Origin of the sequence: Marinovum sp. (genome assembly GCF_034669705.1) — a bacterium.
Lineage (GTDB): Bacteria > Pseudomonadota > Alphaproteobacteria > Rhodobacterales > Rhodobacteraceae > Marinovum.
In genome coordinates this window covers 1-43,610 of the sequence record NZ_JAXMOR010000039.1, presented here as the reverse complement: position 1 = coordinate 43,610, position 43,610 = coordinate 1, and the positions used below count along the sequence as shown (strand labels likewise).

General features: G+C 67.1%; 39 protein-coding genes, 1 tRNA gene and 1 pseudogene. 19 read left to right on the top strand and 22 right to left on the bottom strand.

Features of this window, described 5'->3' with window-relative positions; genetic code table 11:
* Nucleotides 1-251: 251 nt before the first annotated feature.
* Nucleotides 252-1,616, top strand: coding sequence for an MATE family efflux transporter (locus tag VOI27_RS20240; RefSeq protein WP_323767944.1), 1,365 nt, complete (start codon nt 252-254; stop codon nt 1,614-1,616).
* A gap of 103 nt (nt 1,617-1,719) precedes the next feature.
* On the opposite strand, the gene VOI27_RS20235 is transcribed toward VOI27_RS20240, so the two are convergent.
* Nucleotides 1,720-1,806: transfer RNA gene (locus tag VOI27_RS20235), tRNA-Leu, on the bottom strand.
* Between the two features lie 224 nt (nt 1,807-2,030).
* On the opposite strand from VOI27_RS20235, the gene lipB reads away from it, so the two are divergent.
* The 6 genes from lipB (at nt 2,031) to VOI27_RS20205 (ending at nt 6,934) form a co-directional block, all read left to right on the top strand.
* Nucleotides 2,031-2,687: a lipoyl(octanoyl) transferase LipB gene (gene lipB / locus VOI27_RS20230; RefSeq protein WP_323767942.1), complete on the top strand. Its 657-nt coding sequence runs from the start codon at nt 2,031-2,033 to the stop codon at nt 2,685-2,687.
* 242 nt (nt 2,688-2,929) lie between these two features.
* Nucleotides 2,930-3,097: a zinc ribbon domain-containing protein gene (locus VOI27_RS20225; protein WP_323767940.1), complete on the top strand. Its 168-nt coding sequence runs from the start codon at nt 2,930-2,932 to the stop codon at nt 3,095-3,097.
* Nucleotides 3,098-3,257: 160 nt separating this feature from the next.
* Nucleotides 3,258-4,931 (top strand): cytochrome c oxidase subunit I, encoded by a 1,674-nt coding sequence (gene ctaD, locus VOI27_RS20220; protein WP_323767938.1) that lies wholly within the window; start codon nt 3,258-3,260, stop codon nt 4,929-4,931.
* 153 nt (nt 4,932-5,084) lie between these two features.
* Nucleotides 5,085-5,261 carry a hypothetical protein gene (locus VOI27_RS20215; RefSeq protein WP_323767936.1) on the top strand — a complete coding sequence of 59 codons (177 nt, stop codon included), beginning with the start codon at nt 5,085-5,087 and terminating at the stop codon, nt 5,259-5,261.
* Nucleotides 5,262-5,533: 272 nt separating this feature from the next.
* A complete protein-coding gene (locus VOI27_RS20210; protein ID WP_323767934.1) occupies nt 5,534-6,025 on the top strand; it encodes a DUF2244 domain-containing protein in 492 nt (163 codons plus the stop codon).
* A gap of 6 nt (nt 6,026-6,031) precedes the next feature.
* Nucleotides 6,032-6,934, top strand: coding sequence for a hypothetical protein (locus VOI27_RS20205; RefSeq protein ID WP_323767932.1), 903 nt, complete (start codon nt 6,032-6,034; stop codon nt 6,932-6,934).
* Nucleotides 6,935-7,283: 349 nt separating this feature from the next.
* Here VOI27_RS20205 and VOI27_RS20200 read toward each other — a convergent pair whose 3' ends face one another.
* Entirely contained in the window at nt 7,284-7,748 is a 465-nt protein-coding gene (locus tag VOI27_RS20200; protein ID WP_323767930.1) for a GatB/YqeY domain-containing protein, read from the bottom strand.
* Nucleotides 7,749-7,954: 206 nt separating this feature from the next.
* Between VOI27_RS20200 and carA the strand changes: the two genes are divergently transcribed.
* On the top strand, nt 7,955-9,118 hold the full coding sequence (carA, locus tag VOI27_RS20195) for a glutamine-hydrolyzing carbamoyl-phosphate synthase small subunit (RefSeq protein ID WP_323767928.1): 1,164 nt from the start codon (nt 7,955-7,957) through the stop codon (nt 9,116-9,118).
* Between the two features lie 127 nt (nt 9,119-9,245).
* On the top strand, nt 9,246-11,138 hold the full coding sequence (locus VOI27_RS20190; protein ID WP_323767926.1) for a glycosyltransferase family 2 protein: 1,893 nt from the start codon (nt 9,246-9,248) through the stop codon (nt 11,136-11,138).
* Here the strand turns inward: VOI27_RS20190 and VOI27_RS20185 are convergent.
* Entirely contained in the window at nt 11,135-11,779 is a 645-nt protein-coding gene (locus VOI27_RS20185; protein ID WP_323767924.1) for a GntR family transcriptional regulator, read from the bottom strand. The two genes, VOI27_RS20190 and VOI27_RS20185, sit on opposite strands and share 4 nt — an antisense overlap.
* A gap of 97 nt (nt 11,780-11,876) precedes the next feature.
* Here VOI27_RS20185 and VOI27_RS20180 point away from each other — a divergent pair, with 97 nt between their 5' ends.
* On the top strand, nt 11,877-12,521 hold the full coding sequence (locus tag VOI27_RS20180; protein WP_323767922.1) for a pyrimidine 5'-nucleotidase: 645 nt from the start codon (nt 11,877-11,879) through the stop codon (nt 12,519-12,521).
* Nucleotides 12,522-12,627: 106 nt separating this feature from the next.
* Nucleotides 12,628-13,824: a UbiH/UbiF family hydroxylase gene (locus tag VOI27_RS20175; protein WP_323767920.1), complete on the top strand. Its 1,197-nt coding sequence runs from the start codon at nt 12,628-12,630 to the stop codon at nt 13,822-13,824.
* A gap of 84 nt (nt 13,825-13,908) precedes the next feature.
* Here the strand turns inward: VOI27_RS20175 and ilvC are convergent, their stop codons facing one another.
* Nucleotides 13,909-14,931 carry a ketol-acid reductoisomerase gene (ilvC, locus tag VOI27_RS20170; protein ID WP_323767918.1) on the bottom strand — a complete coding sequence of 341 codons (1,023 nt, stop codon included), beginning with the start codon at nt 14,929-14,931 and terminating at the stop codon, nt 13,909-13,911.
* A 137-nt stretch (nt 14,932-15,068) separates the two neighbouring features.
* On the opposite strand from ilvC, the gene VOI27_RS20165 reads away from it, so the two are divergent.
* The 4 genes from VOI27_RS20165 (at nt 15,069) to VOI27_RS20150 (ending at nt 18,081) form a co-directional block, all read left to right on the top strand.
* Nucleotides 15,069-15,524, top strand: a complete 456-nt coding sequence (locus VOI27_RS20165; protein WP_323767916.1) for an Lrp/AsnC family transcriptional regulator — start codon at nt 15,069-15,071, stop codon at nt 15,522-15,524.
* On the top strand, nt 15,521-15,982 hold the full coding sequence (locus VOI27_RS20160; protein WP_323767914.1) for an Lrp/AsnC family transcriptional regulator: 462 nt from the start codon (nt 15,521-15,523) through the stop codon (nt 15,980-15,982). Before VOI27_RS20165 ends, VOI27_RS20160 begins: the two co-directional genes overlap by 4 nt.
* Before the next feature lie 37 nt (nt 15,983-16,019).
* A complete protein-coding gene (locus VOI27_RS20155; RefSeq protein WP_323767912.1) occupies nt 16,020-16,892 on the top strand; it encodes a CHAD domain-containing protein in 873 nt (290 codons plus the stop codon).
* A 64-nt stretch (nt 16,893-16,956) separates the two neighbouring features.
* Entirely contained in the window at nt 16,957-18,081 is a 1,125-nt protein-coding gene (locus VOI27_RS20150; protein ID WP_323767910.1) for an aminotransferase class V-fold PLP-dependent enzyme, read from the top strand.
* A gap of 118 nt (nt 18,082-18,199) precedes the next feature.
* Here VOI27_RS20150 and glmM read toward each other — a convergent pair whose 3' ends face one another.
* From glmM to VOI27_RS20105, 9 genes are all read right to left on the bottom strand, one after another.
* The gene (gene glmM, locus VOI27_RS20145) at nt 18,200-19,543 is read right to left on the bottom strand and encodes a phosphoglucosamine mutase (RefSeq protein ID WP_323767908.1); all 1,344 of its coding nucleotides are present in this window, start codon (nt 19,541-19,543) and stop codon (nt 18,200-18,202) included.
* On the bottom strand, nt 19,543-20,565 hold the full coding sequence (gene folP, locus VOI27_RS20140; RefSeq protein WP_323767906.1) for a dihydropteroate synthase: 1,023 nt from the start codon (nt 20,563-20,565) through the stop codon (nt 19,543-19,545). The genes glmM and folP overlap by 1 nt, the downstream gene beginning before the upstream one ends.
* Before the next feature lie 18 nt (nt 20,566-20,583).
* A complete protein-coding gene (locus tag VOI27_RS20135; RefSeq protein ID WP_323767904.1) occupies nt 20,584-21,525 on the bottom strand; it encodes a dihydroneopterin aldolase in 942 nt (313 codons plus the stop codon).
* 104 nt (nt 21,526-21,629) lie between these two features.
* A complete protein-coding gene (locus VOI27_RS20130) occupies nt 21,630-22,271 on the bottom strand; it encodes a cell wall hydrolase (protein WP_323767901.1) in 642 nt (213 codons plus the stop codon).
* A 176-nt stretch (nt 22,272-22,447) separates the two neighbouring features.
* Nucleotides 22,448-25,030, bottom strand: a complete 2,583-nt coding sequence (locus VOI27_RS20125) for a putative PEP-binding protein (RefSeq protein WP_323767899.1) — start codon at nt 25,028-25,030, stop codon at nt 22,448-22,450.
* Between the two features lie 120 nt (nt 25,031-25,150).
* Nucleotides 25,151-27,373: a glycine--tRNA ligase subunit beta gene (gene glyS / locus VOI27_RS20120; protein ID WP_323767898.1), complete on the bottom strand. Its 2,223-nt coding sequence runs from the start codon at nt 27,371-27,373 to the stop codon at nt 25,151-25,153.
* Between the two features lie 77 nt (nt 27,374-27,450).
* Nucleotides 27,451-28,314 (bottom strand): DUF1206 domain-containing protein, encoded by an 864-nt coding sequence (locus VOI27_RS20115; protein ID WP_323767896.1) that lies wholly within the window; start codon nt 28,312-28,314, stop codon nt 27,451-27,453.
* Nucleotides 28,315-28,365: 51 nt separating this feature from the next.
* Entirely contained in the window at nt 28,366-28,863 is a 498-nt protein-coding gene (locus VOI27_RS20110) for a DUF6446 family protein (protein WP_323767894.1), read from the bottom strand.
* A 29-nt stretch (nt 28,864-28,892) separates the two neighbouring features.
* Nucleotides 28,893-29,837 carry a glycine--tRNA ligase subunit alpha gene (locus VOI27_RS20105; protein ID WP_323767892.1) on the bottom strand — a complete coding sequence of 315 codons (945 nt, stop codon included), beginning with the start codon at nt 29,835-29,837 and terminating at the stop codon, nt 28,893-28,895.
* 223 nt (nt 29,838-30,060) lie between these two features.
* Between VOI27_RS20105 and VOI27_RS20100 the strand changes: the two genes are divergently transcribed.
* Nucleotides 30,061-31,842 (top strand): trypsin-like peptidase domain-containing protein, encoded by a 1,782-nt coding sequence (locus tag VOI27_RS20100; protein WP_323767890.1) that lies wholly within the window; start codon nt 30,061-30,063, stop codon nt 31,840-31,842.
* Between the two features lie 114 nt (nt 31,843-31,956).
* On the opposite strand, the gene VOI27_RS20095 is transcribed toward VOI27_RS20100, so the two are convergent.
* Both VOI27_RS20095 and VOI27_RS20090 read right to left on the bottom strand, forming a co-directional pair.
* Nucleotides 31,957-32,709, bottom strand: coding sequence for a VCBS repeat-containing protein (locus VOI27_RS20095; RefSeq protein ID WP_323767888.1), 753 nt, complete (start codon nt 32,707-32,709; stop codon nt 31,957-31,959).
* A gap of 29 nt (nt 32,710-32,738) precedes the next feature.
* On the bottom strand, nt 32,739-33,062 hold the full coding sequence (locus VOI27_RS20090; protein WP_323767886.1) for a 2Fe-2S iron-sulfur cluster-binding protein: 324 nt from the start codon (nt 33,060-33,062) through the stop codon (nt 32,739-32,741).
* A gap of 121 nt (nt 33,063-33,183) precedes the next feature.
* On the opposite strand from VOI27_RS20090, the gene VOI27_RS20085 reads away from it, so the two are divergent.
* On the top strand, nt 33,184-33,621 hold the full coding sequence (locus VOI27_RS20085; RefSeq protein ID WP_323767884.1) for an OB-fold nucleic acid binding domain-containing protein: 438 nt from the start codon (nt 33,184-33,186) through the stop codon (nt 33,619-33,621).
* Nucleotides 33,622-33,668: 47 nt separating this feature from the next.
* The gene (locus VOI27_RS20080) at nt 33,669-34,217 is read left to right on the top strand and encodes a peptidoglycan-binding domain-containing protein (RefSeq protein WP_323767882.1); all 549 of its coding nucleotides are present in this window, start codon (nt 33,669-33,671) and stop codon (nt 34,215-34,217) included.
* A gap of 140 nt (nt 34,218-34,357) precedes the next feature.
* Here VOI27_RS20080 and VOI27_RS20075 read toward each other — a convergent pair whose 3' ends face one another.
* The 6 genes from VOI27_RS20075 to rpiA all read right to left on the bottom strand — a co-directional run bounded on the left by VOI27_RS20075 (nt 34,358) and on the right by rpiA (nt 40,775).
* Nucleotides 34,358-35,803, bottom strand: a complete 1,446-nt coding sequence (locus tag VOI27_RS20075; RefSeq protein ID WP_323767880.1) for a Do family serine endopeptidase — start codon at nt 35,801-35,803, stop codon at nt 34,358-34,360.
* 295 nt (nt 35,804-36,098) lie between these two features.
* The gene (locus tag VOI27_RS20070) at nt 36,099-36,296 is read right to left on the bottom strand and encodes a DUF2065 domain-containing protein (RefSeq protein ID WP_323767878.1); all 198 of its coding nucleotides are present in this window, start codon (nt 36,294-36,296) and stop codon (nt 36,099-36,101) included.
* Nucleotides 36,293-37,345, bottom strand: coding sequence for a protease modulator HflC (locus tag VOI27_RS20065; protein WP_323767876.1), 1,053 nt, complete (start codon nt 37,343-37,345; stop codon nt 36,293-36,295). The genes VOI27_RS20070 and VOI27_RS20065 overlap by 4 nt, the downstream gene beginning before the upstream one ends.
* Entirely contained in the window at nt 37,345-38,535 is a 1,191-nt protein-coding gene (hflK, locus tag VOI27_RS20060; protein WP_323767874.1) for an FtsH protease activity modulator HflK, read from the bottom strand. The genes VOI27_RS20065 and hflK overlap by 1 nt, the downstream gene beginning before the upstream one ends.
* Before the next feature lie 70 nt (nt 38,536-38,605).
* The gene (gor, locus tag VOI27_RS20055; RefSeq protein ID WP_323767872.1) at nt 38,606-39,964 is read right to left on the bottom strand and encodes a glutathione-disulfide reductase; all 1,359 of its coding nucleotides are present in this window, start codon (nt 39,962-39,964) and stop codon (nt 38,606-38,608) included.
* Between the two features lie 10 nt (nt 39,965-39,974).
* Nucleotides 39,975-40,775, bottom strand: a complete 801-nt coding sequence (gene rpiA / locus VOI27_RS20050) for a ribose-5-phosphate isomerase RpiA (protein ID WP_323767870.1) — start codon at nt 40,773-40,775, stop codon at nt 39,975-39,977.
* A gap of 232 nt (nt 40,776-41,007) precedes the next feature.
* Between rpiA and VOI27_RS20045 the strand changes: the two genes are divergently transcribed.
* Nucleotides 41,008-42,381: an L-serine ammonia-lyase gene (locus VOI27_RS20045; protein ID WP_323767868.1), complete on the top strand. Its 1,374-nt coding sequence runs from the start codon at nt 41,008-41,010 to the stop codon at nt 42,379-42,381.
* A 58-nt stretch (nt 42,382-42,439) separates the two neighbouring features.
* Here VOI27_RS20045 and VOI27_RS20040 read toward each other — a convergent pair.
* A pseudogene (locus tag VOI27_RS20040) lies at nt 42,440-43,610 on the bottom strand (chemotaxis protein CheA); the annotation flags it as partial.

The window sequence follows — 43,610 nt, the reverse complement described above, 5'->3', positions numbered from 1 at the left end:
CCGCGCCATCCTCGCCGGCGACCCCGCCCTCGCCGTCGAGGCCGGAATGCACCACCTCTCGCAACTCGACAGCACCCTCGAACAAATCACGAAAGACAACGCGTCCTACTTCGAACAGGACGTGTAGGCCCTGGCCAGCCGGGCGGCCTCCCGCCGCCCCTGCCCTCATACGACCGCCTCTGGCACCTGTCGCCGGAGGCCCCTGCACGACGACCCGTCCGGGCCGCCGCAACCCCACGGACCTTTAACCCATGACCACTTTTCCCCTCACGAGGGACGTTCCCTCGACCCGCGCGGTCTTCAATCTCGCCTGGCCGCTGACCCTCAAGGCCATCATGCTGCACGGCATCGTGGTGATCGACGCCTGGCTCGTCTCGTCGCTCGGCGAACAGGCGGTGGCGGTGCTCGGGCTCTCGGCCTCGATCGCCGGGCTGCTGCTCGGGCTGATCGTCGCCTTCTCCAACGCCACCCAGATCCGCATCGCCCAGGCCTTCGGCTCGAACGACCGGGTGTTCCTGAAATCCGCCCTGCTCGCCGGGCTGACGATCAACGTCTCGGTGATCCTCGTGGGTCTCACCGTGCTGGCCTTTGCCGCCGGCCCGGCGATCGACGCGCTGGCGCATGACGCCTGGATTGCCGAACAGGCGCGGCGCTACCTCTCGGTCTTTGCGGTGGTGATTCTGGCCGAGGCGGTGGGACAATGCCTGACCGGCTTTTTCAACGGCTGCGGCGAGACCCGCCTGCCGGCGCTCTCCTATGCCGTCGCGGTGCCGATCAACATCGCCGCCAGCGTCATCCTGATCCACGGCCATTTCGGCGCCCCGGCGCTTGGCGTGGTCGGCGCCGCCCTGGGCAGCGCGCTGGCCTCGCTGGTGCAGGTGGGCTTTCTTGCCGTGGTGCTGCTTGTCACCCGAGGCGACCTGCTGCGCGCGCCGGGCTGGCGCAACGGCACCTTTGCCGCTTCGTTGCGCCGGCACCTGGTCTTTGCCCTGCCGATCGCCGCGACCTTTGCCAGCGCCACCATCGCGCTGCATGTCTGCGGGCTGATCTATGCCACCCTGCAGGTCAACCAGTTCGCGGCGATGACGATCATCATGCCCTGGGTGCAGGTCGCCGGCACCATCGGCATGTGCTGGGCGCAGGCCACCGGCATCATGGTCGGCCAGATGCTCGGCCGTCAGACCCCGCCAGAACAGCTCGAGACCTTCCTCGCCGCCTCCTGGCGGGTGGCGCTGCTGGCCTCGGCGCTGGTTGCGACCTTCTATGCCGGGGTCTGCCTCGCCAGCCCCTGGATCTATGCCGACCTCTCGTCCGAGACCAGGGCCACGCTGCTGAGCTTCCTGCCGATCCTGCTGGTCCTGCCCTTCCCCAAGGGGTCGAACGCGATCTGCGGCAATACCCTGCGCGCCGGCGGCGACACGGTCTACGTGATGCATATCTTCATCTGGTCGCAGTGGCTCTTTCGGGTCCCGGCCACGGCGATCATGGTGCTCTGGCTCGAACTGCCGGTGATCTGGGTGTTCTCGCTGCTGCTGCTCGAGGAACTGGTGAAGTTCCCGCCCTTCCACCTGCGCGTGCTCAAGGGCAAGTGGAAAACCGCCGCGCCGGAGCCCTGAGACGCGGCGCCCCCCGGGGCCTCGCGCCGGCCCCCTGAAACGCGAAAAGCCCCTGCCAAAGCAGGGGCTTTTTCACATGCCACAATCTTCCTTCGGGGAAAATTGGTGCGGTCGAGAAGACTCGAACTTCCACGGGTGTTACCCCACAGCGACCTCAACGCTGCGCGTCTACCAATTCCGCCACGACCGCACTTTGAACTGGTGGGCGGGGTTTAGCCAATCACCCCGACCTTGCCAAGGGCGAAAACCACCCGACGCCAAAGTTTTTTCGCGCCGCCGCCACAGGCCTCATTCGCCCTTCTTCTGTTCAAAAATACCCTCGGGGGAGTCGCCCTCGGGCGACGGGGGCAGAGCCCCCAACCGGCGCAAGCTTTCCGCTTCCCCCCCGCCCGCCGCCGGTGTATTTCCGCAGCCATGGTAGAGTGGATCAACTCCGACGGGCTGACCGGTTACGACGACGCAGTGCGCTTCATGGAAGCGCGTGCGGCAGCCATTGCCGAGGGCCGCGCCGAGGAAGCCGTCTGGCTGGTCGAACATCCGCCGCTCTATACCGCCGGCACCTCGGCCCGGAGCGAGGATCTCACCGATCCCGACCGCTTCCCTGTCCATGTCAGCAAGCGCGGCGGCCAGTATACCTATCACGGGCCGGGCCAGCGGGTGGCCTATGTCATGCTCGATGTCGGCCGGCGCGGCCGCGACGTGCGCCGTTTCGTGCATGAACTCGAGACCTGGGTGATTGCCACGCTCGATGCCTTCAACGTCAAGGGCGAGATCCGCGACGGCCGGGTCGGCGTCTGGGTCGCACGCGGCGACAAGCCGCTGTCGGCCAGTGGTCAGCCGCAGGAAGACAAGATCGCCGCCATCGGCATCCGTCTGCGCAAATGGGTGAGCTTCCACGGCGTCTCGATCAACGTCGAGCCTGATCTCGAGCATTTCTCCGGCATCGTGCCCTGCGGCATCACCGAACACGGCGTCACCAGCCTTGTCGATCTCGGCCTGCCGGTGACGATGGACGACCTCGATGTCGCCCTGCGCGACCGGTTCGACAGGGTCTTCGGCGAGATCACCTGAACGGAGCGCCGCCGCGCAAGGCCGGCAGCAAGCGTTCAGGAAACGGCCACAATCGCCCGACTGGCCCGGCATTGTTTCCCCGGTGCACCGATTGTCCCGGCAATCTCAGCCAGTTGCCCGCCCCTGTGACGCAGGTCACTGGACAGGGTGCCGGCGCTCTCCTAGCCATTTGATCAGTGACGCTGTTCCGAGTCGACGCCCCTGTACCCCACGCTCCCTGTCCCCTGACCAGAGGTCTTCCCGTGCCCCGTCGTCTCTTCCGTTGTCCCAGCTGCGGCCATCGTTTGCGTTTTGGCGCCACGACCTGCGGCAAATGCTATCTGCCGACGCCGTTCTACAATCGCAAGCTGCCGTTCTGGCTGGCCTTGCTGGTGATTCCCGTCGCCGGGCTGATCGTCGTCGCCACCTGACGCGGCAAGGGTTAAGGCCCGCGCCCCCGCGACACTTTTTCTTGACCTAGGTCAATCTGACCCGTTGCCGATCCCGGGCGTGCATTCTAGAACCGGTCGAGAGTCCGGGCGCCGGCTATGGTGCATGCGCCCATGTTTTGTCTAGCAGGAGGCACGAGACATGGCTGACGCCGCCATTCACGGCCACGAGCATGAGGATCAGCGTGGGTTCTTCACCCGCTGGTTCATGTCCACCAATCACAAAGATATCGGGATCCTGTATCTCATCGTCTCTGCGTTTGCGGGCTTCATCTCGGTGGCCTTTACCGTTTACATGCGTCTGGAGCTCATGGAGCCCGGCGTGCAGTTCATGTGCATGGAAGGCGCCCGCCTGATTGCCGCGGCGCCCGGGGAATGTACCCCCAACGGCCACCTCTGGAACGTGCTGATCACCGGCCACGGCATCCTGATGATGTTCTTCGTCGTGATCCCCGCCCTTTTTGGCGGCTTCGGCAACTACTTCATGCCGCTGCAGATCGGCGCGCCCGACATGGCGTTCCCGCGGATGAACAACCTGTCGTTCTGGCTCTATGTCGCCGGCACCACTCTGGCGGTCTGTTCGGTTCTGGCTCCGGGCGGCAACGACCAGTTGGGCTCCGGCGTCGGCTGGGTGCTCTACCCGCCGCTGTCGACCAACGAAGGCGGCCTGTCGATGGATCTGGCGATCTTCGCGGTGCACGTCTCGGGCGCCAGCTCGATCCTCGGCGCGATCAACATGATCACCACCTTCCTCAACATGCGCGCGCCCGGCATGACGCTCTTCAAGGTGCCGCTGTTTTCCTGGGCGATCTTCGTCACCGCCTGGCTGATCCTGCTGGCACTGCCGGTGCTGGCCGGCGCGATCACCATGCTGCTGACCGACCGCAACTTCGGGACGACCTTCTTTGATCCCTCCGGTGGCGGCGACCCGATCCTCTACCAGCACATCCTGTGGTTCTTCGGCCACCCGGAAGTCTACATCGTGATCCTGCCGGGCTTCGGCATCGTCAGCCACGTGATCGCCACCTTCTCGCGCAAGCCGGTGTTCGGCTACCTGCCGATGGTCTGGGCGATCATCGCGATCGGCGCGCTGGGCTTCGTCGTCTGGGCACACCACATGTACACCGTCGGCATGTCGCTGACCCAGCAGTCCTACTTCATGCTGGCCACCATGGTGATCGCGGTGCCGACGGGGGTGAAGATCTTCTCCTGGATCGCGACGATGTGGGGCGGCTCGATCGAGTTCAAGGCGCCGATGCTGTTTGCCATGGGCTTCCTGTTCCTGTTCACCGTGGGCGGCGTGACCGGCATCGTGCTCAGCCAGGCGGCGGTCGACCGGGCCTATCACGACACCTACTACGTGGTGGCGCACTTCCACTACGTGATGTCGCTCGGCGCGGTGTTCTGCATCTTTGCCGGCATGTACTTCTGGTTCGCCAAGATGACCGGCCGCCAGTACAACGAGCGGCTGGCACAGGTCCACTTCTGGATGTTCTTCATCGGCGCCAACCTGACCTTCTTCCCGCAGCACTTCCTGGGCCGTCAGGGCATGCCGCGCCGCTACATCGACTACCCGGAGGCGTTCGCCACCTGGAACTGGTGGTCGTCGATCGGTGCCTTCGTGTCCTTCGCCTCGTTCCTGTTGTTTTTCTACATCGTCGCCGAGGCCCTGCTGAAAGGCGCCAAGGAGTCGCGCAACAACTACTGGAACGAATACGCGGATACGCTGGAATGGACCCTGCCGACCCCGCCGCCGGAGCACACCTTCGAAATCCTGCCCAAGCAGGAAGACTGGGACAAGCACCCGGCGCATTAAGCGCACCCAACATGACAGAGAAAGGCCCGTGCAGCGCGCGGGCCTTTTTTCTTGCGCGGGCGGTGGAAGGCACCCGGACTGTGACCTGCCGCATGTCGCGAGGTGGCCTCAAAGCGTACCCTCGCGGCAGTTGATTGATCCAAGGACATTGCCATGACCCGTCTTGCCACCCTGATTGCCACCGGCCTTCTGGCCGGGCTCTCCGCCGCCCCGGCCGAGGCCTTCGGTGCCGGCAGCCTGCCGCTGCTGACCTTCCCCGCCGAGGCCGAGACCCCGATCGAGACGCCGACCCGCGGCCCGTGCCTGCTCTGCCCGGCCGAGGCCGGCTGAGGCACGGATTTCCGGGCTCGCGAAGGCCCCATCCGCAGCCATGGTGACTTCGGTCACAGGGGGATGCGCGGTTTCGTGGCAGTCTGCCCCATGGGCGTCGCGAGGCGTTCCTGCTGGCGGGAGCCCCAACTGTCGTCAGCCGGGGCCGCGGTGCGCGGACCATCCCCTGGCTCGCTCCCTGAGCGCCCGGCCCCGTCCGTTCTCCGCAGCCCCGGCGGCGCCCGACGCATATTTCAGTCGACGTCCGGCCGGTCGACTCCTATATGTTTCCCATGCCCTATCGCTGGTTGCCACGCCCTTCCCCGAACGAGGCCGAGTTGCGCCTCTGGCCGCATGAATCGCTGCCACCCCGGGGCTATGCCGGCTTTCTGCTGGCGACCTTCACCCTGGCGACGATCCCGCTCTACCCGCTGCTCGGCACGGTGCTGCTCTGGGGGCTGCTGCCCTTTCTGCTGCTGGCGCTTGGCGGGCTGTGGTATGCGCTCGACCGCAACCACCGCGACTGCCAGCTGCTCGAGGTGCTGCGGGTCACACCCGACGAGGTCTCGCTGATCCGCCACAATCCGCGCGGTCCGGACCAGAACTGGGCCTGCAAATCCTACTGGGCGCGGCCGCATCTGCATTCCGAGGGCGGGCCGGTGCCCTATTACGTCACCCTCTCCGGCGGCGGCCGCGAGGTCGAGATCGGCGCCTTCCTCTCAGAGGACGAACGTCGCGCGCTCTACGAAGACCTCAGCCGCCAACTGCCGCCGGCGCGCGGCTGAGCGCGCATGACCCAGACCCCAGCCACCCCGAAACCCGCGCGGTTTCGCCGTCTCGTCACCGCCGCGCGCCTCGGCCCGGAGGCGCTGCTGCAGCGCGACGCAGGCCTGCAGGCCTCCGAACGCGCCGCCCTGGCCCTGCGCCCGCTGACCGCCAACGCCCCACCGCAAAAGGTGGTCTTCCTGATCCCGCTGGTCGGTCGCCACCACGTCGGCAACTGGCCCGCAACCTGCGCCCGCCTCATGGCCACGCTGTCCGGACTGCAACGCCAGAGCGACGGCAACTGGCAGGCGGTGATCTGCGGCCAGGACCGGCCCGACGGTCTGCCGGAGGATCCGCGCATCACCTTCCTGCCCTTCACCACGGAGGTTGCTGGCAACGACAAGTGGCGCAAGCTGGCGCAGCTCTGCGATCACCTCGCAGAGCTCGGCCCGCAGGCCGGCTACGCCATGACCTTCGATGCCGACGACCTGGCCCACCCCGAGCTGGTGGCCGAAATGATGGCGCGCGGGGCTGCCGGCGGCTACCTCGCCCAGACCGGCTACATCCTCGACCACCGCGCCGATACCCTGGCGCTGGCAGCGCCGCGCAGCCTGTCACAGCCGCTGCGCAAACCGTTCTGGAAACTCTGCGGCTCCTGCGCCGCGCTGCGCTTCGATCTCGCCAACGGCCAGCCCGAAGTCGACTTCCTGCGCGAGATGAGCCAGCACGAACACCGCATGTTCCCCTACCTCGCCCGCCTCGCCGGTCGCCCGCTCACCGCGCTGGCGGCGCCGCGGGTGCTCTACCTGCTCAACCATGGCGAAAACTTCGGCGCGCGCCGCGGCCGGGTCAGCTTCAAGACCCGCTTCGTCCAGCGTTTCCGCGTCAGCGACGACAGCGCCATCCGCAAGGAGTTCCACCTGCAGTAAGCATTGCTTCGGAGCCGCCCCTCGCCCGAGGAGGACAGGACAGCCCGCACAGGGAGGTGCAGGCCAAATCGCCGAGGGGCCCCGCTTGCGGGGAGACGGCTATTTTGCTTGCGCCGGACGCGCAGGCTGTCAGGTCCGGAACGGGCGCGGGGCGGCTCAGGAGCATTGCTTTGGTGAGCCCCGAGCCTGAACACCCTCACCTCACCACGCAGCACTCACGTGACAGGGTCGGCCCGCCGCACTGTCCCTTCCCCCGGGTCCGGGGGAAGGCCAGGATGGGGGCCCGGGCGCGCAGCGCGCCGCAGGCGCCCCTTGTCGGACCGTCACAGGCCAGCGCAGACGCGGGCCGTCAGCCCTGCGACAGCCGCGCCTTGACCTGCGGTCCCACCGCGCCGAAATCCATCTGGCCGGTGTAGCGCGCCTTCAGCGCCCCCATCACCTTGCCCATGTCGCGGATCGACGAGGCGCCGACCTCCGCCACTGCCGCATCGATCGCCGCGGCCACTTCCTTGTCGTCCAGCTTGCGCGGCAGGAATTCCTCGATCACCTCGATCTCTGCCAGCTCGCGCTCGGCCAGGTCGAGCCGCCCGCCCTCTTCATAGGTGCGCGCGCTTTCCTGGCGCTGCTTGACCATCTTGCCCAGGATCGCCAGCACATCGGCCTCGCCCAGGGTCTCTTCCTCGCCGCTGCCCCGGAGCGCGATCTCGCGGTCCTTGATCGCGGCACTGATCAGGCGCAGGGTGGACAGCCGCCGGGCGTCCTTGTCCTTCATGGCCTGCTTGAGCGCTGACGTGATCTCTGCGCGTAAACTCATGTCGTCCCATCCCCATGGGTTAATCCCAGCTTGGCACCATACGCCAAGCCTCGATCCGGCGCAATGCCCGGGGCCGAGACTTAAGCTACTGTAAATAAGAGATAATCCAAATAATTAGCGCAAACATCTAGGGCCTTGACCCCATGGCCCCCCGGGCATAGGTTCGCGCAAATTTGCCCCACATTCCGTCACACGGAGTCGCCCAGATGACCGCACGCGCCGATCAGACGCCCACCGCCTGCCTCGCTCTTGCCGATGGCACCGTCTTCTATGGCACAGGATTTGGCGCCACCGGCATCCGCGTCGCCGAACTGTGCTTCAACACCTCGATGACCGGCTATCAGGAGATCATGACCGATCCCTCCTATGCCGGACAGGTGGTGACCTTCACCTTTCCGCATATCGGCAACGTCGGCGTCAATCCCGAGGATGACGAGACCGGCGATCCGGTGGCCGAGGGCATGGTGGTCAAGTGGATGCCGACCGAACCGTCGAACTGGCGCGCGGTGCAGGAGCTTTCGGACTGGCTGTCCGCCCGCGGCCGCATCGCCATCGGCGGCATCGACACCCGCCGCCTGACCCGCGCGATCCGCCAGCAGGGCGCGCCCCATGTGGCGCTGGCGCATGACCCCGAAGGCAATTTCGACATCGAGGCGCTGGTCGCCCAGGCCCGCGCCTTCAAGGGGCTGATGGGCCTCGACCTCGCCAAGGAAGTGACCTGCCCGCAGAGCTACCGCTGGGACGAGATGCGCTGGGCCTGGCCCCAGGGCTATGCCCGCCAGGAGGCGCCCAAGCACAAGGTCGTCGCGGTGGATTACGGCGCCAAACGCAACATCCTGCGCTGCCTTGCCTCGGCCGGCTGCGACGTCACCGTGCTGCCCGCGACGGCGACGGCCGATGAGGTCATGGCGCATAATCCCGACGGCATCTTCCTGTCCAACGGCCCCGGCGACCCGGCGGCCACCGGCGAATATGCCGTGCCGATGATCAAGACGCTGCTGAACGACACCGACCTGCCGATGTTCGGCATCTGCCTCGGCCACCAGATGCTGGCGCTGGCGCTTGGCGGCCGCACCATCAAGATGAACCACGGCCACCATGGCGCCAACCACCCGGTCAAGGACATGGTCTCCGGCAAGGTCGAGATCACCTCGATGAACCACGGCTTTGCCGTCGATGCCGCCACCCTGCCCGAGAGTGTGGTGCAGACCCATGTCTCGCTGTTCGACGGCTCGAACTGCGGCATCGCGCTCAAATCCGATGACCGCAAGGTCTACTCGGTGCAGCACCACCCCGAGGCCAGCCCCGGCCCGCAGGACAGCTTCTATCTGTTCGAACAGTTCGCCGAGGCGATGGCCGCGCGCCGCTGAGACCCACCGGCTTCGAAGAGCATTGGTTAACCGCGCCACGGCGCGGTTAATTCTTTTTTAAGGTATTGTTTACCGGGTATTAATCTAAAATTTGTCATGATTGGCCAGCAGCTACGAGGCCAGGTTCATGAGTCCCCCACAACTGCACTTGCGCGGCCTTCAGACCGCCCGCCTCAGTCGCCATTACCAGCTGCCGCTGGGGCGCATCCTGGTAGACATGGGGGTGATCACGGCCGCCGATTTCCTGCGGGTTCTGGCGATTCACAGCCAGTGCAAGGCCCCGATCGATCAGGTGCTGCTGGCCGAGGGCTTTGCCACGGCCCACGACATCCTGCATGCCCAGGCGGCGCAGCATGCCGCGATCTCGCTGGTGCTGGCCGAGGCGCCGCCGGACCCTGCCTGCGCCCCGGCGCTGGGTCCGCTCACCTGTCTCGAACACGGGGTGATGCCTTGGATGCGGCTGGGCGAGACGCTGGTGCTGGCCACCTGTCACCCGGACCGGTTCGAGGCCCTGCGCGCGCTGCTGCCCGACGATATCGGCCCGGTGGTCATGGGCATTGCCACCGAGGCCGACATTCACGCCGCCATCGCCCAATGCCACGGTCCGCAGCTGTCAGAGCTTGCCGAAACCGGGCTGCCAGAGGAGGACAGCTGCCGCAGCCTGCGCGCCGTCGCCTCGCCTCGCCGCCTCAGGCTGATGGCCCTGGCGGGGCTGCTGGCCGGTCTGGCGGTGCTGGCGCAGCCGGTGGTGTTCTTCGCGCTCGCCGCCGGCTGGGCGGTGCTTACCCTTGCCGCCGTGGTGCTGCTGCGCCTGGCCGCCTTCCTTGCCCGCCTGCGCCCGCACGCGACGCCCGACACCCCGCCCGACCGCGAACGCGCGGCCCCGCCCAAGGTCTCGATCCTGGTGCCGCTGTTCCGCGAAACCTCGATCGCGGCGCGGCTGGTCACCCGGCTGTCGCGGCTGACCTATCCGAAATCCCGGCTCGACGTCGTGCTGCTGCTCGAGGACGAGGACATCCTGACCCGCAAGGCGCTGCTGCGCGCTAAGCTGCCGCCCTGGATGCGCATTCTGGTGGTGCCGCCGGGCGAGCTCACCACCAAGCCGCGGGCGCTGAACTATGGGCTGCGGTTCTGCGACGGCGACATCATCGGCATCTATGACGCCGAGGACAATCCCGCCCCCGACCAGATCGGTCTGGTCGCCGCGCATTTCGAGGAAGCGCCGCCGGAAGTCGCCTGCCTGCAGGGCATCCTCGACTATTACAACCCGCAGTCCAACTGGCTGTCGCGCTGTTTCACCATCGAATACGCCACCTGGTTCCGGATCGTCTTGCCCGGCATGTCGCGCATGGGCTTTCCCATTCCGCTCGGCGGCACCACGCTGTTCTGCCGCCGCAAGGTGCTCGAGGCGGTCGGCGGCTGGGACGCCCATAACGTCACCGAGGACGCCGATCTCGGCATCCGTCTGGCGCGTCGCGGCTTTCGCATCGAGATGATCGACAGCGTGACACTGGAAGAGGCCAATTGCCGCGCCTGGCCGTGGATCCGGCAGCGTTCGCGCTGGCTCAAGGGCTATATGGCCACCTACCTGGTGCATATGCGGCGCCCCGGTGCCCTGCTGCGCGACCTTGGCTGGAAACGCTTCATGGGCTTCCAGGCGCTGTTTCTCGGCGCAATCAGCCAGTTCCTGATGGCGCCGGTGCTGTGGTCGTTCTGGATCGCGGTCTTCGGCCTGCCGCATCCGCTGGTCGACTGGATGGGCCCCGGGCTCGAGGCTTTCGTGCTGTCCTTCTTCGTGCTGGCGGAATGCACCGGGCTGGTGATCGGCGCCACCGCGGTGGCCAGCCCGCAGCACCGCGGTCTGATCCCCTGGGTGCCGACGCTGCTGTTCTATTTCCCGATGGGCTCGATCGCGATCTACAAGGGGCTGGCCGAGCTGCTGCTGAAACCGTTCTACTGGGACAAGACCGACCACGGCCATTCCAACAGCGAGCCGCTGATCGACCACCGGACCTCCTAGCTGTCGTTCTGCGAGTCGAGCTTCAGCCGGGTGACGAAGGCCACCGAGATATGCGATTTCAGCGCCGCATAGGCCGCCGCCTCGTCGCGCGCCTCGATGGCGCGGACGATGGCGTCATGCTCTTCCAGCGCCTTTTCGCCACGCCCCTCGGCGGCCAGCGAGGTGGTCGCCATCAGCGCCATCGACCGGTGCACCAGGTCGAGCTGTTGCACCAGAAACCGGTTGTGCGAGGCCAGGTGGATCTGCTTGTGAAAGCGTCGGTTGGCGCGCGACAGCGCCGCCGGCTTGTCGACCAGCGCATGGTCTTCCTTGACCATGTCGCGCAGCACCCGCACCTCCTCTGCGGTGGCATGGCGCGCCGCCAGCCGCGCCGCCAGCCCCTCGAGCTCGGTGCGCACCACATAAAGCTCGGCCATCTGGTTGTGATCGAGCGAGGCGACGATCAGTGACCGGCCATCGCGCGACAGCAGCGACTGCGTCTCGAGACGCTGCAAGGCCTCGCGGATCGGCGTGCGGCTCATCCCCAGACGGTCCGCCAGATCGCTCTCCACCAGCCGGTCGCCGGGGCGAAAAGTGCCCACGTCAATCGCCTCGAGGATCATCGTGTAGGCATCTTTCTGCGGCGTCGTCTTCTGGCTCACGCGTGTCTCCTTTGTCCCGGCGCGACCTTAGCCAGAGCGGTCATGCGCGGCAATACGGCCATTGCGCACAAAGGCCGCCGGGCGTAGCGTGCCGCGCATGGCAAAAGACCTCTTCTCGCATGTGGCCCATTGGGTCTTCGACCTCGACAACACGCTCTACCCGCCCGAAAGCCGGCTGTTTTCCCAGATCGAACCGCGGATGACCGCCTGGGTGATGCAGACCCTCGGTGTTCCCGAGGCCGAGGCCAACCGCCTGCGGCTGCATTACTGGAAGACCTACGGCACCACGCTGGCTGGGCTGATGCGCGAGCATGACGTCGATCCCGGCCCCTACCTGCACGACGTGCACCAGATCGACTTCTCGGTGCTCACCCCAGACCCCGATCTTGCCGCCCGCATCCGCGCCCTGCCCGGGCGCCGCATCGTCTATACCAACGGCACCTCGCCCTATGCCGAGGAAGTGCTGGCGGCGCGCGGGCTCTCGGGCCTGTTCGACGCGATCTACGGCGTCGAGCACGCGGGCTTCCTGCCCAAGCCCGAGCGCGCCGCCTTCGAGGCGATCTTTGCACGCGACGGCACCGATCCGGCCCGCGCCGCGATGTTCGAGGACGACCCCCGCAACCTCGCCGCGCCGCATGCCATGGGGATGCGCACCGTGCATGTGGCGCCCGAGCAGCTGCTCGCCGATCACATCCACCACCACACCAACGACCTGGGCCGCTTCCTCTCCACCCTCACGTAGGGTGGGGGTGCACCCCACCGCCCGCCACCAAATCCGCCCCGCGTTCCTTTGCCGCCATGGCCCCCGCCGGCCCGCGCGCTATAACCACGGCCAAAGGAGTCGCCCCATGGACCACGACATTCTCATCGCCGGCGGCGGCATCGCCGGGCTGACCGCCGCCGCGGCCTTTGGTGCCGCCGGGTTCGACGTGCTCTGCGTCGATCCGGCCCCGCCGGTCGCCAGCCGCGAGGCCCCGGGCGCCGATCTGCGCAGCACCGCCTTCCTGCAACCGGCGCAGGCCTTTCTCGCCGAGGCCGGTCTTTGGGAGCGTCTCGCCCGCCATGCCACGCCGCTGCAGACGATGCGGATCATCGATGCCGGCGGGCCCGCGCCAGACGCCCGCCTGAGCCGCGATTTCGAGGCCAGCGACCTCTCGCCCGACCTGCCCTTCGGCTGGAACCTGCCCAACTGGCTCCTGCGCCGCGAAATGGCCGCACGGCTGCAGGAGATGGACAGCGTCACCTTCCGCACCGGGGTTTCGGTCGAACGGCTCTTTACCCGCACCGACGAGGCCCGCGTCTCCCTGTCTGACGGCCGCACCCTCCGCTGCCGTCTGTTGATTGCCGCCGACGGCCGCGACAGCGCGCTGCGACAGGCGGCGGGTATCGATGTCAGCTGCACCCGGTTCGGCCAGAAGGCGCTGGCCTTTGCCGTCACCCACCCGATCCCGCATGGCAATGTCTCGACCGAGATCCACCGCACCGGCGGCCCCTTTACCCTGGTGCCGCTGCCCGATCACGAAGGCCGGCCCTCCTCGGCCGTGGTCTGGATGGAGCACGGCGCCCGCGCGGCCGCGCTGCACGCGCTCGACGTGCCGGAGTTCGAGGCGGCGATGACCGAGCGTTCGGCGCATCAGTTCGGACCGCTGACCCTGGCCTCGCGTCGCGCGATCTGGCCGATCATTGCCCAGCACGCGCGGGCGCTGTCGTCGGAGCGGCTGGCACTGGTGGCCGAGGCGGCACATGTTGTGCCGCCCATCGGAGCGCAGGGGCTGAACATGTCGCTGACCGATCTGAAGGTGCTGCGCGATCTCGCGAGGGCCGCGCCCGAACGTCTGGGCGACGCGGACATGCTCGCGCGCTACCACCGCGCCCGGATCACCGACATCCGCGCCCGGATCGGCGGGATCACCGCGCTCAACCGCGTCTCGATGCTGCAGGCGCCGGCGCTGCGCGACCTGCGCGCCGCCGGTCTCGCCGCGCTGCACGGCGCCGCGCCGCTGCGCCGGGCGCTGATGCAGTTGGGGTTGGGCCAGACCCGCTAGGGCGCTGGCCCGGAAAAAGGGAGCGCCCGACCGTCTTGCGACGACCGGGCGCGGGGAGCATGATCAAACGCCGTCAGGCGAAGATCAATTCTTTTCCTTGTCGACCATCTTGCCGGCGGAAATCCACGGCATCATGCCGCGCAGCTTCTCGCCGACCTGTTCGATCTGGTGCTCGTCGTTGAGGCGACGGGTGCCCTTGAAGAACGGCTGACCGGCCTGGTTTTCCTGCATGAAGTCGCGCACGAAGGCACCGGTCTGGATGTCGCGCAGAACCGCTTTCATCCGGGCCTTGGTCTCGTCGTAGGGCAGGATGCGCGGGCCGGAGACATACTCGCCGTACTCGGCAGTGTTCGAGATCGAGTAGTTCATGTTGGCGATGCCGCCTTCGTAGATCAGGTCGACGATCAGCTTCACCTCGTGCAGGCACTCGAAATAGGCCATTTCCGGTGCATACCCGGCCTCGACCAGGGTCTCGAAGCCCATGCGGATCAGCTCGACCAGACCACCGCAGAGCACGGCCTGCTCGCCGAAGAGGTCGGTTTCGCATTCTTCGCGGAAGTTGGTCTCGATGATGCCCGAGCGGCCGCCGCCGATGGCCGAGCAGTAGCTCAGACCGATTTCCAGGGCCTTGCCGGTCGCGTCCTGATGGACGGCCACGAGGCAGGGCACGCCGCCGCCCTTGGTGTATTCGCCGCGCACGGTGTGGCCCGGACCTTTCGGCGCCATCATGATCACGTCGACGCCTTCGGGCGCCTCGATCAGACCGAAGTGCACGTTCAGACCGTGGGCAAAGGCAATCGCCGAGCCGGGCTTGAGGTTGTCGCGGACATATTTCTTGTAGGTCTCGGCCTGAAGCTCGTCGGGCATGGTGAACATGATCACGTCGCACCAGGCCGCGGCCTCGGCGATGCCCATGACCTGCAGGCCTTCACCTTCGGCTTTCTTGGCCGAGGACGAGCCTTCGCGCAGTGCGACGACGATGTTCTTGGCGCCCGAGTCGCGCAGGTTCAGCGCGTGCGCGTGGCCCTGGCTGCCATAGCCCAGGATGGCGACTTTCTTGTCCTTGATCAGGTTCACATCGCAATCGCGATCGTAGTAGACGCGCATGTCGGTCTTCCTTCTTGGTGGTATGCGTTTGACCGGCAACCTACGCCAGCCCTCCCGTGAATGCGCGTTCATAACTGCGATGTTTCCTGCATTTCGCGATTTAACTATTCGTCAATCTCGCGTATTCGATGGAAATCATGCTCGACGACACCGACAGACGCATTCTGCGACAGATGCAGGCCGACCCCGATGCGGCGCTGTCCGACCTGGCGCAACGCGCCGACCTGACGCCGGCCACCCTGTCGCGCCGGATCGAGAGGATGCGCGAGGCCGGCATCGTCAAGGGCAAGCGGGCCGAGATCCACTGGCCGAGCCTCGGCTACGCGGTCGAGGTCTCGCTCCGGCTGACGCTGGACAAGACGCAATCGCGCGCTTTCGAGGATTTCCTCGCCGCCGCCCGGGAGGTGCCGGAGGTGATCGAGATACAGACCTTCCTCGGCCAGGTCGACGTGCGTCTGGCGGTGATTGCCCGCGACATTCCGCATTACCAGCAGATCTACCGCGAACGGCTGCTGACCCTGCCCCATATCGCCGACGTCGAGGCGCTGATGCATGTCGCCCGGATCAAGGATGACGAGGCGCTGCCGGTATGAGCCTGGAGATCGACGACACCGACCGCGCCATCCTGCGCGCGCTCACCCGCGACGCCAGCCTTTCGGCCGGACAATTGGGCCGCCGGCTCGGGTTGTCGCAGCCCGCCACCTGGCGGCGGATCAAGCGGCTGCGCGACGGCGGCGTGATCTCCGGCACCCGGCTGGTGCTCGACCGCGAGAAGCTGGGCTTCGGCGTCACCGTCTTTCTCGGCATCAAGCTGGCCACCAAGGGCCGGATCAGCCTCGAGGATTTCGAACGCGCGGTTACAGCCATCCCCGAGGTGCAGACCGTCGAGCATATTCTCGGGCTCTACGATTACCGGCTGCGCATCGTCGCCCGCGACCTCAGCGATTTCGAGCGGGTGCTGCGGCGGCGGATCATGACCCTGCCCGGCGCCGGACAGGTCGAGGCCAACGTGCTGCTGTCGGAAGAGCGCCTGCCCGGGCCGCTGGGCTGAGCTTGCCGCCCCCTGCCGCCGGCCTAGTTTCCGCGCCATGGGATACAAGTTCAAATCCTCTGACGCCGATGTCACCGAGGCGGTCCGCCGCATCGCCCGCGAACAGCTCGGCCGTGCGCTCGACGCGCTCGATGGCAGCGAGGACAAGGCCGAGGCGGTGCATGACGCCCGCAAGCGCTGCAAGAAGCTGCGCGGGCTGATCCGCCTGGTGCGGCCGCAGTTCGAGGACTACAAGGCCGAGAACCGCGCCCTGCGCGATGCCGCCCGACGGCTCGCCGACCTGCGCGAGAGCGGCGCCGCACTGGAGATCCTGGCGCAGCTGGAAAAGGCCTATCCCGAGCGCCTCTCGGGCCCCAATGCCGCCACCCTGCGCGCCACGCTCGAGGCCCGCCGCACCGAGACCCATCTCGACGATTTCGAGGCCCGCCGCGCCGCCTTTCGCGCCGATCTGCTGGCGGTGCGCCGGCGCGCGAAAAGCTGGGAGGTGGAGAAATCCGGCTTCGGCGCGCTCAAGGGTGGTCTGAAAAAGACCTACAAGCGCGCCCGCAAGACCTGGGCCACCGCGCTAGAGACCCGCGACCCCAAGGACCTGCACCAGTGGCGCAAGCGGGTGAAATACCACTGGTATCACGCCCGGCTGCTGAAACCGCTGGCCTCGGAAACCCGCATCGCGCAGCTCGACCAGCTCTCGGACCTGCTTGGCGATCACCAGGACCTGGCTGATCTGCAGGCGATGATCGCGGCCGGAGACCTGCCGCCCGCCGCCGCGCAGGCGCTGGTCTCGCCCCTGGCGATTGAGATGAACCGGCTGCAGAACCGCGCCTTCGCCCTGGCCCCCAAGGTGCTGGGCGCCAAGCCGAAGAAGCTGGTGAAGCGCTACCGCAAGGGCTGGAAAGACTGGCGCGACTGAGCCGAGATTGCCTTTTGCGACTGAGCGGGCTAGCCCTGAAGGACAGCAACAAGGGAGGCCCCGCATGGCCCTGCGCGACGATATCGATCCCCAAGGTCTCGACGAATTCTCGGTGGTCTTCACCGACCGCTCGCTCAACCACATGTCGGCCACCTTCCAGCAGGTGATGCGCGACATCAACGAGACGCTGAAACAGGTCTACGGCGCGCAGGCGGTGGTGATCGTGCCGGGCGGCGGCACCTTCGGCATGGAGGCGGTGGCGCGGCAGTTCGCCCAGGACGCAAAATGCCTGGTGGTGCGCAACGGCTGGTTCTCCTTCCGCTGGAGCCAGATCTTCGAGATGGGCGGTTTCACCGGCAGCGAGACGGTGATGAAGGCACGCCGCACCGGCAATGACCCGAAAAGCCCCTTTGCCCCCGCCCCGATCGAGGAGGTCACCGCCCGCATCCGCGAGGAAAAGCCCGACCTGGTGATCGCGCCGCATGTCGAGACCTCGTCGGGCATCATCCTGCCCGACGACTACCTGACCGCGCTGACCGCGGCGGCGCATGAGGTTGGCGCGCTGATGGTGCTCGACTGCATCGCCTCGGGCTGCATCTGGGTCGATATGGCCGCCACCGACGTCGACGTGCTGATCTCGGCACCGCAGAAAGGCTGGTCGTCCACCCCCTGCGCCGGACTGGTGATGCTGTCCGACCGCGCGCTGGCGCGGATGGAAGAGACCAGCTCGAACAGCTTTGCCGCCGACCTGAAGAAATGGCACCAGATCATGCAGGCCTACGAGGCCGGCGGCCATGCCTATCACGCCACCCTGCCCACCGACGGGCTGCGGATGTTCCGCGACACCATGCTCGAGAGCCGCGACCACGGTTTCGACCAGCTGAAAGCGGCGCAATGGGACCTCGGCACCAAGGTGCGCGCGCTCTTGGCCGCCCGGGGCATCGCCTCGGTCGCGGCCGAGGGCTTCGAGGCGCCGGGGGTGGTGGTGAGCTATACCGACAACCCCGAGGTGCAATCTGGCCGCGCCTTTGCGGCGGAGGGCACCCAGATCGCGGCCGGGGTGCCGCTGCAATGCGACGAGGGCGCAGGTTTCTCGACCTTCCGGCTGGGGCTCTTCGGGCTCGACAAGCTGCATGACGTCGATGCCACCGTGGCGCGGCTGGACGGGGTGCTGGCGAAGGTGGTCTGAGGCCGGCGACTGTCGGATTGGGCCGAGGACGGGATCTTGGGGGCTCTGCCCCCTTGCCCCCCGGAGTTTAGCGGGCAAGATGAAGCAGGAGCGGCACGCGAGCCGCTCCTGTTGCGTGTCAGACCACGTCCTGCACGGCTTCGACGACCCGGTCGACCACGGCCTCGAGCATCACCTTGTCCTCGCATTCGGCCATCACGCGGATCAGCGGCTCGGTGCCGGATTTGCGGATCAGCAGACGGCCCTTGCCGTTCAGCTCGGTCTCGGCCGAGGCGATTGCGGCCTTGACGCCATCGGTCTCCAGCGGCAGCTGGCCGGCGCCGAAGCGCACGTTCTTGAGCATCTGCGGCACCGGTTCGAAATTGCGCGCCAACTCGCTGGCACGGCGGCCGGTCCGGGTCATGGCCGCGAGGAACTGCAGGCCGGCCATCAGCCCGTCGCCGGTGGTGGCGTAATCGGTCATCACGATATGGCCCGACTGCTCGCCGCCGAGGTTCCAGCCGCCGGCGCGCATCGCCTCGACCACGTAGCGATCACCGACACCGGTGCGTTCCAGCCGCAGGCCCTTGCCCTGAAGGAACCGCTCCAGCCCGAGGTTCGACATCACCGTGGCCACCAGCGTGCCGCCGCGCAGCCGCTCTTCCGCCGCCCACTGCGCCGCCATCAGCGCCATGATCTGATCGCCGTCGGCGACCTCGCCCTTTTCGTCGATGATGATCACCCGGTCGGCATCACCATCGAGGCAGATGCCCACATCGGCGCCCTCGGCCACCACCCGCGCGGCGGCGGACTGCGGCTTGGTCGAACCGCAGTCGCGGTTGATGTTGAACCCGTCGGGTTCGTCGCCGATGGCGATCACGTCGGCGCCCAGCTCCCACAGCACCTCCGGCGCGGCACGATAGGCCGCGCCGTTGGCGCAGTCGATCACCACCTTCATGCCGTCAAGCCGCATGTTGGTGGGAAAGGTGCTCTTGACCCGCTCCTGATAGCGGAAGCGGCCATCGTCGATCCGCTTGGCCTTGCCGATATTCTGCGCCTGCGCCGGCTCGACGCCGGTCTCGACCAGCCGCTCGATCTCGGCCTCGACCTCGTCCGAGAGCTTGAAGCCGTCGGGTCCGAAGAACTTGATGCCATTGTCCTCGGCCGGGTTGTGCGACGCCGAGATCATGATGCCCACATCGGCGCGCATCGAAGGCGTCAGCAGCCCCACCGCCGGCGTCGGCACCGGGCCCAGCAGCAGCACGCTCATGCCGGTCGAGGTCAGCCCGGCGGTCAGCGCGGTTTCGAACATATAGCCCGAGCGGCGCGTGTCCTTGCCGATCACCACCCGGTGCACGCCACCGTTCTCGCGGCGGAAATAGCGCCCGGCGGCCTCGCCGATCCGAAGCGCCATTTCGGCGGTCATCGGCGCGGTATTTGCCCGTCCGCGCACCCCGTCGGTGCCGAAAAGCTTGCGTGACATCAGTAATTTCCTTCTTCAATGGCCAGCCAGAGCCGCAGCGCCTGCCTGGTTTCAACAACGTCGTGTATCCTGAGGATCTGCACCCCCTGCGCCACCCCGGCCAGCGCCACCGCCACCGAGCCCGGCATCCGGTCGGCCGCCGGCGGCGCCCGGCCGACATCGCGGATCAGACCCTTGCGCGAGGCGCCGAGCAGCAGCGGTACGCCGAGACCGTGAAACAGGCTCAGACCGCGCAGCAGCGCCAGATTATGCGCCGTGGTCTTGCCAAAGCCGATGCCCGGATCGGCGACGATCCGCGAGCGCGCGATACCGGCGGCCTCGGCCTGGGCGATCTGGCCAGCGAGAAAATCATAGACCTCGAGCAGCACGTCATCATAGCGCGGATCGTCCTGCATGTCCTGCGGCGTGCCCTGGCTGTGCATGATGCAGACCGGCAGCGCGGCCTCGGCGCAGAAAGCCGCAAGGCCTGGGTCGAAGGTGAGGCCAGAGACATCGTTGACCAGATGCGCCCCGGCTTCAGCCGCCGCCTCGGCCACCGCGCGTTTGCGGGTATCGATCGAGATCGGCAGGGTCACCGCCTTCGAGAGCGCCGCGATCACCGGGGCCGTCCGCGCGATCTCGGTGCCGTCTGGCACGTCGGTGGCCCCCGGCCGGGTGCTTTCGCCGCCAATGTCGAGGATGTCGGCCCCGGCCTCTGCCATCGCACGGCCATGCGCCAGGGCGCGGTCAAACCCGTCGTGCTGGCCGCCGTCGGAAAAGCTGTCGGGGGTGACGTTGAGGATGCCCATCAGCCGCACCCGGTCCATCGCCAGCCCGGCGATCTCGGCGCGCGGGGCGCTCAGACGGTGCAGAAGATCGGCGGGGATCTCCGAGGCCGGGCAGATGCCTCCGCTGCCACTGCGGCTCAGCCGCTCGGCCTGAGTGAACCAGCCAGCTCCACCGGCCAGCGGCACGGCGCCCTCGGGCCGGGCCGGGCCACGCTGCACCAGCGGTCGGAAATAGGTCTCAGGAGACTGCGTCATAGGGTGTCCATGCGGCAATCATTCGTCGCTTGCAAGCGTGCCTTGCGTGACCGGCACCGCGCGGGCCGCAAGCCCGGGGGCGTCCGGCAGCTCTTCGCCGATCACCAGCAGGTCGCGCGCCGCCAGGTCCTGCGCCAGCCAAGCCGCAAGCGCCACGCTGTCGCGCGGCTGGCTCTTGGGTCCTTCGACCGCGTCGAGCACGATCTTGGAGGGCGCCCAGAGGCTGACCTGGTCGTGTTTCATTCCCCAGTCGAGCTCGGTGCGGGTGCCCACCACCACGCAGCGCGGATCGCGCGCCGCCAGCACCCAGCCGTTCTGCTCGATCGCCAGAAGGTCGATCCGGCGCTGCGCCAGCGGGTGATCGGCCTGCGGCCGCGGCCCGTCCGGCAGCCCCACGCAAAGCACCACTGGCGCCGCCTGCCCCGTCAGCCAGTCGAGCCAGTCAGAGAGATGCGGCGCGGCGATGGCGGCGTTGGACAGATAGACCACCCGGGGATGCGGCCGGTCCTCGGCGCGCGGCGCGGCCTGGGCGGGATCAAGGTCGTCACGGCTGCGCACGATCTCGACGCCAAGCGCGCCGGGGCCGCGGTCGAGCTTTTCGATTCGCACGAAGACCCGCATCGCCTGCGGCGCAAGCAGGATGCGCTCGGCCACCCGTTCAGCCAGGGTTTCCAAAAGGTTGAGACGTTCCTCGCCAAGCTCGTGGGCGATTGCCTCGGTGACACGGTCATAGCTGAGGATGCGGTCGACATCGTCGTCGATCCGGTCGCCGGCGCGCGCAACCTCGACCACGACGTTGAAACAGACCCGCTGGGTCTGGCCGCGCTCGGACTGGAAGGCGCCGATCTCGACCTCGACGATATGATCGCGCAGCGAGATGCGGTCGCGCGGCGCCCCCCCGTCGGTGGCGGCGGCGCGTTCCGAGGGATGGGCGAATGCGAGATGGATGTCCTGGCTCATCTGAAAGGTCCGGCTTTGGGTCTGCCGCCCGTGTCTAGCAGCAATCCTGCCGCGCCGGCAGACCCAAAACCGGCATATCGCCGGGGCGGACCGAAGCCCTGCCCTCAGTTCTGCGACAGCCGCGTATCTTCGCGATAGAACTTGTGCACGCCGATGGTCGTGGTGTGGGCAAAGACCCGCGACCAGTTCGGGCGCACCGCGGTGGTGTGGTAATAGGTCGCCCCGTCGGTGAGCTTGACGGGCAGCCCGCTCAGCATCGCCTTGGCGATCTTGGCCACCCGGGCATAGGCGCCGGGTTCGCTGACCTTCTCGGCATGGCCGTCGCAGGTATAGCTGAACTGGCAGGCGTATTTGCGGCCGGTACCCTGGTTGATCACACCGCAGACCGTATCGGGGAACTTATTGCTCTCGACGCGGTTGAGAATGACCTCGGCGACGGCAACCTGGCCCTTGATGCTTTCGCCGCGCGCCTCGAAGTAAAGGGCCTCGGCGAGACAGGTGAATTGTTCGCCACCCTTGCCGTTGGGCAGGCTGCGCAGCCATGCCTCATCAAAGCTGCCGGTGCCGGTGGGTGCCGGCTGGCTGGCGCCAAGCGCCCATTTCAGGGTGCCCTTCGGCACCGACTTCAGGCCCTTCCGCTCGAGTTGGATCAGGCTTCCGACCTCGTTCGGACGCAATTCGGCCTTGGCCTCCTGGCCCGGAAAGCCCAGAACCACGGCCGCGATAGCAGCAAAAATCAGACGCATTCATTCCCTCACACGCGAAAGCCCGAGAGGGTCCCGGGCTGCTTGCAACTCGGGTTGTATACTGAAGAAGTGAATTTTCTTCTAGCGGCAGGCTGACGCAGGGCAGAAATCCGCCGCAGCGCCGCATCACCGGGGTGTGGTACCACCATATCAGCCAGGTGTTATTTGACCATAGCCTATATCTTGCCGCCCAACGCAAGCTGCGCTGCAGCAAGCCTTGCGACCGGAACCCGGAAGGGCGAGCAGGAGACATAGGTGAATCCGATGTCGCGACAGATGGCAATCGATTCGGGGTTGCCGCCATGCTCGCCGCAGATCGACAGCACGATGTCGGGCCGCGCGCGGCGGCCGCGCTCGGCGCCGATCCGCAACAGCTCTGCCACGCCGTCGGGGTCGAGCACATGGAACGGATCCTCGGCAAAGACCCCCTGCTTGACGTAATCTGACATGAACCGCCCGGCATCGTCGCGCGACAGCCCGTAGGTCATCTGAGTCAGGTCGTTGGTGCCGAAGCTGAGAAAATCGGTATGGCCGGCGATCTCCTCGGCACGCAGCGCGGCGCGCGGCGTCTCGACCATCACGCCGAGCCGGTAGTCGAAATCGCGGCCGGTCTCGTTGCGCACCGCGGCGGCCACCGCGTCGACCCGGGTCTTGACGATCTCGACCTCGCGCCGGGCCGAGACCAGCGGGATCATGATCTCAGGCACCACCGGTGCGCCCTCGCGGCTGGCGGCCAGCGTCGCCTCGAAGATGGCGCGCGCCTGCATGTCGTAGATCTCCGGCAGCGTGATCCCCAGACGCACCCCGCGCATGCCCAGCATCGGGTTGTATTCGCTCAGCGATTCCACCCGGCGCTCGACATCCGAAACCGGCAGGTCGAGCGCCTCGGCCAGCGCCCGCATGCCGGGCTTGTCGGAGGGCAGGAACTCGTGCAGCGGCGGGTCGAACAGCCGGATGCAGACCGGCAGCCCCTGCATGATGCGAAACAGTTCGATGAAATCGGCGCGCTGCATCGGCAAAAGCAGCTCGAGCGCGGCGCGGCGGTCCTCCGAGGACTTGGCAAAGATCATCTCGCGCATGACGATCATCCGGTCGGTCTCAAAGAACATGTGCTCGGTGCGGCAAAGCCCGATGCCGTCGGCCTTGAAGTTGCGCGCGGTCTGCGCGTCCATCGGCGTGTCGGCATTGGCGCGGATGTCGATGTCGCGCACCGCGTCGGCCCAGTCCATCAGGGTCTGGAAACTCTCGTCCAGCGCCGCCTCGAGCATCGGCGGGCTGCCGGCCAATACCTCGCCGGTGGCGCCGTCGATGGTGATCACGTCGCCCTCGGTCAGGACCCGGCCATCGATCGCCACCAGACGCTTCTTGCGGATATGGAAGGCCAGGCTGGCAGCACCGACGATACAGGGGATGCCCATGCCGCGGCCGATCACCGCCGCATGGCTGGTCATGCCGCCGCGTTCGGTCAGCACGCCGACCGCCGCCTGCATCCCGCGGATGTCCTCTGGCGAGGTCTCGCGCCGGACCAGGATGCAGGGCTCGTCGCGCGCGGCGCTGGCCTGGGCGGCTGTGGCGGTAAAGACGATCCGCCCGGTGGCCGCGCCGGGGCTGGCGGCGACGCCGTGACCGAGGATGTCGCGCGGCGCGTCGGTGTCGATCTGGCGGTGCAGGAGCTCGCTCAGGGCCCGCGGTTCGACCCGCATCAAGGCCTCTTCGCGCGGGATGATCTTGTCATTCGCCAGCGCCACCGCGATCCGCACCGCCGCCCGGTTCGACCGCCCCACCCGCACCCCGTCGAGCACATGCACGCGGCCGCCCTGGATGGTGAACTCGATCTGCATCTCGGCGCGCAGCTTGCGCCGCATCCGCTCGGCAATGCCGACGATCTCGTTGAAGGCCTCTGGCGCCACTTCCTCGAGCGACGGACCACGGTCGTCCTTGGCGAGAAACAGCGCCTCGGCCGCGCCTGACAACGCCTCGCGGCCCTGGCTCTGGCTCAGGTAGCGACCGGTGATCTGACGCAGGCCGGTCTGGCTGTTGACCAGCTGCAACACGCCCGAGCCGGTTTCGCCATCGCGCGCCTCGGGGTGGCCGATCCCCAGCGCCATCTGCTGCACCACGAGGCCGAGCCCGGCATCCGCCGGCGCGCCCTTGGCCTGTCGCAGGAGCCGCGCCGTCGTGCCCTCCCACGCGCGCGCCATCGAGCGCAGCACCTGGCTCAACTGCACGCCCGGGTCCTGCGGAAACGGCTCCTCGGCCTCGTCCTCATAGGCGCGCAATGCCTCCGACAGCGCCTGCGGCCCGTCAGAGGTGATCTCTTCAAACACATCCGGGTCGAGCCGCGCCACGTGCAGGGCGTAGGCCTCGACGAAACGCGCATAGAGCGCCGAGGCCGCGTGACGGCCCAGCGTGTCGCACATCTCGACGTAGCGGGCGTCGTTCATGCCGATGTTGAGGATCGCCCCCGGCCCGCCCCAGTCCGGATCCTGGCTCGACGGACGCACGCAGAGCAGCGCGTCTTCGGGAAAGGCCGCGAGGATCTGCGCCATGTCGGGCATGTGACCGCTGGCGATGCCATGCACGGTGTCAAACGACAGCGCCACGGTGAGCGGTACCGGCATCTCGAGCCGCACCAGCCGCTGCAGGCATTTCGCGCGCCCGCCGTGGGTCTGCGCCTTCATCTGAGCGGTCGGCGTGATCGGCGTGATATCGGGATTGTCCTGAAGCAAGCGCGGTTCCTTTGCGTTGCAGCGCAGCATAAGCGCCCGAACGCACCACACAAGCTTTAAACGCCGCCCGCGAACCCGCCGCAGGGCGGGCCGTTGCCTGCCGTTGCGGCACCGGCCGGGCCGAGCGGCGCCACCGGAACGCGCGAGCGCCTAGCCTTCGATCCGGGTCAGGTCGGCGACCGAAAGGCAGGCGGTGCGAATGCTCGACAAAAGGTTCAACCGGTTGCGCCGCAGCACCTCGTTCTCGGCATTGACCTGCACCGCCTCGAAGAACCCGTCGACCGCGCCGCGCAGGCCGGCCAGCGCCCGCATCGCCGCCTCGAAGTCCTGCCGCTCCAGCGCCGCCTTGATCTCTGGCTCGGCAGCATCGAGCGCGGAAAACAGCGCCTTTTCCTCGGCGTCCTCAGCAAACTTCACGTCGCCGCCAAAGCTGTACTCGACCCCGTCCTTCTCTTCGGCCTGGGTCAGGATGTTGTTGGCACGCTTGAAGCCCTGCAGCAGGTTGCCGCCGTCCTCGGTGCCGAGGAAGCCCTGCAGCGCCTGCGCCCGCTTGACCAGAAGCGCGAGGTCGTCGTTGCCCGGCATGGCGATGCAGGCGTCGATCACGTCGTGGCGGATGCCCTGATCGCGCAGGAAGACCTTGAGACGGTCGTGGAAGAAGGAGAGGAGGTCGCTCTCCATTGCAACCAATCGACCAATAAACTCGCTCGCTATGTTCTGTCTCTGCTCACTGGTTCTGATCTTCAGTTTATCAATTTCGTCGAGCGCCTGACCGGTAATCTGCTCAACTTGCTTTTGATCAGAAGTAGCTTTCTGTAGCTGATCTCCAATTAAATCATCTAACTTCATTTCGCCAGACTTGTGGAGAACCGGCAGCAGCGGAATTTCGAGCTCGTTGCTCAGGATCAAACGGATCACCCCCAGAGCCGCCCTACGCAGCGCAAAGGGATCCTTCGACCCCGTCGGCTTCTCGTCGATCGCCCAGAACCCGGTCAGCGTGTCGAGCTTGTCAGCCAGCGCCACGGCGACCGAGACCGGCTCCGACGGCACATCGTCAGACGGCCCGAGCGGCGAATAGTGATCGCGGCAAGCGTCGGCCACCGCCGGCGACAGCCCGGCCTCGAGCGCGTAGTAGCGCCCCATGATCCCCTGCAGCTCGGGGAACTCGTAGACCATCTCGGACGACAGGTCGGCCTTGGCCACTTTCGCCGCCTGCTCGGCCGCGTCTGCATCGGCGCCCACCACCGGCGCGATCTCGCGCGCCAAGGCCGCGATGCGGGCGATGCGCTCGGCCTGAGAGCCCAGCTTGTTGTGGAAGGTCACGTCCTTCAGCGGTGCCGCCATGCCCTCGAGACCGGCATCCGCAACGGCGCGCAAGTCGTTCTCCCAAAAGAACTTTGCGTCAGACAACCGGGCCGAGAGCACCTTCTGGTTGCCGGCCAGGATGGTCGCGCCGGTGTCGGCGGTCTCGCGGTTGGCGACGGTGACGAATTTCTCGATCCGGCCGGTCTTGGGGTTCTTCACCGAGAAAAACTTCTGGTGCTCCTTCATCGAGGTCTGCAGCACCTCCGGCGGCAGCCCGAGGAAATCGGCGCCGATCTCGCCCATCAGCACCACCGGCCATTCCACCAGTCCGGCCACCTCGGCCAGCAGCCCGCGATCCTCGACCACCTCGAGCCCTTGCGAAAACGCCATGTTGGTGGCGTCCTGCCAAATGTGTTCGGCCCGCTCACCGGCGTCCAGCACCACATGCGCGCGCTTGAGCTTTGCCGCGTAATCCTCGAAGGACACGACGGAAAACGCGTCCGGCGCCATGAACCTGTGGCCGCGGGTGGTGTCACCGGCGCGGATGCCGTCGATCTCGAAGGGCACCACCTCGGCGCCGCCTTCATCGCTCAGCAGGCAGATCACCGAATGCAACGGCCGCACCCAGCGCAGGCTGCCCGCGCCCCAGCGCATCGACTTGGGCCATGGGAAGTTGCGGATCACGTCCTCCAGCACCTCGGCCACGATCTCACCCGCCGGCCGGCCCGGCTTGGTGATGGTGGCGAAATAGACCGCGCCCTTCGGGGTCTCGCGCTCTTCCAGCGCATCGCGGCTGACGCCAGCCCCGCGCAGGAAGCCCTCGATCGCCTTGTCAGGTGCGCCCACCTTGGGGCCCTTGCGCTCTTCGCGCACGGTGGGGCTTTCGGCCAGCAGCCCCTCGACGGTCAGCGCCAGCCGGCGTGGCGTGGAAAAGGCGGCGGCCGAGGCATAGGTCAGCCCGGCCTCGACCAGCCCGCCGGTCATCCGCGCCTTGAGATCGTCGCAGGCGCGGGCCTGCATCCGCGCGGGAATTTCTTCGGAAAAGAGTTCGATAAGCAGGTCGGGCATGGGGTCACCGGGGGTTCTGGATCAACGCCCCGGTGCTTAAAGCCCCTGCCCCTGCACGGCAAGCCGATAGCGGCGAATTAGGCCATCTTGCGTTCGGCCTTGGCCTTGGCCTCCTGCGCCATGGTCTTGACGTCGCTGTCGTAGTCGACGCCAGAGACCACCCGGTAGCGGGACTCGACGAAGTTCTCGACACCGAAGCCGACGATCCCCAGCGCGATGATCCCGAGCAGGAAGCGGCCACCGGTCAGCCCGCGGATATACTCCAGTGCGCCGCCGATGCCCTTGGCGTTCGACGGGTCGGAATAGATCGCGGCAAACAGCAGGAAGACCCCGACGATCCCCAGCACGATACCGTAGCTGACAAAGCCCCAGCGCAGCAGCGGCTGCAGCTTGCGGGTCTTCTCATTGCTCTCGATGTAGCGTTTGTACTTCTTCTGCCAGCCTTTGAGGATGTAGTGAATGCCGGCGCCGATGATTGCCAGCGCGGCAATGCCGACGATCCACTTGCCACCGGGCATCTGCAGAACCTTGGCGGTCCAGTTCGACGCGCCAGAGCCCTCACCGCCGGACGAGCCGCCGATCCCCAGCGCCAGCGCCGCGATCCCTGCGCCAAGCGCCATGTGGATCAGACCGGTGGCGACCAAGGCAAGGCGCTTGGCCACGCCCTCCTCATCGTCGCCGCGGCGTTCAAGGTCGTAATAGGCCGCAATCAGCCGCCAGACCCCGTAGCAGACGAAGCCCAGCGCCACGAGCCAGAGCAGGACCTGGCCAAACGGCGCGCCGCGCAGGGTTTCCACCGCGCCCTTGGTGCCCTCGGTGTTGCCACCGGAAAAGGCGGCCGACATCGTCAGACCGCCGAGGATAAGATAGACGAGACCGCGCGCGGCATAACCGGCACGCATCACCGGGACAACCCAGTCTGGTGCATTGCTCTGTGACATTGGCGTAACCTCCTGTTGCGAGGTCAGCGCATGACAGCCGCGTTTTGTTCCCTAATCGGCGGAATTCTCGCGCGGCGGGCATTCCTCGCCCACCACGGTGCCGTCATAGGCCTTGTCGCCGCAGTCGTTGAGCTCGTGCCAGACATAGCCGCGCCCGTCGTCGGTGATCGCCACCACCCGGTCGACGCCATAGGCCACGTTCTTCTGGCTGAGAAAGGTCAGCGCATCGCCCGCCGCCAGTTGCGCGCCGATCGCCTCGGCATCGAAACAGTCGAACCAGCCCGGGGCGTTGCGCGGCTCGGCGCCGTCGTACATCTCGTAGGTCTCGGTCAGCATGGCGAGGCTGTGGATGGTGGTGAAACAGGCGCGATAGCGAATGGGCGAACTCTCGGCGTCGATCGCCTCGAAATCCTCGTAGACGATCGGTTCCGGCACGCCGGAGGTCAGCGAGACCAGCTGCACGTCGTCCTGCCCGCTGGGCGTCACCGGCGCGTAAAAGGCGTAGATCTGCATGTAATAAAGCAGCGCACCCGCAACCAAAGCCACCATCACGATCAATCCCGCAACAATCCGTCCACTCACCCTGCGGCCTCCGCAAGGTAGCCGCCCGCCTCGGTCTGAACGAAGGCGTCGGCGCAGGCCTTGGCCAGGGTCCGCACCCGGCCGATATAGGCCTGCCGCTCGGTGACCGAGATCACCCCGCGGGCATCGAGCAGGTTGAAGATGTGCGACGCCTTGATGCACTGGTCATAGGCCGGATGCGCCATGACGATGCGCTTGCCGGTCTTGGGGTCCTGCGCCGGTTCACCGAGGATGCGGGCGCATTCGGCCTCGGCCTCCTCGAAATGCCGCAACAGCACCTCGGTGTCGGCGACGTCGAAGTTCCAGCGCGAGTATTCCTGCTCGGTCTGGCGGAAGACATCGCCATATGTCAGCGCAATCGGCGCCTCGGGGTCGTTGTAGGGCATCTCCATCACGTGATCCGCGCCCAGCACGTACATCGCCAGCCGCTCGAGCCCGTAGGTCAGCTCGCCCGACACCGGGTGGCAGTCATGGCCACCGACCTGCTGGAAATAGGTGAACTGGCTGACTTCCATGCCGTCGCACCAGACCTCCCAGCCCAAGCCCCAGGCGCCCAAGGTCGGGCTTTCCCAGTCGTCCTCGACGAACCGGATGTCATGCAGCGCCATATCGATGCCGATCGCCTCGAGCGAGCCGAGGTAGAGCGCCTGCAGGTCGGGCGGGCTGGGTTTGATCAGCACCTGATACTGGTAGTAGTGCTGCAGCCGGTTCGGGTTCTCGCCGTAGCGCCCGTCCGTGGGGCGGCGCGAGGGCTGCACATAGGCCGCAGCCCAGGGCCGCGAGCCCAGCGAGCGCAGCGTGGTGGCGGGGTGGAATGTGCCGGCGCCCACCTCCATGTCATAGGGCTGCATCACGGCGCAGCCCTGCGCGGCCCAATAGGCCTGAAGGCGCAGGATGATTTCCTGAAAAGAGCGCGGTTTGGTGGCGGTGTCGCGTGTCATGTCATGGCCCTTGCAAGCTTTGCGCCTGCTTAGGCGGATGCGGCGCGAGGGTCAATCAGAGGCCCCGGATTGCCGGGAAATAGTCCGATGCGGCATGGCGGCAACCACCACCTGACTATCCCGTGACAAAAGCGGAAAACCGCCATTTTCGGCTCGCAAGCCCGGCCCCATGGGCTACAGTATGCCGACAAGAGCAATATGCAGGCCAGGACGACCCATACATATGACACGTTTGTTTTTCGCCACAGTTTTCGCGCTGGTATCTTCGCTGAGCGCCGTCTCGGCCCAGGACAACCGCGCCTGGATCCAGGTCGAGGCGCTGCCCAGCCTCCTCGAAGCCGAGGAGCGGGTGCGCGACTATGCCGAGTATCTGCCCAATGTGAACGGCTTCGCCGTCGGCTCCGGCTGGTACGCCGTGGCGCTTGGTCCCTACCCGTCGCGCAATGCCGCCACCGGCGAGCTGCGCCAGCTGCGCGGCCAGGGCCGGGTGCCACGCGACAGTTTCGTCGTCGGCGCACGTGCGTTGCAGCGCCAGTTCTGGCCGGTGGGCGCCGACGCGCAGACCCCGCCCGCCGAGGTCGAGACCAGCGAACTGGCAGAGGCGCTCGAGGCGATTGGGGCGACTGAAGCAAGCGACAGCACCGAGGCGGCCGCGGACGGGCCAGAGACGACACCCGCGGTCCCCGAAGAGACCGTGGCCGAGGCGCGCCGCAGCGAGGCGCAGATGACCGGGCAGGAAAAGCGGGATCTTCAGGTCGCCCTGCAATGGGCCGGCTTTTACAATGCCGCCATCGACGGCGCCTATGGTGCCGGCACCCGGCGTGCCATGGCCGCCTGGCAAGAGGCCAACGAGGTCGAGGCCACCGGCGTGATGACCACCCGCCAGCGGGCCTTGGCGATGCAGCAATACAACGCCGTGCTCGAGGGCATGGGCCTGCAGCGCGTCACCGACAGTCAGGCCGGGATCGAGATGGTCGTGCCGCTGGGCGTGGTCGAATTCGAGGCGCATGAGGCGCCCTTTGCCCGCTACGAGCCGACCGGCGACCTGCCGGCCCGGGTGCTGTTGATCTCGCAGGAGGGCGACCAGCGCCGGCTGTACGGCCTCTACGACATCCTGCAGACGCTGGAGGCGGTGCCGCTCGACGGCCCGCGCGAGCGTCGCAACGACGGCTTCAGCATCACCGGCAGCAATTCCAGGATCGTCTCGCACACCGAGGTGAGCCTGCGCGACGGCGAGATCAAGGGTTTCATGCTGGTCTGGCCGGCCGGCGACGAGGACCGCCGCACCCGGGTGCTGCAGGAGATGTCCGACAGTTTCACCCGCGTGCCCGGCGTGCTGCCCTCTGACATCGGCGTCGGCGACACCCAGTCGGTCGACCTGCTCTCGGGGCTGCAGATCCGCAAGCCGCGGGTGTCGCGCACCGGGTTCTTCGTCTCGGAAGACGGCACCGTGCTGACCACGCTGGAGGCTGTCGAAGGCTGCACCCGCGTCACCCTCGACGGCAAGACCGAGGCCAGCGTCTCGGCCACCGACGCCACGCTGGGCGTGGCGCTGCTGACGCCGCAGACCCGGCTGGCACCGCTGGAAGTGGCCGAACTGGCCACCGCCGCGCCGCGGCTGCAATCCGAGATCGCCGTCGCCGGGTTTTCCTACGAGGGCGTGCTGGGTGCACCCTCGATGACCTTTGGCAAGCTGGTCGACCTGCGCGGGCTTGATGGCGAAGAAGCGCTCGACCGGGTGTCGCTCTCGGCCCTGCCCGGCGATGCCGGCGGACCGGTGATGAACAGCTCTGGCGCGGTGATCGGCATGCTGCTGCCGCGCGACGGCGCGGACCGGACGCTGCCGGAAGAGGTGAGCTTTTCCGCCGACGCCGGCGCGCTGCAGACGGCAATGCGCCAGGCCGGCGTGACCGCCCGGATGGCGCGTGGCGGGGCCGCCCTGGCGCCCGAGGACCTGACCAACAAGGCGCGCGGGATGGCGGTGCTGGTGAGCTGCTGGGAGTGATCCTGGCGGTTCCGGCTTTTGGCTGACGGCGGACTTCGGGGGCGCTGCCCCCGGACCCCCGGGGCTATTTTTTTCGGAAGAACGACTGGATTGCGCGCGGCGCAGGCGGTGTGGTCAGGGCAGCGGCTGGCAAGTCAGGGCAGCGGCAAAGCTTGCGCGGCCTTTGTGGGGGCCGAGGGGCCTTTGGGTCAGGGTTCCTTCGGTGAGGCTGACGGCAATGACCTCGCGCCAGCTGGCATCGGCGAGGATCATCTCGGGGCCGTTGCCGCAGTCACGGAGGCCGCCGGCGATGTCGCGCTCGCCGATGCGGTGGTTGGTGACGCCTTGCAGAGCGGCGATTTCGGTCAGCCCGGTCGTGTCGTAGCGCCAGACCCGCAGGATGCGCGCCAGATGCGGGCGGTCGACATAGGCCAGCTCCATCATCCCGTCGCCATCGAGATCGGCCGCGCCGAGAGGCGCCAGCCAGCGAAACCGGGTGCCGATATGCGGCGTCGCGGCGAGGCGTTGCAGCCCGCCCTCGCGCAGGCCCCAGATCGCCAGGCGCGCGCCCTGGCTGGTGTGGCTTTCCACCGTGATGATCTCTGGCGGCCCCTGACCGTCGAGCTGGGCCAGGCGCGGCGCCACATCCTCGAAAACGAGGCGTTGGGGCAGACGCGCGGTCTGGCTATCGCTGCCGCAGGTCACGACGAGCGCGCCCCATTCCAGGTCGTCGCCCAACACCCCGTGCGGGTAGCGGTCGGTGGGCTGGGCATAGGCCGCGGTGATACCTTCGCTGCCGCAGGGTGGATCGCTCTGCGCCTGGGCCGCGGCAGCCCCGGCCAGCCACAGACCCGCCGCCAGCCCTGCGCCGCGGGCGGAGCCGCGCATGAGGCGCAAGGGTCGGCGCGGCGCCGGCATCAGATCTGCTTTTCAGGCATTTGCACCACCAGACCGTCGAGGTCGTCGGAGACCTTGATCTGGCAGGTCAGCCGCGAGCGCTCGGGATCGGGTTCATAGGCGAAATCGAGCATGTCCTCTTCCATCGCGTCCATCGCCGGCAGTTTTTCGGTCCAGGCCTTGTCGACATAGACGTGACAGGTGGAACAGGCGCAGGCACCGCCGCAATCGGCCTCGATGCCGGGGATGTTGTTGTCGCGCGCGCCTTCCATCACGGTCAGCCCGCTGGCCACCTCGACCTCGTGCTTGGTGCCGTTGTGCTCGATATAGGTGATCTTCGCCATTCCTTGACCTCTTTGGAATCTCGTCATCGTGTTAGCAAAGCCTCTTATGGTGTTTCATCCCCTTTTGCGACCCCGCCTCTTGCAACTTGCGGTGAGCCGCAGATGTTCTATATTCGTTCGCATGAAAGTCCTGCGTCCTGCCCCCTCTCTCCCTGTCTCCGGCCCCGGCGACTGGCCCCGCCCTCCCTCGGCGCTGCAGGCCGCGCGGCTGGTCGAGCCGCCACAGGGCGCGCGGATCACCGTGGCCGGGCTGGTAATCCTGCGGCAGCGGCCGGGCACCGCCAAGGGGGTGATCTTTGTCACGCTCGAGGATGAGACCGGGGTGGTCAATGTCATCGTCTGGCGCAAGCTCTACGAGCGGTTTCGCCGGGCCGTCATCGCCGGGCGGATGTTGCGGGTCACCGGTCGGCTGCAGCGCGATGCCGGGGTGACCCATGTGATCGCCGAGGAGGTCGAGGATATCTCGGCGATGCTCGACAGTCTTCTCGATGTCACAGATCCGGGCGAAGTTGCGCCGGCTCTTGCCGGCCCGCTTTCCGACCCGGGGCAAAGCCGCTAACCTGCCGCCGGACAAGACCCCGCGAGAGGGCAAGAGGCTGAAGGCAGATGATCCACCGCACCGCATTCCGCAGGGCCTGCGCCGCGCCGCTTGGCGTGGCCTTCTGCGTTGCGCTGGCCGGCTGCGCCCCTCTGCCGGAGACCCCGACCCGATTTGCCTTTACCGCGCTGGAGCAGGCGCGGGTGCCACCGCCGCCGGGCGCGCGGCCGGGCAGCTGCTGGGCGCGCGACGTGACCCCGGCGGTGATCGAGACCCGCACCGCGCAGGTGCTGGATCAGCCCGCCATCCTCAACCCCGACGGATCGCTGCTGGCGCCGGCGATCTATGCCACAGAGATCCGCCAGGAGATCGTCACCCCGCGCAAGGAATATGTCTTCGAGACGCTCTGCGCCGCCGAGATCACCCCGGAGTTCATCGCCTCGCTGCAGCGCGCCCTGCAGGCGCGCGGGCGCTATGACGGGCCGATCTCTGGCGAGATCAACCCCGCGACCAAGGCCGCGCTCAGGCTCTACCAGCGGGCACAGGGGGTGGAGACGGCGCTGCTGACCATCGAAACCGCCCGCGATCTCGGGCTGGCGGCGGTGGAGCGGCGCTGAGCGGCGAGGACGTCTGGCCAGCAAGACGCCTGCACCCATGACGCCAACTCAGCCAGGTCTTCCGCGCCAAGTGTACGCCTGAACCGCAACGAAAAAGGGCGCCCCGCAGGACGCCCCTTTCCACGATCAGTGATGCAAGATCACTCGTCTAGGCCGATCGCCACGAACCGCGGGTCGCCGGCGCGGCGGACCAGCAGCAGAAGCGATTTGCGGCCGGCTTCGCGCGCCGCCTCGATCTGCTCTTCCAGGGCGGCGATCTCGGTCACCTTCTGCTGGCCGGCCTCGGTGATCACGTCACCGGCGCGCAGGCCCTTCTCGTAGGCTTCCGACATCTCGTCGACATCGCTCACCACCAGGCCCTCGGCGCTCGACGGCAGCTCCAGCTGCTCGCGCAGCTCGTCGTTCATCGGCGCGATCGTCAGCCCGAGGATCTCGACCTCGGCAGGCTCTTCGACCATGTCGTCGAGCGGCTGCGAGGCCGGCACGGCGCCCTCGGCCTCTTCGCGGCGACCGAGGGTCACCTTCAGGGTCTGGGTCTTGCCGTCGCGGTTGACCACCACCAGCACCGATTTCCCGACGGTGGTGTTGCCGACCTGGCGGACCAGCGAGCGGGTGTCGGTGACATCGCGACCGTCGAACTTGACGATCACGTCACCGGCTTCCATGCCCGACTCCATCGCCGGGCCTTCCGGCACGTCGGTGACCAGCGCGCCAGAGGCGCTCTCGAGGCCCATGGCCTCGGCCACGTCGTCGGTCACGTCCTGGATGCGCACGCCGAGCCAGCCACGACGGGTCTCGCCGTATTCCTTGAGCTGGTCGACCACCTTGGTCACCACGTTCGAGGCCATCGAGAAGCCGATGCCGATCGAACCGCCGTTCGGCGACAGGATCGCGGTGTTCACGCCGATCACCTGACCGTCCATGTTGAACAGCGGCCCGCCGGAGTTGCCGCGGTTGATGGCGGCGTCGGTCTGGATGTAATCGTCATAGGTGCCCGACAGCGCCCGATTGCGGGCCGAGACGATCCCGGCCGAAACCGAGAAGCCCTGCCCCAGCGGGTTGCCCATCGCCATCACCCAGTCGCCCACACGCGCGGTATCGCTGTCGCCGAAGTTGACGAAGGGCAGTGCCTGGTCGGCCTCGACCTTGAGCAGCGCGATGTCGGTCTTGGGGTCGGTGCCGATGACTTCGGCCGGCAGTTCCTGGCCACCGAAGAACTCGATCAGGATCTCGTCGGCGCCTTCGATCACGTGGTTGTTGGTGACCACGAAGCCGTCTTCCGAAATCACGAAGCCCGAGCCCAGCGCCGAGGAGCGGCGCGGACGGTCACCCTGGCCGCCGCGGTCTTGGAACTCGCGGAAAAAATCCTCGAAGGGCGAGCCTTCGGGCACGATGCCCTGCGGGCCGGTGCGGCCGGCGACGGTGGTGGTGGTGGTGATGTTGACCACCGCCGGGCTGATGCTCTCGGCGAGATCGGCAAAGCTTTCGGGCGCGCCGCGGGCGGCGGCGGCCAGGGCCTGCGCAAAGATGAACATGACCGAAATGCCGGTCATCCACATCAGACGCAGCCGGGCCGGATCGATCATCCGGCCGGACCTGGGTACTGCTGTCGATTGGGGTCTCAAATCGAACTCCTCCTGTTTGTCCCGCGAACGACGCGGGCTGCCTAACTGTCACCAATCTAGGTACTCAAAAGCCACAGGCAAAGGAACTCTCGCGCGATCAACCCGATGTGACTGGCACGTGAGGGCTGTAACCCTAAATACCCGCCCCGGTCTGGCGGCAGCGCCCCGCCGGGGCCGCGTCCCGGCCGCCGCGCCAGGACCTCGGGGTCAACTTTTCGGGAGGCCCCGGATCCGATCCGGGACAGGCACGGCGCTCTCACACCCCCAGCGACCTGGCGATCCAGACCAGCACGACACCAAGCGCCAGAGCCGTCAGCCCAAGGCTGCGGCGCTGCGCCTCTGGCAGGGCGCGCAGGGCCTCGAGCAGGTGCTCCACAAGCGAAGGGGCCAGCACATAGGCCAGCCCCTCCACGATCAACACCAGCCCGAAGGCCAGAATTGCGGTTTCGATCATTGCGTCGCGGTCTCGTCGACCGGGGTCTCCTCAGCCGGGGCCGGCTCGGGGATTTCAGCCTCGGGGGTCTCTTCGACCGGTGCCGGCTCGGGCGCCTCTTCCGCAGGCGCTTCGACGGTTCCGGCCGCGTCCGCCGCGGCGGCCTCAGATGCCGCCAGAGCCGTGTCGGCCTGCGCCCCGGTGTCAGATTTCAGGTAGTTGAAGAAATCGCTGTCGGGCGAGAGCACGAGGGTCGAGTTGTTGCCCTGCAGCGCGCGCTGGTAGGCGGTGAGCGAACGGTAGAACTCGAAGAACTCCGGATCCTCGCCAAAGGCCGCGGCAAAGATGCCGTTGCGGCGGGCATCGGCCTCACCGCGGATGATCTCGGCCTGGCGGGCCGCATCCGAGGTCAGCTCGACCACGGTCCGGTCGGCCTGGGCGCGCACCCGCTGCGCCGCCTCGTTACCGCGGGCGCGTTCGTCTGTCGCCTCGCGCTCGCGCTCGGCGCGCATCCGCTCGAAGGTGGCGTCGAGGTTTTCCGCCGGCAGGTCGGTGCGCTTGAGACGCACGTCGAGCAGGTCGAGACCCAGCTCGGCCGCATCGCCAAGCGCGCCATTGCGGATCCGCATCATCAGCGCGGCTCGGTCGGAGCTCAGGATGTCGTTCGACGAGACCGAACCGAGGATCTCGCGGGTCTGCGAGCGCAGGATCGAATCGAGCCGTTGGCCGGCCACCTCGATCGCCAGGTCGCCGCCGGCACCGGTGGCCTCTCGGAACTGGTTCACATCGGCGATCCGGTAGCGCGCGAAGGCATCGACCACCAGCCGGCGATCGTCCAGCGGCGTCACCTCGAGCGGATCGACATCGCGGCTCAGGATGCGGTCGTCATAGCGCACCACGTCCTGGATGAGCGGCAGCTTGAAGTTCAGCCCCGGCTCTTCCTTGACCGCCACGACGCGGCCGAATTGCAGCACCAGCGCCTTTTCACGCTCGTCGACGATAAACACCGACGACAGCGCCACCACGAGGGCAATCACGACCACGGGCAGAAGATAGGTGGTTTTCCGCATCAGTTGGACCCTCCGGTTTCGGTGGTTGTGGAGTTGCGGCGCAGCTCGTTGAGCGGCAGGTAGGGCACCACGCCCTGCCCGCCTCCGGCGCCGTTTTCGTCCAGGATGATCTTGTCGACCCGGCCCAGCACCTGTTCCATCGTCTCGAGATAGAGCCGGCGGCGGGTGACCTCGGGGGCCTTCTGGTATTCGCCGAGGACGGCGGAGAAGCGGCTGGCCTCACCCTCGGCCTCGTTGACCACCTGGGCGCGATAGCCCTCGGCCTGCTCGAGCAGCTGCGCGGCTTCACCGCGCGCCTCGGCGAGCACCCGGTTGGCATAGGCGTCTGCGACGTTCTGCAGACGGTCGCGTTCCTGCTCGGCGGCCTGGACGTCGCGGAAGGCCGCGATCACCGACGCCGGCGGGTCGGCCTTGTCGAAGTTCACCCGCACGATGTTGACGCCACTGCTGTAGCTGTCGAGCGTCGACTGGATCAGCTCCTGCAGCCGCGCGGCAATCACGCCCCGGTCGCGGTTGAGGATCGGCGCCAGGTCGGATTGCGCGATGATCTCGCGCATCGCCGATTCCGAGACCGCGCGGATCGTCGGTTGCGGCTGACGCAGGTTGAACAGGAATTTCGCCGGATCGTTGATGTTCCAGACCACCTGGAAATCGATGTCGACGATGTTCTCGTCGCCGGTGAGCATCAGGCCGGCATCGCTGCCGCGCCCGCCGACGCCGATATCCTCGGTCTGTTCGCGGGTCACCGGAATGACCTCGGCGGTGACCAGCGGCCAGGGCGCAAAGTTCAGGCCGGGGCCGTTGGTGCTGACGTAATCGCCGAGGAAGAGCTCGACCGATTGTTCCTCGGGCTTGACGGTATAGAAGCTCGCCATCCCCCAGAGGACCAGCGCGCCGAGAATGCCGAGGCCGATGGTGCCACGGGTCAGCATCGGGCCACTGCCGCGACCGCCGCCACCGCCGCCGCCATTGTTCCGGCCGGTGTTGCCACCGCGCCCGCCCATGAGCACGCGCAGCTGCTCCTGGCCCTTTTTCATCAGCTCGTCGATCTCGGGGATCTGCGGGTTGTTGTCGCCCTCGCCGGGGCGACGTCCGCCGCCCTTGTTGCCACCAGAGCCGCGCCCGTCGCCGCCCGATCCACCCGAGCCGCCAGAGCCACCGCCCCAGGGTCCGCCAGAATTGCCTGCCATATCCGCTCTTCCCTTCAGGTTCGCTTCATCTCTTGTCCTCTCCCTAAAATCGGGGAGCGGACCTCCATATTCAACCCGTGCGCACCGGTGTACGCATGGTCACCATCTCTTCGGACATGGTCGGGTGCACCGCCACGGTCCGGTCGAAATCCTCTTTCGTCGCCCCCATCTTTACGGCGATGCCGGCCAGCTGGATCATCTCGCCGGCCTGCGGCGCGACGATGTGACAGCCCAGAACCTTGCGGCTTTCCTGGCTGACGACGAGCTTCATCATCACCCGGTCGGACTTGCCGATGAACGCCGTCTGCATCGGCCGGAACGAGGTGGAATAGACCTCGATCGGCTCGCGCTCGCGCGCCGCCTCTTCCGAAAGGCCCACCGTGCCCATCTCGGGCTGGGTGAAGATCGCGCTCGGGATCATCTCGTGATCGACCGGCGTCGGGTTGCCCTTGAACACCGTCTCGACAAAGGCCATGCCCTCGCGGATCGCCACCGGGGTCAGGTTGACCCGGTTGGTGACATCGCCGATCGCATAGACCGAGGGCACGGCCGTCTGGCTGTAGTCATCGACCTCGATCTCGCCGCTGCGGCCCAGCGTGACGCCGATCTCCTCGAGCCCCAGGTCGCGGGAATTCGCCGCCCGGCCGGTGGCAAACATCACCTGGTCGACGGTGTATTCCTTGCCATTGGTGGCCTTGACCCAGATGCCGCCGTCGACCTGTTTCATCTCGAGCACATTGGTGCCCAGATGCAGATCGACACCGTTCTGGATCATCTCTTCGGAGACCAGCCCGCGGGCCTCCTCGTCAAAGCCGCGCAGAATCTGCGCGCCGCGATAGAATTGCGTGGTCTTGACGCCCAAGCCGTTCATGATGCAGGCAAATTCGCAGGCGATATAGCCGCCACCGACGATCAGCATGCTCTTGGGCAGAGCGTCGAGGTGGAAGATCTCGTTCGAGGTGATCGCCAGATCGGCGCCGGGAATATCCGGCTTCACCGGCCAGCCGCCGGTGGCCACCAGGATGTGCTTGGCGGTCTTCTTCTCTCCTGTCGAGAGCTCGACGGTATGCGGATCGGCAATCCGGGCCCGGGCGTCAAAGGTCTCGACGCCGTTGTTGGCAAGGATCTTGCGATAGACCCCTTCCAGCCGGTCAAGCTCGGCCAACATGGTGCCTTGGAACTTGGACCAGTCGAAGCCGCCGGCCATCATCGTCCAGCCGTAGTCCTGTGCTTCCTTGGCGGCGACGCCGTATCCGGAGGCAAAGACCATCAGTTTCTTGGGCACGCAGCCGCGCTGGACACAGGTGCCGCCATAACGATCTTCCTCGGCCAGAGCCACCTTGGCGCCGGCCTCGCCCGCCGCAACCCGCGCGGCACGAACGCCACCGGAGCCACCACCGATGACAAACAGGTCGTAGTCAAATTCCATGAAGGATCCCTTAATCACGTTTCCAGTCGCCGAGATCGGCGAACATGTTCTCGTTTTCAACGAACTCGAGCTGTTCGTTCTCGACCGCGCCGGTGTTGATGTCCCTCAGCTCGATGCGGCCGTCGCCGTAGCCCACGATCACCATGTCGCAGATATCCACGAACAGCCCGTTTTCAACGACCCCGGGGATCTGGTTGAGCACCAGCGACAATTGTCGCGGGTCGCCGATCCGGCCGAGATGCAGGTCGAGGATGTGGTTGCCCTCGTCAGTCACATAAGGCTTGTCGCCGGTCATCCGCAGCGTCGAATTGCGCCCCATCACATCCATCGAGACCAACAGCTCTTCGATCAGCGCCTGGCTCGTCGGCCAGCCAAAGGGGATCACCTCGACCGGCAGCGGGAAGGCACCGAGATGCTCCACCCGCTTGGCCGCATCGGCGATCACCACCATCTGGTCAGACGCGGTGGCGACGATTTTTTCCTGCAGCAGAGCGCCGCCGCCACCCTTGATCAGGTTGAAATTGCCGTCGAACTCATCGGCACCGTCGATGGTGACATCGAGCCAGCGCGCCTCTTCGAGGCTGATGACGGTGATGCCCATCTCGCGGGCCAGTTCGGCGGTGCGGGTCGAGGTCGGCACGCCGCGAAACCGCAGCCCCTCCTCGCGCACCCGCTCGCCCAGACAGCGCACCAGCCAGGCTGCGGTCGACCCGGTCCCGAGACCGACCCGCATGCCATCCTCGACAATGTCTGACGCGCGTTTGGCGGCCACGAACTTGGCCTTGTCGATCGGCGACAATTCTCCGGACATGAATAGCGACTCCCTCAAGGTTCGCGGAGTTATAGGAAATCGCCGGTGGGGTTGCGAGACCGTTTCGGCAGGCATTTCCCCGGATTCGCGCAGTTTTCCGTGAACCTGACGGGCTTTCACCGGCCCGCGCGACCGGAACGCCCGACACAAGGTCGCTTTCCACCCTTGGATTTTGCGCCGCGGGCTGTACCACTCGGGGCCAATCCGTCCCTCATGCAAGGACCTGCCCCTGATGTTTCTGTCGGTCTTCGAGATGTTCAAGGTGGGCATCGGCCCGTCGTCCTCGCACACCATGGGGCCGATGGTGGCCGCCGCGCGGTTTCTTGACCTGATGCGCGACTCTCCCTTCGAGTTCAAAGGGTTGCAGGCCACTCTTCACGGCTCTCTTGCGTTTACCGGGGTCGGCCATGCCACCGATCGCGCCACCATCCTCGGCCTCGCGGGCTTTACCCCCGAGAGCTATGACGCCGCCCGTGCCGAGGCGGAACTGTCCCGCATCGAGACGGAGAAAACCATGTCACCCGAAGGCCTTGGCGTCCTGTCTTTCGACCCCAAGGCGGATCTGGTGTTCGATTTCGGCGCCAACTTGCCGGGCCATGCCAACGGCATGGTGCTGCGCGCCCGCGATGCCCAGGGCGACGTGATCCTGTCCGAGACCTATTACTCGATCGGCGGCGGATTTGTGGTGACCGAGGCCGAACTGGCCGAAGGCCGCGACAAGGACGCCGGGCCGCCGGTGCCCTTCCCCTTCAAGTCTGCCGCGGAAATGCTTGAAATGGCGAAAACTTCTGGCAAGACCATCGCCGAGATGAAACGCGCAAACGAGATCTCGCGCGGCGGCCATGATCGGCTCGAAAAGGGGCTCGACCGGATTTGGCAGGTGATGAACGACTGCATCGACCGCGGGCTGACCCAGGGCGGCATCCTGCCCGGCGGGCTCAACGTGCGGCGCCGGGCGCGGACCATTCACGAAGCGCTTTTGGCCGAACGCGGCCGCAACCTCTCGGCGCCGCATACGATCAACGACTGGATGAGCGCCTATGCCATGGCGGTGAACGAGGAAAATGCCGCCGGAAACCAAGTGGTTACCGCGCCCACCAATGGCGCGGCCGGGGTGGTGCCGGCGGTGATCCGCTATTGGCTCGACCATGTGCCGGGGGCCTCGCGGGCCGGGGTGCCGGACTTCCTGCTTACCGCCTCGGCGATTGGCGGGCTGGTGAAGTACAACGCTTCGATCTCGGGCGCCGAGGCCGGCTGCCAGGCCGAGGTCGGCTCGGCCGCCGCCATGGCCGCGGCGGGCCTGTGCGCCGTGATGAAAGGCACGCCGGAACAGATTGAGAATGCCGCGGAAATCGCGCTTGAGCATCACCTCGGCATGACCTGCGACCCGGTCAAGGGGCTGGTGCAGGTGCCCTGTATCGAGCGCAACGGGCTGGGCGCGATCAAGGCGGTCTCGGCGGCCAGCCTGGCGCTGCGCGGCGACGGCCAGCACTTCGTGCCGCTGGACGCGGTGATCGAGACGATGCGGCAGACCGGCGCGGACATGCATGAAAAGTACAAGGAAACCTCGCTCGGAGGGCTTGCAGTCAACGTTCCAAACTGTTGATCGGAAACGAAAAGGCCGGAGCTTTCGCCCCGGCCCATTTGTTGAAGATGTGCAAGCCCTATCCGGCAGCGCGGTCCTTGGGACGGAAGCCGATGCTGTCCGATGCGGCGAACCGCCCGCCCTGCAGCTTCTCGATCTTGCCGTCACGCAGCAGCTGACCAAAGCTGCGCAGCCGGTCCTCGCGGCTGGTGTCGCTGGTGTCGACCTGGCGCACCTTGGTCATCAGCTGCGGGCGCGAGAATTCATCGCGGCCCTCGACAAAGGACATGTAGGCCGCGGCCGCCTCGAGCAGTTCCGGCAGGCGGTGGGCGCCGACCTCTTCCGCGAAGCTGGCGAACCCGCCGGCGCGGTCATCCTCGTCCCGCTCGACCGGCATCGAGACCCGGCGCGGACGCACGGTCTGAGCCAATGTCCCCGGTGCCGGCTCTTCATGGGCCGGCAGATCGACGCGCTGTTCGGCCACCAGCTTGAGCGGGGCGACGCGGGGCTGGTCGGCCTCGGCCGAGCGGCGCGGGCGCACCGCAGCGGCCAGATCATCGCGGTAGGCGCCACGGGGATCGCCTTCTTCGGTGCGGTCCTTGCTGCGGTCGGCGCGGGTGGCGGCGACGGCGGCCCGCAGATGGGCGATGGCGTTGCGGCGCGAGCGCCCTTCGGGCTCTTGCAGCTGTTCGTCGGTGGCGGCCAGCAGGCGCGACACGTCGCCTTCTTCCTCGGCAAAGCTGTCGCGACGGTCGCGGCGGGTCATGGCGCGCACCGCACGCTGGCTCTCCGCGACAACGTCAGAGATATCCGGTGTGCTGGCGGCTTCGGCCTCTGGGGCCTCTGTGGCCTCTGGGGCCTCTTGGGCGACCGGCGCCTCGATTTCGGCCTCAACCTCGGCCAGTTCGGCCATCAGCTCGGCCTCTTCGTCCTGCGACAACGAGCTTTCCGGGGCATCGACCGTGCGACGCCTGACCTTGACCACCCGCACGGGGCGACGCGGGGCCACACGGCGCGGCGCGACCTCTTCGGCCTCTGCCGCCGGCTGCGCTTCGGCGTCCGGTCCGGACAGGGTCTCTGCTTCCGGCTCGGGCTGCACTTCTTCGGCTTCGGCCGGGGCTTCGGCTTCGGCTTCGGCTTCGGCTTCGGCTTCGGCTTCGGCTTCGGCTTCGGCTTCGGCTTCGGCTTCGGCTTCGGCTTCGGCTTCGGCTTCGGCTTCGGCTTCGGCTTCGGCTTCGGCTTCGGCTTCG

What these genes read in the sequence shown, in the direction of transcription:
- VOI27_RS20240 (WP_323767944.1), top strand. Translation starts at nt 252, where the DNA reads ATGACCACTTTTCCCCTCACGAGGGACGTTCCCTCGACCCGCGCGGTC.
- lipB (WP_323767942.1), top strand. Translation starts at nt 2,031, where the DNA reads ATGGTAGAGTGGATCAACTCCGACGGGCTGACCGGTTACGACGACGCA.
- ctaD (WP_323767938.1), top strand. Translation starts at nt 3,258, where the DNA reads ATGGCTGACGCCGCCATTCACGGCCACGAGCATGAGGATCAGCGTGGG.
- VOI27_RS20215 (WP_323767936.1), top strand. Translation starts at nt 5,085, where the DNA reads ATGACCCGTCTTGCCACCCTGATTGCCACCGGCCTTCTGGCCGGGCTC.
- VOI27_RS20210 (WP_323767934.1), top strand. Translation starts at nt 5,534, where the DNA reads ATGCCCTATCGCTGGTTGCCACGCCCTTCCCCGAACGAGGCCGAGTTG.
- VOI27_RS20205 (WP_323767932.1), top strand. Translation starts at nt 6,032, where the DNA reads ATGACCCAGACCCCAGCCACCCCGAAACCCGCGCGGTTTCGCCGTCTC.
- VOI27_RS20200 (WP_323767930.1), bottom strand. Translation starts at nt 7,748, where the DNA reads ATGAGTTTACGCGCAGAGATCACGTCAGCGCTCAAGCAGGCCATGAAG.
- carA (WP_323767928.1), top strand. Translation starts at nt 7,955, where the DNA reads ATGACCGCACGCGCCGATCAGACGCCCACCGCCTGCCTCGCTCTTGCC.
- VOI27_RS20190 (WP_323767926.1), top strand. Translation starts at nt 9,246, where the DNA reads ATGAGTCCCCCACAACTGCACTTGCGCGGCCTTCAGACCGCCCGCCTC.
- VOI27_RS20180 (WP_323767922.1), top strand. Translation starts at nt 11,877, where the DNA reads ATGGCAAAAGACCTCTTCTCGCATGTGGCCCATTGGGTCTTCGACCTC.
- VOI27_RS20175 (WP_323767920.1), top strand. Translation starts at nt 12,628, where the DNA reads ATGGACCACGACATTCTCATCGCCGGCGGCGGCATCGCCGGGCTGACC.
- ilvC (WP_323767918.1), bottom strand. Translation starts at nt 14,931, where the DNA reads ATGCGCGTCTACTACGATCGCGATTGCGATGTGAACCTGATCAAGGAC.
- VOI27_RS20165 (WP_323767916.1), top strand. Translation starts at nt 15,069, where the DNA reads ATGCTCGACGACACCGACAGACGCATTCTGCGACAGATGCAGGCCGAC.
- VOI27_RS20160 (WP_323767914.1), top strand. Translation starts at nt 15,521, where the DNA reads ATGAGCCTGGAGATCGACGACACCGACCGCGCCATCCTGCGCGCGCTC.
- VOI27_RS20155 (WP_323767912.1), top strand. Translation starts at nt 16,020, where the DNA reads ATGGGATACAAGTTCAAATCCTCTGACGCCGATGTCACCGAGGCGGTC.
- VOI27_RS20150 (WP_323767910.1), top strand. Translation starts at nt 16,957, where the DNA reads ATGGCCCTGCGCGACGATATCGATCCCCAAGGTCTCGACGAATTCTCG.
- glmM (WP_323767908.1), bottom strand. Translation starts at nt 19,543, where the DNA reads ATGTCACGCAAGCTTTTCGGCACCGACGGGGTGCGCGGACGGGCAAAT.
- folP (WP_323767906.1), bottom strand. Translation starts at nt 20,565, where the DNA reads ATGACGCAGTCTCCTGAGACCTATTTCCGACCGCTGGTGCAGCGTGGC.
- VOI27_RS20135 (WP_323767904.1), bottom strand. Translation starts at nt 21,525, where the DNA reads ATGAGCCAGGACATCCATCTCGCATTCGCCCATCCCTCGGAACGCGCC.
- VOI27_RS20130 (WP_323767901.1), bottom strand. Translation starts at nt 22,271, where the DNA reads ATGCGTCTGATTTTTGCTGCTATCGCGGCCGTGGTTCTGGGCTTTCCG.
- VOI27_RS20125 (WP_323767899.1), bottom strand. Translation starts at nt 25,030, where the DNA reads ATGCTGCGCTGCAACGCAAAGGAACCGCGCTTGCTTCAGGACAATCCC.
- glyS (WP_323767898.1), bottom strand. Translation starts at nt 27,373, where the DNA reads ATGCCCGACCTGCTTATCGAACTCTTTTCCGAAGAAATTCCCGCGCGG.
- VOI27_RS20115 (WP_323767896.1), bottom strand. Translation starts at nt 28,314, where the DNA reads ATGTCACAGAGCAATGCACCAGACTGGGTTGTCCCGGTGATGCGTGCC.
- VOI27_RS20110 (WP_323767894.1), bottom strand. Translation starts at nt 28,863, where the DNA reads ATGGTGGCTTTGGTTGCGGGTGCGCTGCTTTATTACATGCAGATCTAC.
- VOI27_RS20105 (WP_323767892.1), bottom strand. Translation starts at nt 29,837, where the DNA reads ATGACACGCGACACCGCCACCAAACCGCGCTCTTTTCAGGAAATCATC.
- VOI27_RS20100 (WP_323767890.1), top strand. Translation starts at nt 30,061, where the DNA reads ATGACACGTTTGTTTTTCGCCACAGTTTTCGCGCTGGTATCTTCGCTG.
- VOI27_RS20095 (WP_323767888.1), bottom strand. Translation starts at nt 32,709, where the DNA reads ATGCGCGGCTCCGCCCGCGGCGCAGGGCTGGCGGCGGGTCTGTGGCTG.
- VOI27_RS20090 (WP_323767886.1), bottom strand. Translation starts at nt 33,062, where the DNA reads ATGGCGAAGATCACCTATATCGAGCACAACGGCACCAAGCACGAGGTC.
- VOI27_RS20085 (WP_323767884.1), top strand. Translation starts at nt 33,184, where the DNA reads ATGAAAGTCCTGCGTCCTGCCCCCTCTCTCCCTGTCTCCGGCCCCGGC.
- VOI27_RS20080 (WP_323767882.1), top strand. Translation starts at nt 33,669, where the DNA reads ATGATCCACCGCACCGCATTCCGCAGGGCCTGCGCCGCGCCGCTTGGC.
- VOI27_RS20075 (WP_323767880.1), bottom strand. Translation starts at nt 35,803, where the DNA reads ATGATCGATCCGGCCCGGCTGCGTCTGATGTGGATGACCGGCATTTCG.
- VOI27_RS20070 (WP_323767878.1), bottom strand. Translation starts at nt 36,296, where the DNA reads ATGATCGAAACCGCAATTCTGGCCTTCGGGCTGGTGTTGATCGTGGAG.
- VOI27_RS20065 (WP_323767876.1), bottom strand. Translation starts at nt 37,345, where the DNA reads ATGCGGAAAACCACCTATCTTCTGCCCGTGGTCGTGATTGCCCTCGTG.
- hflK (WP_323767874.1), bottom strand. Translation starts at nt 38,535, where the DNA reads ATGGCAGGCAATTCTGGCGGACCCTGGGGCGGTGGCTCTGGCGGCTCG.
- gor (WP_323767872.1), bottom strand. Translation starts at nt 39,964, where the DNA reads ATGGAATTTGACTACGACCTGTTTGTCATCGGTGGTGGCTCCGGTGGC.
- rpiA (WP_323767870.1), bottom strand. Translation starts at nt 40,775, where the DNA reads ATGTCCGGAGAATTGTCGCCGATCGACAAGGCCAAGTTCGTGGCCGCC.
- VOI27_RS20045 (WP_323767868.1), top strand. Translation starts at nt 41,008, where the DNA reads ATGTTTCTGTCGGTCTTCGAGATGTTCAAGGTGGGCATCGGCCCGTCG.